The sequence below is a fragment of the Solirhodobacter olei genome, assembly GCF_004010155.1.
Lineage (GTDB): Bacteria > Pseudomonadota > Alphaproteobacteria > Rhodobacterales > Rhodobacteraceae > Solirhodobacter > Solirhodobacter olei.
Genome location: NZ_RRYH01000007.1, coordinates 168,429 through 224,054, shown reverse-complemented (window position 1 = coordinate 224,054; position 55,626 = coordinate 168,429). Strand labels below are relative to the sequence as shown.

General features: G+C 68.2%; 51 protein-coding genes (2 of these 51 running past the window's edge). 19 read left to right on the top strand and 32 right to left on the bottom strand.

Going from position 1 to position 55,626, the window contains the following annotated elements:
- Positions 1–699, bottom strand: partial view of a dual-specificity RNA methyltransferase RlmN gene (gene rlmN / locus EIP85_RS06585; RefSeq protein WP_127901366.1) — the 5' portion only. 483 nt of this gene lie to the left of the window's left edge; only the first 699 of its 1,182 coding nucleotides appear in the window; the start codon lies at positions 697–699; the stop codon falls past the left edge of the window.
- Positions 700–811: 112 nt separating this feature from the next.
- Positions 812–1,366: an invasion associated locus B family protein gene (locus EIP85_RS06580; protein WP_422067205.1), complete on the bottom strand. Its 555-nt coding sequence runs from the start codon at positions 1,364–1,366 to the stop codon at positions 812–814.
- A 189-nt stretch (positions 1,367–1,555) separates the two neighbouring features.
- On the opposite strand from EIP85_RS06580, the gene EIP85_RS06575 reads away from it, so the two are divergent.
- On the top strand, positions 1,556–2,551 hold the full coding sequence (locus EIP85_RS06575) for an asparaginase (RefSeq protein WP_127901365.1): 996 nt from the start codon (positions 1,556–1,558) through the stop codon (positions 2,549–2,551).
- Between the two features lie 154 nt (positions 2,552–2,705).
- Here the strand turns inward: EIP85_RS06575 and serA are convergent, their stop codons facing one another.
- Positions 2,706–4,301 carry a phosphoglycerate dehydrogenase gene (serA, locus tag EIP85_RS06570; RefSeq protein ID WP_127901364.1) on the bottom strand — a complete coding sequence of 532 codons (1,596 nt, stop codon included), beginning with the start codon at positions 4,299–4,301 and terminating at the stop codon, positions 2,706–2,708.
- 92 nt (positions 4,302–4,393) lie between these two features.
- Entirely contained in the window at positions 4,394–5,551 is a 1,158-nt protein-coding gene (locus EIP85_RS06565) for a phosphoserine transaminase (protein ID WP_127901363.1), read from the bottom strand.
- A 162-nt stretch (positions 5,552–5,713) separates the two neighbouring features.
- Here EIP85_RS06565 and serB point away from each other — a divergent pair, with 162 nt between their 5' ends.
- A complete protein-coding gene (serB, locus tag EIP85_RS06560) occupies positions 5,714–6,595 on the top strand; it encodes a phosphoserine phosphatase SerB (RefSeq protein WP_127901362.1) in 882 nt (293 codons plus the stop codon).
- Positions 6,596–6,618: 23 nt separating this feature from the next.
- On the opposite strand, the gene EIP85_RS06555 is transcribed toward serB, so the two are convergent.
- Entirely contained in the window at positions 6,619–9,486 is a 2,868-nt protein-coding gene (locus EIP85_RS06555; protein ID WP_127901361.1) for an error-prone DNA polymerase, read from the bottom strand.
- Between the two features lie 203 nt (positions 9,487–9,689).
- On the opposite strand from EIP85_RS06555, the gene EIP85_RS06550 reads away from it, so the two are divergent.
- The 3 genes from EIP85_RS06550 to EIP85_RS06540 are packed head-to-tail and all read left to right on the top strand — an operon-like array spanning position 9,690 to position 13,335.
- Positions 9,690–10,160: a DUF2271 domain-containing protein gene (locus tag EIP85_RS06550; RefSeq protein ID WP_127901360.1), complete on the top strand. Its 471-nt coding sequence runs from the start codon at positions 9,690–9,692 to the stop codon at positions 10,158–10,160.
- Between the two features lie 9 nt (positions 10,161–10,169).
- Complete coding sequence (locus tag EIP85_RS06545; protein ID WP_127901359.1) at positions 10,170–12,383, top strand: PepSY domain-containing protein; 2,214 nt, start codon at positions 10,170–10,172, stop codon at positions 12,381–12,383.
- Entirely contained in the window at positions 12,364–13,335 is a 972-nt protein-coding gene (locus EIP85_RS06540) for an FAD:protein FMN transferase (RefSeq protein ID WP_127901358.1), read from the top strand. The genes EIP85_RS06545 and EIP85_RS06540 overlap by 20 nt, the downstream gene beginning before the upstream one ends.
- Here the strand turns inward: EIP85_RS06540 and EIP85_RS06535 are convergent.
- Entirely contained in the window at positions 13,332–14,567 is a 1,236-nt protein-coding gene (locus tag EIP85_RS06535) for a PP2C family protein-serine/threonine phosphatase (protein ID WP_127901465.1), read from the bottom strand. The genes EIP85_RS06540 and EIP85_RS06535 overlap by 4 nt on opposite strands.
- A 200-nt stretch (positions 14,568–14,767) precedes the next feature.
- On the opposite strand from EIP85_RS06535, the gene EIP85_RS06530 reads away from it, so the two are divergent.
- A complete protein-coding gene (locus EIP85_RS06530; RefSeq protein ID WP_127901357.1) occupies positions 14,768–15,082 on the top strand; it encodes an Hpt domain-containing protein in 315 nt (104 codons plus the stop codon).
- A gap of 30 nt (positions 15,083–15,112) precedes the next feature.
- On the opposite strand, the gene EIP85_RS06525 is transcribed toward EIP85_RS06530, so the two are convergent.
- The gene (locus EIP85_RS06525) at positions 15,113–15,883 is read right to left on the bottom strand and encodes a hypothetical protein (RefSeq protein WP_127901356.1); all 771 of its coding nucleotides are present in this window, start codon (positions 15,881–15,883) and stop codon (positions 15,113–15,115) included.
- 152 nt (positions 15,884–16,035) lie between these two features.
- Between EIP85_RS06525 and EIP85_RS06520 the strand changes: the two genes are divergently transcribed.
- Positions 16,036–17,259, top strand: coding sequence for an argininosuccinate synthase (locus tag EIP85_RS06520; RefSeq protein ID WP_127901355.1), 1,224 nt, complete (start codon positions 16,036–16,038; stop codon positions 17,257–17,259).
- 53 nt (positions 17,260–17,312) lie between these two features.
- On the opposite strand, the gene EIP85_RS06515 is transcribed toward EIP85_RS06520, so the two are convergent.
- Entirely contained in the window at positions 17,313–18,035 is a 723-nt protein-coding gene (locus EIP85_RS06515; protein ID WP_479681300.1) for a sulfotransferase-like domain-containing protein, read from the bottom strand.
- A 33-nt stretch (positions 18,036–18,068) separates the two neighbouring features.
- The gene (locus tag EIP85_RS06510) at positions 18,069–18,965 is read right to left on the bottom strand and encodes a D-amino acid aminotransferase (RefSeq protein WP_127901354.1); all 897 of its coding nucleotides are present in this window, start codon (positions 18,963–18,965) and stop codon (positions 18,069–18,071) included.
- A 130-nt stretch (positions 18,966–19,095) separates the two neighbouring features.
- Here EIP85_RS06510 and mutS point away from each other — a divergent pair, with 130 nt between their 5' ends.
- Positions 19,096–21,750: a DNA mismatch repair protein MutS gene (gene mutS / locus EIP85_RS06505; protein WP_127901353.1), complete on the top strand. Its 2,655-nt coding sequence runs from the start codon at positions 19,096–19,098 to the stop codon at positions 21,748–21,750.
- 67 nt (positions 21,751–21,817) lie between these two features.
- Here the strand turns inward: mutS and EIP85_RS06500 are convergent, their stop codons facing one another.
- Both EIP85_RS06500 and hrcA read right to left on the bottom strand, forming a co-directional pair.
- On the bottom strand, positions 21,818–22,363 hold the full coding sequence (locus tag EIP85_RS06500; protein ID WP_164871656.1) for a nucleotide exchange factor GrpE: 546 nt from the start codon (positions 22,361–22,363) through the stop codon (positions 21,818–21,820).
- Between the two features lie 3 nt (positions 22,364–22,366).
- Positions 22,367–23,434 (bottom strand): heat-inducible transcriptional repressor HrcA, encoded by a 1,068-nt coding sequence (hrcA, locus tag EIP85_RS06495; RefSeq protein ID WP_127901352.1) that lies wholly within the window; start codon positions 23,432–23,434, stop codon positions 22,367–22,369.
- A gap of 119 nt (positions 23,435–23,553) precedes the next feature.
- Between hrcA and rph the strand changes: the two genes are divergently transcribed.
- From rph to hemW, 4 genes are read left to right on the top strand one after another with little or no spacing between them, the layout of a single operon-like run.
- The gene (gene rph, locus EIP85_RS06490) at positions 23,554–24,264 is read left to right on the top strand and encodes a ribonuclease PH (RefSeq protein ID WP_127901351.1); all 711 of its coding nucleotides are present in this window, start codon (positions 23,554–23,556) and stop codon (positions 24,262–24,264) included.
- Positions 24,264–24,875: an RdgB/HAM1 family non-canonical purine NTP pyrophosphatase gene (gene rdgB / locus EIP85_RS06485; protein ID WP_127901350.1), complete on the top strand. Its 612-nt coding sequence runs from the start codon at positions 24,264–24,266 to the stop codon at positions 24,873–24,875. The genes rph and rdgB overlap by 1 nt, the downstream gene beginning before the upstream one ends.
- Positions 24,872–25,252 carry a RidA family protein gene (locus tag EIP85_RS06480; protein ID WP_127901349.1) on the top strand — a complete coding sequence of 127 codons (381 nt, stop codon included), beginning with the start codon at positions 24,872–24,874 and terminating at the stop codon, positions 25,250–25,252. The genes rdgB and EIP85_RS06480 overlap by 4 nt, the downstream gene beginning before the upstream one ends.
- Position 25,253: 1 nt before the next feature.
- Positions 25,254–26,405 carry a radical SAM family heme chaperone HemW gene (gene hemW, locus EIP85_RS06475; protein ID WP_127901348.1) on the top strand — a complete coding sequence of 384 codons (1,152 nt, stop codon included), beginning with the start codon at positions 25,254–25,256 and terminating at the stop codon, positions 26,403–26,405.
- Positions 26,406–26,407: 2 nt separating this feature from the next.
- On the opposite strand, the gene EIP85_RS06470 is transcribed toward hemW, so the two are convergent.
- From EIP85_RS06470 to hemJ, 7 genes are all read right to left on the bottom strand, one after another.
- On the bottom strand, positions 26,408–27,322 hold the full coding sequence (locus EIP85_RS06470; protein WP_127901347.1) for a ParB/RepB/Spo0J family partition protein: 915 nt from the start codon (positions 27,320–27,322) through the stop codon (positions 26,408–26,410).
- Between the two features lie 10 nt (positions 27,323–27,332).
- Positions 27,333–28,151 (bottom strand): ParA family protein, encoded by an 819-nt coding sequence (locus tag EIP85_RS06465; RefSeq protein WP_127901346.1) that lies wholly within the window; start codon positions 28,149–28,151, stop codon positions 27,333–27,335.
- A complete protein-coding gene (gene rsmG, locus EIP85_RS06460; protein ID WP_127901345.1) occupies positions 28,144–28,773 on the bottom strand; it encodes a 16S rRNA (guanine(527)-N(7))-methyltransferase RsmG in 630 nt (209 codons plus the stop codon). Before rsmG ends, EIP85_RS06465 begins: the two co-directional genes overlap by 8 nt.
- On the bottom strand, positions 28,767–30,641 hold the full coding sequence (mnmG, locus tag EIP85_RS06455; protein ID WP_127901344.1) for a tRNA uridine-5-carboxymethylaminomethyl(34) synthesis enzyme MnmG: 1,875 nt from the start codon (positions 30,639–30,641) through the stop codon (positions 28,767–28,769). The genes rsmG and mnmG overlap by 7 nt, the downstream gene beginning before the upstream one ends.
- A gap of 3 nt (positions 30,642–30,644) precedes the next feature.
- Positions 30,645–31,934, bottom strand: coding sequence for a tRNA uridine-5-carboxymethylaminomethyl(34) synthesis GTPase MnmE (mnmE, locus tag EIP85_RS06450; protein ID WP_127901343.1), 1,290 nt, complete (start codon positions 31,932–31,934; stop codon positions 30,645–30,647).
- Positions 31,935–31,961: 27 nt separating this feature from the next.
- Complete coding sequence (gene rho, locus EIP85_RS06445) at positions 31,962–33,230, bottom strand: transcription termination factor Rho (protein WP_127901342.1); 1,269 nt, start codon at positions 33,228–33,230, stop codon at positions 31,962–31,964.
- A gap of 124 nt (positions 33,231–33,354) precedes the next feature.
- Positions 33,355–33,819 carry a protoporphyrinogen oxidase HemJ gene (hemJ, locus tag EIP85_RS06440; RefSeq protein WP_127901341.1) on the bottom strand — a complete coding sequence of 155 codons (465 nt, stop codon included), beginning with the start codon at positions 33,817–33,819 and terminating at the stop codon, positions 33,355–33,357.
- 406 nt (positions 33,820–34,225) lie between these two features.
- Here hemJ and EIP85_RS06435 point away from each other — a divergent pair, with 406 nt between their 5' ends.
- From EIP85_RS06435 to dnaQ, 4 genes are read left to right on the top strand one after another with little or no spacing between them, the layout of a single operon-like run.
- On the top strand, positions 34,226–34,825 hold the full coding sequence (locus tag EIP85_RS06435; protein ID WP_127901340.1) for a Maf family protein: 600 nt from the start codon (positions 34,226–34,228) through the stop codon (positions 34,823–34,825).
- Positions 34,822–35,661, top strand: a complete 840-nt coding sequence (locus EIP85_RS06430) for a shikimate dehydrogenase (protein ID WP_127901339.1) — start codon at positions 34,822–34,824, stop codon at positions 35,659–35,661. Before EIP85_RS06435 ends, EIP85_RS06430 begins: the two co-directional genes overlap by 4 nt.
- Complete coding sequence (gene coaE, locus EIP85_RS06425; RefSeq protein ID WP_127901338.1) at positions 35,658–36,254, top strand: dephospho-CoA kinase; 597 nt, start codon at positions 35,658–35,660, stop codon at positions 36,252–36,254. Before EIP85_RS06430 ends, coaE begins: the two co-directional genes overlap by 4 nt.
- Positions 36,247–36,939, top strand: a complete 693-nt coding sequence (gene dnaQ, locus EIP85_RS06420; protein ID WP_127901337.1) for a DNA polymerase III subunit epsilon — start codon at positions 36,247–36,249, stop codon at positions 36,937–36,939. The genes coaE and dnaQ overlap by 8 nt, the downstream gene beginning before the upstream one ends.
- Before the next feature lie 8 nt (positions 36,940–36,947).
- Here dnaQ and secB read toward each other — a convergent pair whose 3' ends face one another.
- On the bottom strand, positions 36,948–37,436 hold the full coding sequence (gene secB / locus EIP85_RS06415) for a protein-export chaperone SecB (protein WP_127901336.1): 489 nt from the start codon (positions 37,434–37,436) through the stop codon (positions 36,948–36,950).
- A 102-nt stretch (positions 37,437–37,538) separates the two neighbouring features.
- Entirely contained in the window at positions 37,539–38,039 is a 501-nt protein-coding gene (locus EIP85_RS06410; protein ID WP_127901335.1) for an FxsA family protein, read from the bottom strand.
- 107 nt (positions 38,040–38,146) lie between these two features.
- Here EIP85_RS06410 and EIP85_RS06405 point away from each other — a divergent pair, with 107 nt between their 5' ends.
- The 3 genes from EIP85_RS06405 to EIP85_RS06395 are packed head-to-tail and all read left to right on the top strand — an operon-like array spanning position 38,147 to position 40,409.
- Entirely contained in the window at positions 38,147–38,812 is a 666-nt protein-coding gene (locus tag EIP85_RS06405; protein ID WP_127901334.1) for a Tim44/TimA family putative adaptor protein, read from the top strand.
- Positions 38,809–39,834, top strand: a complete 1,026-nt coding sequence (gene mltA / locus EIP85_RS06400) for a murein transglycosylase A (RefSeq protein WP_127901333.1) — start codon at positions 38,809–38,811, stop codon at positions 39,832–39,834. Before EIP85_RS06405 ends, mltA begins: the two co-directional genes overlap by 4 nt.
- A complete protein-coding gene (locus tag EIP85_RS06395) occupies positions 39,831–40,409 on the top strand; it encodes a Smr/MutS family protein (protein ID WP_127901332.1) in 579 nt (192 codons plus the stop codon). The genes mltA and EIP85_RS06395 overlap by 4 nt, the downstream gene beginning before the upstream one ends.
- 6 nt (positions 40,410–40,415) lie before the next feature.
- Here the strand turns inward: EIP85_RS06395 and EIP85_RS06390 are convergent, their stop codons facing one another.
- The 12 genes from EIP85_RS06390 to EIP85_RS06335 form a co-directional block, all read right to left on the bottom strand.
- Complete coding sequence (locus tag EIP85_RS06390; protein ID WP_127901331.1) at positions 40,416–41,516, bottom strand: alpha/beta hydrolase; 1,101 nt, start codon at positions 41,514–41,516, stop codon at positions 40,416–40,418.
- A gap of 214 nt (positions 41,517–41,730) precedes the next feature.
- Entirely contained in the window at positions 41,731–42,453 is a 723-nt protein-coding gene (locus EIP85_RS06385; RefSeq protein ID WP_127901330.1) for a biosynthetic peptidoglycan transglycosylase, read from the bottom strand.
- Between the two features lie 126 nt (positions 42,454–42,579).
- Entirely contained in the window at positions 42,580–43,887 is a 1,308-nt protein-coding gene (hslU, locus tag EIP85_RS06380) for an ATP-dependent protease ATPase subunit HslU (protein WP_127901329.1), read from the bottom strand.
- Between the two features lie 117 nt (positions 43,888–44,004).
- The gene (gene hslV, locus EIP85_RS06375) at positions 44,005–44,562 is read right to left on the bottom strand and encodes an ATP-dependent protease subunit HslV (protein ID WP_127901328.1); all 558 of its coding nucleotides are present in this window, start codon (positions 44,560–44,562) and stop codon (positions 44,005–44,007) included.
- 140 nt (positions 44,563–44,702) lie between these two features.
- A complete protein-coding gene (locus EIP85_RS06370; protein ID WP_164871655.1) occupies positions 44,703–45,851 on the bottom strand; it encodes a sensor histidine kinase in 1,149 nt (382 codons plus the stop codon).
- Positions 45,852–46,071: 220 nt separating this feature from the next.
- Entirely contained in the window at positions 46,072–46,392 is a 321-nt protein-coding gene (trxA, locus tag EIP85_RS06365; protein WP_127901326.1) for a thioredoxin, read from the bottom strand.
- 58 nt (positions 46,393–46,450) lie between these two features.
- Positions 46,451–49,816 carry a double-strand break repair helicase AddA gene (gene addA / locus EIP85_RS06360; protein WP_127901325.1) on the bottom strand — a complete coding sequence of 1,122 codons (3,366 nt, stop codon included), beginning with the start codon at positions 49,814–49,816 and terminating at the stop codon, positions 46,451–46,453.
- A complete protein-coding gene (gene addB, locus EIP85_RS06355) occupies positions 49,813–52,743 on the bottom strand; it encodes a double-strand break repair protein AddB (RefSeq protein ID WP_127901324.1) in 2,931 nt (976 codons plus the stop codon). Before addB ends, addA begins: the two co-directional genes overlap by 4 nt.
- Positions 52,736–53,425, bottom strand: a complete 690-nt coding sequence (locus EIP85_RS06350) for a nucleotidyltransferase family protein (RefSeq protein ID WP_127901323.1) — start codon at positions 53,423–53,425, stop codon at positions 52,736–52,738. Before EIP85_RS06350 ends, addB begins: the two co-directional genes overlap by 8 nt.
- Positions 53,401–54,420, bottom strand: coding sequence for an aminoglycoside phosphotransferase family protein (locus EIP85_RS06345; RefSeq protein WP_127901322.1), 1,020 nt, complete (start codon positions 54,418–54,420; stop codon positions 53,401–53,403). Before EIP85_RS06345 ends, EIP85_RS06350 begins: the two co-directional genes overlap by 25 nt.
- Complete coding sequence (tsaE, locus tag EIP85_RS06340; protein ID WP_127901321.1) at positions 54,413–54,907, bottom strand: tRNA (adenosine(37)-N6)-threonylcarbamoyltransferase complex ATPase subunit type 1 TsaE; 495 nt, start codon at positions 54,905–54,907, stop codon at positions 54,413–54,415. Before tsaE ends, EIP85_RS06345 begins: the two co-directional genes overlap by 8 nt.
- A 42-nt stretch (positions 54,908–54,949) precedes the next feature.
- Positions 54,950–55,626, bottom strand: partial view of a PAS-domain containing protein gene (locus EIP85_RS06335; RefSeq protein WP_241559909.1) — the end only. The gene runs 796 nt beyond the window's last position; the window shows 677 of its 1,473 coding nt (coding positions 797–1,473); its start codon lies beyond the right edge, outside the window; it ends in the stop codon at positions 54,950–54,952.

Below are 55,626 nucleotides of genomic sequence, written 5' to 3'. Positions count from 1 at the left end.
CACCACGCCGGAGGTGGACAGCGTGATGCGGCGGCGCGAGAGCGAAAGCCCCTCGCCGTCCATCACCACGCGCATCGCGTCGCGCACGTTCTCGAAATTGTAAAGCGGCTCGCCCATGCCCATCAGGACGACGTTCGAGACCAGCCGCGTCTCGTCCTTCGGCAGGCCCGGCTGGGGCCATTCGCCAAGGTCGTCGCGGGCCAGCATGAGCTGGCCGACGATCTCGCCCGCCGTCAGGTTGCGTACCAGCTTCTGCGTGCCCGTGTGGCAGAAGGAACAGGTCAGCGTGCAGCCGACCTGGGAGGAAATGCAGAGCGTGCCGCGCCCCTCCTCGGGGATGTAGACCGTCTCGACCTCGTGCCCGCCGGCGATGCGGATCAGGTATTTGCGGGTGCCGTCCTCGCTGACCTGCCGGGTGACGAGTTCTGGCAGCGCGATCTCGAACCGTTCGGCGAGCATCGCGCGGTAGTCCTTGGCGAGGTTGGTCATCTCGGCGAAGTCGCGCACGCCCCAGTGGTAGATCCACTGCCAGATCTGGCCCACGCGCATCTTGGCCTGCTTTTCCGGCGTACCGGCGGCGATCAGCGCCTCGCGCAGCCCGTCCCGCGTCAGGCCGACGAGGTTCGTCCGCCCGCTTTCGGGCAGCTTGCGCGGGATCGTGGCGACGTCCTGCGTGATGGGGGCGGTGGCCGGGCTCATCGCTCTCTCCGTTTGCGAAGCGCCTCACATATAGGATTCGTTTCGCCCGATCAAATGAAACGCCCCGCAGGCCGGGGCCGCGGGACGCGAAGCGTGGCGGGCTTGCCCGACCCTACTTGCCGTTGCAGCGGGCCTTGGCCGCGTCCATCGCCGCGGTGAAGCCCATCAGCGAGAAGGTATCGACCGTCTGCGTTCCCCGCGTCGAATGCGCGGTGATCTTCGCCTCCGATCCCTTCTTCAGTGCCGCCATCAGCCCGGAGGCGTCGGCCGGCGTCTTCGGCCAGGCCCATTGCCCCTCCGTGAAGAGGTTGTAGGTGTGCCCGTCGACCGACATCGTGCCGCCGGCCTTGGAATCGAACGGATAACCGCCGGTGAAGGAGATCTCGCCATCGGCCGAACCGTTCGGGCGGAAGGTGACGAACAGAAGGATGTCGCCCCGGTTCACATTCACCTTCCGGCCGCCCTTGGTGTTCAGGCTGCTTTTCGGGCTCGAGACGCCCCAGCATTCCTTCGGATTGTTCTCGGCGAACACGCTCCAATCCGATTTCACCGCGATGCGATTGGTGGATTCATTGGCGGATTGCGCCCAGGCGCCCGTTGCCGTCGCGGTTCCGGCCAAGGCTATGGCCCCCGCGCAAAGCGCTCCGCGTATCCTCGATCCCGTCATGGTTATTGCAGCCTCCGCTGTCTTGCCTCTTGTCCCCGGGCGTCCCAGCGCATTCGACCTGCAGCTTTTCCTGTGGCGGGGCCGGGTCCAACTCGATAGGAGAGACATAGCCTATGGGGCACGAATTTTGGAACCCCCGCGGGCAAAAATTGCAGTGATCAGACCGTACACAGGCGCGAGAGGCGGAATATGGCTGAACCGGTCCCGATGGTGGAACTGTGGCGCGGCGGGCGGCTGGAGAGCCTGCATCGCGGCCATGCGGTGATATGCGACGCCACCGGGCAGGTCGTGGAGGCCTGGGGCGATCCTCAGGCGCTGATCTTCCCGCGCTCCTCCTGCAAGATGATGCAGGCGCTGCCGCTTCTCGAATCCGGCGCCGCCGATGCCGCGGGCCTGACCGAGGCGCAGCTGGCACTGGCCTGCGCCAGCCACAATGGCGCGAAGATCCATACCGATGCCGTCAGCGCCTGGCTCAAGGACCTCGGCCTGGGCGAGCCCGACCTGCGCTGCGGATCGCACATGCCGCAGGACGCGGAGGCGGCGAAGGCGCTCACCTGCTCGGACACGAAGCCCTGCCAGATTCACAACAACTGCTCGGGCAAGCACGCCGGGTTCCTGACGCTGACCAGGCACCTGAAGGCCGGGCCGGAATACGTGGAGCTTGACCACCCGGTGCAGATCGCCGTGAAGGACGCCTTCGAGGAGGTGACGGGCGAGACCTCTCCCGGGTTCGGGATCGACGGCTGCTCGGCGCCGAACTTCATGACCTCGCTTACCGGATTCGCGCGGGCGCTGGCCCGCTTCGCCGCCGCCCGGGACGAAGGCGATGCGCGCCAGAGGGCGATGGCCCGCCTGACCCGCGCCATGACCCGGTATCCGGAGATGGTCGCGGGCGAGGGCCGCGCCTGCACCGAACTGATGCGGGCCATGGACGGCCGCGTCGCGATCAAGACCGGGGCGGAGGCCGTCTTTGCCGCGATCCTGCCGGAACAGGGTCTTGGCATCGCGCTGAAGATAGAGGACGGCACCACCCGCGCCTCGGAAGCCGCGATCTGTGCGCTGCTGGTGCGCGCCGGCGCACTCGACCCCGATCACCCGGCGACGCGCAAGCGGCTGAACGCGGTGCAGACCAACTGGCGCGGGTTCGAGACCGGCATTCTGCGCGCCGTGCCTGCCTTCGCCTGAGGCAATCCCAGCCAGCCCCCCAGGCCAGCGTTACACATGGGTACGCGCCGCGAGGTGGGCCTCCCGCGGCGCGCGTCCTGCACGCTCTGCTATCCGCAGATGTCCCGACACCGGTGCGCCGGGAGGGCAAGCCCCCCGCGCGCCGGCGCCCGGATCAGTTCACCTCGAACTGCAGCGGCCGGACCTGCTGGAACATGCCCGAGCCTTCGAGCACCTCGACCACCTTCGGGTCGATCGCCTGGTCGAGGTAGAGAAGCGCGATCGCCTCCGAACCGACGCCGGACCGGCCCAGGGTGAAGTTCGCGATATTGACCCCGTTCTTGCCCATCGTCATGCCCAGAAGGCCGATGATGCCGGGCACGTCCTCGTTGGTGGTGTAGAGCATGTGCTCGCCCACCTCGGCGTCGATGTTGATGCCCTTGATCTGGATGAACCGCGGCTTGCCATCGGAGAAGCAGGTGCCCGCCACCGAACGCTCGCGCTTGTCGGTGACCATGGTGACCTTGATATAGGCATCGAAGGCGCCCGACTTGTCCTGCTGGGTGGTCGAAACCTGGATGCCCCGCTCCTTCGCCACGACCGGGGCCGAGACGAGGTTCACGTCCGGGTTGCTGGCCTTCATCACCCCGGCGATCACCGACTGGTTCAGCGCTGGCAGGTTCATCTTCGCGACCGCGCCGTCATAAAGGATGTTGATCGCCTTGATCGGCTCGTCCGTCATCTGACCGATGAAGGCGCCCAGATGGTCGGCCAGCTTGATCCAGGGCCCCATGACCGCGGCCTCTTCCGCCGTGACGTTGGGCATGTTCAGGGCGTTTTCCACCGCGCCGGTCAGCAGGTAATCCGACATCTGCTCGGCCACCTGCAGGGCCACGTTCTCCTGCGCCTCGGTGGTCGAGGCGCCGAGATGCGGCGTGCAGACGACGTTCGGCAGGCCGAAGAGCAGGTTCTCGTTCGCCGGCTCCACCGCGAAGACGTCGAGCGCGGCACCGGCGACATGGCCGGACTTCAGCGCCTCGGCCAGCGCCTCCTCGTCGATCAGGCCGCCGCGGGCGCAGTTGATGATCCGTACGCCCTTCTTCGTCTTGGCGAGGTTCGCCTTCGACAGAATGTTGCGGGTCTTGTCGGTCAGCGGCACGTGCAGCGTGATGAAATCGGCCTTGGCCAGAAGCTCGTCCAGCTCGACCTTGTGGACGCCGATCTGCTTGGCGCGCTCTTCGGTCAGGAACGGGTCATAGGCCACCACCTTCATCTGCAGGCCTATCGCGCGGTCGCAGACGATGGAGCCGATGTTGCCCGCGCCGATCACGCCGAGGGTCTTGTTGAAGAGCTCGACGCCCATGAAGCGGCTCTTTTCCCACTTCCCGGCCTGGGTGGAGGCATTGGCCTCGGGGATCTGGCGGGCGACGGCGAACATCATCGCGATGGCATGTTCGGCCGTGGTGATGGAGTTGCCGAAGGGCGTGTTCATCACGATCACGCCCTTCTTGGACGCGGCCGGAATGTCCACGTTGTCGACGCCGATCCCGGCGCGGCCGATCACCTTCAGATTGGTCGCCTTCTCGAGGATCTTCTCGGTCACCTTGGTGGCCGAGCGGATGGCGAGCCCGTCGTATTTGCCGATCACCTCGGCGAGCTTTTCCTTGTCCTTGCCGAGGGCGGGTTCGAAGTCGACCTCGATGCCACGGTCACGGAAGATCTGAACGGCGGTTTCCGACAGCTTGTCGGAGACGAGAACCTTGGGGGCCATGCTGGCGCTCCTCTACGGATATGAGGGGGAGGTGCGCAATGAATGCGCACCCTATGTGTATGAGAATCGGGGGCGCGAGGGCCCCGGGTGCCTCAGGCGGCTTCGGCGAGCGCCGCGATCTCGGCCTCGAAGGCCCATTCGATCCAGGGCATCAGCGCCGCGACATCGGCGGTTTCCACCGTCGAGCCGCACCAGATCCGAAGGCCCGGCGGCGCGTCGCGATAGGCGCCGACATCCAGCGCCACGCCCTCGCGCTCCAGCCGCTTGGCGACGGCCTTGGCGAAGGCGGCGCCATCGGTGATGCGCGGATCGGTGAACTTGAGACAGACCGAGGTGGTCGAGGCCGTCGCCGGATCCACCGCCAGGTTCTCGATCCAGGGCTTGGCGTCGACGAAGGCCTGCACCGCCGCCGCATTGGCCGTGGCCCGGTCGACCAGGCCCTTCAGCCCGCCGACGGACTTCGCCCAGTTCAGCGAAACCAGGTAATCCTCCACCGCCAGCATGGAAGGCGTGTTGATCGTCTCGCCGACGAAGACGCCCTCGATCAGCTTGCCGCCCTTGGTCAGGCGGAAGATCTTCGGCAGCGGCCAGGCCGGCGTGTAGGTTTCCAGCCGTTCCACGGCCCGCGGAGACAGGATCAGCATGCCGTGCGCCGCCTCGCCGCCGAGCACCTTCTGCCAGGAGAAGGTGACCACATCGAGCTTGTCCCAGGGCAGGTCCATCGCGAAGGCGGCCGAGGTCGCGTCGCAGATCGTCAGGCCCGCGCGGTCCGCCGGAATCGCATCTCCGTTCGGGACGCGCACGCCCGAGGTCGTGCCGTTCCAGGTGAAGACGACGTCGGTTTCGAAATCCACCGTGGCGAGGTCGACGATCTCGCCATAGTCGGCGGTCTTCACCTCGGCCTCGATCTTCAGCTGCTTGACCACGTCGGTCACCCAGCCGGCGCCGAAGCTTTCCCAGGCCAGCATGGTGGCCTTGCGCGCGCCAAGCATGGACCAGAGCGCCATTTCCACGGCGCCGGTGTCGGAGGCGGGCACGATGCCGATGCGGTAGTCGGCGGGAACGCCGAGGATTTCGCGCGTCGTCTCGATCGCCTCTTTCAGCTTGGTCTTGCCGACGGCGGCGCGGTGCGAACGGCCCAGCGCGGCCTCTGCCAGCATGTCGAGCGAATAGCCGGGGATTTTCGCGCAGGGCCCGGATGAGAAGCGCGGATTGGCCGGCCGAGCGGCCGGAGCGGGCGTGGTCGTCATGGTATCCTCACAGATATGCGCCCCTCGTTGGGGAGGGGTGTCCCGCCGCTGGGGATAGATCCGGCCGGGCACTGGCGCAAGCCGGAAAGTTGCGATATTGCGCCGCTTCAGGGGCCGAAACCGACGCAGCGCTCCACTATCGGAAACTCAGGGGAGGCTTCCATGTTCATCGCGACCCTGATGGCCAGCCCGGCCCGCGCCGATCTGTCCGCAGAGACGGTCGAGGCGCTGCGCGCCAACTGGGCGGGCGGCGAGGTGCTGTGGCTCGACCCCGGCGTGGCCGCTGAATTCGCCGTCGAGACGGAGCCCGCGGATCTCTGGGCCCGGTGGGAGGCGCTGCAGGCCCAGGGTCTGGACCTCGCCCTGCAGCCCGCGGAGGGGCGACGCAAGCGGTTGCTGATCGCCGACATGGATTCGACCATGATCGGCCAGGAATGCATCGACGAGCTGGCCGCCGAGGCGGGCGTCGGCGCCCATGTCGCCGCCATCACCGCCCGCGCGATGAACGGCGAGCTGGATTTCGAAGGCGCCCTGCGCGAGCGGGTGGCGCTTCTGAAGGGTCTCGACGCCGGGGTGATCCTGAAGGTGATCTCGGAACGCATCAGCTTCACCTCCGGCGGGCGCAAGCTGGTCGCCACGATGAAGGCCAATGCCGGCTACGCGGTGCTCGTCTCCGGCGGCTTCACCGCGTTTTCAGAGCCTGTCGCGGCCTATCTCGGCTTCGACGAGAATCGCGCCAACACGCTGCTGGTGGACGACGGCAAGCTGAGCGGCGCCGTGGCGGAGCCGATCCTCGGGCGCGCCGCGAAGGTGGAGGCGCTGGCCGAGATCACCGCCCGCCTCGGCATCCCGGAGGAGGAGGCGCTGGCCGTCGGTGACGGTGCCAACGACCTCGGCATGCTGCAGCAGGCCGGCGCGGGCGTGGCGCTTCACGCCAAGCCGCGTGTCGCCGCCGAATGCCGGCTGCGGGTGAACCACGGCGACCTGACCGCGCTGCTTTACCTGCAGGGCTATCACCGCGACGAATTCATCAGCGTGCCCTGAGGCAGGGCGCCCCCGCCCGCCGCTCACGCCGTCTCGCGCTCCGGCGTGGTCAGAAGGCCGCGCAGCAGCGCCAGCGGATGGCGGCGCAGGGTCAGCGCCAGCGCGGCGTAATCCTCCACGATCTCCTCGCCCGCGGTCATCTCCGCCAGTGTCACCTCCGGCTCCACGATCGCCTCGCCGTCGAGATCGGCGGCGAAAAGCGGCAGGGGGTTCGCATCCGGCAGCGCGCGGGCCTGCCAGAGCGCCATGCGCCGGTTCAGGCCCAGCGCCGCGAAGGCATCCGCCTCGGCCAGGGCCGCGATCGTGCCGGAAGCAAGCCCCGCCCGGCGCCAGAGATCCTCGACCACGCGATAGCCGTTGCCGCGGGCGGCGATCAGGCGGCGGGCCTCGCCCTCGCGCAGCGCCCGCACCTGGCGCAGGCCGAGGCGCAGCGCCAGCCCGGCCGCGGTGCGCTCCATCCGGTTGTCCCAGTCGCTGAGGTTCACGCAGACCGGCCGCACCTCCACCCCATGCGCCCGGGCGTCGCGCACGATCTGCGCCGGGGCGTAGAAGCCCATCGGCTGCGAATTCAGCAGTGCGCAGGCGAAGATGCCGGGATGGTGCCGTTTCAGCCAGGCTGAGGCATAGACCAGAAGCGCAAAGCTCGCCGCGTGGCTTTCCGGGAAACCGTAGCTGCCGAAGCCCTCGATCTGGCTGAAGCAGCGGGCGGAGAATTCGTCGTCATAGCCATTGGCCCGCATCCCGGCCATGAAGCGGTCGCGGAACTCGGTGACATTGCCGTGGCGCTTGAAGGTGGCCAGCGCCCGGCGCAGGCGGTCGGCCTCCTCCGGCGAGAAGCCCGCGCCGATGATGGCGATCTGCATCGCCTGTTCCTGAAACAGCGGCACACCGAGGGTCTTTCCCAGCACCTTGCCCAGCGCATCGGAGGGAAAGCTTACCCGCTCCTCACCGTTCCGGCGGCGGATGAAGGGATGCACCATGTCGCCCTGGATCGGCCCCGGGCGGATGATCGCGACCTGGATGACGAGGTCGTAGAAGCTGCGCGGCCGCATCCGGGGCAGGAAGTTCATCTGTGCCCGGCTCTCCACCTGGAAGACGCCGAGCGAATCGGCCTCGCAAAGCATGTCGTAGACCGCCGGATCCTCCGCCGGCAGGGTGGCGAGGCTGTAGCGCGTCTCGTGATGCGTCTCGATCAGCCCGAAGGCCTTGCGGATGCAGGTCAGCATTCCCAGCGCCAGTACGTCGACCTTCAGGATGCCCAGCGCGTCGATATCGTCCTTGTCCCAGCAGATGACGGTGCGGTCCTCCATCGTCGCGTTCTCGATCGGCACCAGCTCGTCCAGCCGCCCCTCGGTCATGATGAAGCCGCCGACATGCTGCGAGAGATGCCGGGGGAAGCCCTGAATCTCCTCGACCAGCTCCATCGTCAGCTTCAGCCGCGGCTCCTCGGGGTCGAGCCCAAGCTCCCGCATCCGCGCCTCCGGCAGGGCGCCGCTGCCCCAGCCCCAGATCTGGCTCGACATCGCCGCGACGATATCCTCGGACAGGCCCATTGCGCGGCCGACCTCGCGCACCGCGCGCTTGCCGCGATAATGGATCACCGTGGCGCAGAGCCCGGCGCGGTGGCGGCCATAGCGTTCGTAGATGTGCTGGATCACCTCCTCGCGCCGCTCGTGTTCGAAGTCGACGTCGATATCCGGCGGTTCGTCGCGCGCCTCGCTGACGAAGCGCTCGAAGACCATGGTGCCGACCTCGGGCGAGACCTCGGTGATGCCCAGCGCGAAGCAGCAGACGGAATTCGCCGCCGAGCCGCGGCCCTGGCACAGGATATCGCGCGAGCGGGCGAAGGTGACGACGTCGTGGACGGTCAGGAAGTAGGGCTCGTATTTCAGCTTGCCGATCAGCGCGAGCTCGTGGTCGAGCATCTTCTGCACCCGCACCGGGATGCCCGAAGGGTAGCGGCGCTCCAGCCCGGCCTGCGCCAGCCGGGCGAGCCGCGCGCGCGGGGCTTCGCCCTCCATCACCTCGGAGGGGTATTCGTAGCGCAGCTCGTCGAGCGAGAAGGTGAGTCGCGCCGCGATCTCTCCGGTCCAGTGCACGGCGGCCTCGTGCCCGGCGAAGAGGCGCAGCATCTCTGCCTCCGAGCGCAGGCGGCGTTCGGCATTGGCCAGCGCCGCCCGCCCCAGCGCGTCGACCCGGGTGGAAGTGCGGATCGCGGTGAGCACATCGGTCAGCCGCCGGCGCGCGCCGTGATGCATCAGTGGCCGGGCGGAGGCGACGGCGGGCAGCCCGAGCCGCGCGGCCAGGGCGGCAAGGCGGTCGAAGCGGGCGGCATCCTGCCCGTCATATTCCGGCGCCATCAGGAGAGAGACCTGCCCGGGGAAGCGGCGCGCCAGCGCCCGCGCCTGTGACAGCCACGCGTCCGCGCCGCCCGTCAGCGCCGGGCCCCCGGGCGCGCGCGTCCGGGCCGGAGGGGCGGGCGGATGAAGCAGCAGCTCCACCCCCTCGCCCCAGTCCAGAAGATCCTGGAATTCGAGCCTGCACAGACCCTTTTCCGCCGCCCTCCGGCCCTTGGTGATGAGCCGGCAGAGCCGCCCCCAACCCGCCCGGTCGCGCGGCAGGGCGGTGGCCGCGAACCCGTCCACCAGCACGATCCGCGCCGCCGGGATCAGCCGCGGCACGGCGGGGACGGCCCCCGGCTCCGCCGCCGCCAGCCGCGCGATTTCCCGCGCCTCGCCATGGGCACGGACAATGCCGGCGACGGAGTTCTCGTCCGCCACGGCGAGGCCCGTCAGCCCCAGCGCTGCAGCGCGGCGGATCATCTCCTCCGGATGCGACCCACCGGTGAGGAAGGTGAAGTTGGAGGTGGCGGAAAGTTCGACAAAGGCCATGCGACTCAGGGTGGCAGCGGGGATGGGTGGGCAGGATATTCCTGTTTTGTTCTTGTTTGGAGTCCCCTTTTCGACCGCGGATTCTCACGCAGACGCGAAGCTGCAGTGCAGCGAAATGCTGCCATCCGTAAGCGGGCTGTCAGCATCCAGCCGGCAAAGTGCCCTCAGAAGAGCAGACAGAAACGTCGGCAGGAGTCAGAAGAATGAAGAATACCGTCCTCGCCGCGGTGATCGCCGCGGCGCTTACGTTGCCTTATCGGGCGGAGGCACGGGCCCTTACCATCGTCACCAAGTTGAACCGTTTCGGCGGCTGGAGCGGCGCCTATGTCGTGCTCTACCTCCTCGGGCCCGGCAACAAATACGAAAAGACCATCTGGATGGCCGGCCGGCACCACTGGATCTATCACGAGCTTTCCGCCTGGGACCGCGCCAACCACGGCAACTGGCGCGGGGTGGACGGGGTCACCGGCGCCTCTGTCGGTTCCGGGCAGACGCTGACCGTCCACACCCATATCTCCGACGCGTTGATCAACGCCGGCTATTCCATCGCGGTCGATTCCAAGGCCTATGGCCGGCCCGCACGCGAGGATGTGCGCATCCCCCTCACCACCAAGAATTCCGGCCGCCTTGTTCATACGCATGGCTACGTCCGCGAATTCTACTACCGGATGTGAGGCGGTCCAATGCTTCGCTCTCTCCACCAGCTGCCCGGCCTCCTCGCCGCGGTCCTGATCGCCGCAATCGCCATCTCCGGGGCGATGCTTTCCGTGGTTCCGGCTTATGACAGCCTCACAGCACCCGCCGCACCTGCGGCGCAGATGAGCGTGGCGACGCTTGCCGCGAACGTCGCGCAGGCCGTGCCCGGGGTGAGCCAGCTGACCCGCAATCCCTCCGGCTCCATCATCGCCGACTATTCCAACAACAGCGGAATGGGCAGCGACCGGATCGACCCGAATACCGGAAAGGTCCTCGGGCCCTACAACCCCTCGCCGGTCTACCGCTGGCTCTACGCCTTCCACCGCTCTCTGCTGATGGGCACGGCGGGGCGGCTCGCCTCCGCCCTGACGGCGCTGGCGCTCATCACGCTTTGCATCAGCGGCGCGGTGCTGCTGGCGCGGCGGATGGGCGGCTGGCAGCGGATCCTCGGCCGTGCCCGGGGCAGCGTGTTCCAGCGCCTTCACATCACGCTCGCCCGCTTCGCGCTGGTCGGGCTGCTCTTCTCGGCCATGACCGGGATCTACATCTCGCTGACGAATTTCGACCTGATCCCCAACGGCCTCGCCCAGACGGCGCCCTTCCCGAACAACGTGCCCGCGGGCCATCCGATGCCGATTACCGCGATGCCGGCCCTGCGCGGGATAAAGGTCAGCCAGCTCCGCACCCTGACCTACCCGACCGATCCGAGCGATGTCTTCACCGTCAGCACCGGCACCGGCCAGGGTTATGTCGACCAGGCCCAAGGCCAGATGCTGAACTGGACGCCGGATGATGCCGCCCGCCGGATCTACGAGGCGATCTACATGCTCCACACGGGCGAGGGCTTCTGGTCGCTCGGCCTTCTCCTCGGCCTCGCGGCCCTCTGCGCGCCGTTCCTCTCGATCACCGGGGCGCTGGTCTGGTGGCGCCGCCGCCGGTCGCGGCCGCGGTTCCGGCACAACCACACGTCCCATTCCGCCGATACGATCATCCTCGTCGGCTCCGAAGGCAACGCCACATGGGGATTCGCCCGCACGCTTCACGACGCGCTGACGGAGCAGGGCTACCGCTGTCACACCGGCTCGATGAACACGCTGGCACGCCGCTATCCCCATGCGGAGCGGATGTTCATCATGACCTCGACACATGGCAACGGCGACGCCCCCTCCTCTGCCCGCAGCTTTCTGTCGCGGCTGGAGCGGATGCGCCATTCGCCCGGAGTGCCCGTCGCGCTGCTCGGCTTCGGAGACCGCCAGTTTCCCCAGTTCGCCAAGTTCGGCCATGACGTGGCCGAGGCACTGGACGCGCGGCGCTGGCACGCCATGCTGCCCTACGAGGCGATCGACCGGCAGTCGCCGCAGGAATTCGCCCGTTGGGGCCGCGCGGTGGGCGAAGCCCTCGGTCATGGGCTGGAGCTGAACCACCAGCCCGTGCGCCCGGCAAGCACGGCGCTGCAGCTGGTCGAGCGGATCGACTACGGCCATGAGGTCCAGGCCCCGACGGCGATCCTTCGTTTCGCCGTGCCCGAGGTTCCGGCAACTCTGTTGCAGCGCCTTTCCGGCCGTGCCGGTCTGCCCCGCGCCAGCGCCGGCGATCTTCTCGGCATCCTGCCGCCGGACAGCGTGGTGCCGCGGTTCTACTCGCTGGCCTCCTCCAGCCGCGACGGCTTCCTGGAGATCTGCGTGAGGAAACACCCCGGCGGGGAATGCTCCGGCTTCCTGCACTCGCTGATGCCGGGGGAGATGGTCGAGGCTTTCGTGAAGCCCAACCCCGATTTCCGCCCCGCGCGTGGCCGCCGCCCGGTGATCATGATCGGCGCGGGAACCGGCATCGGGCCGCTCGCCGGCTTCATCCGCAACAATGCCCGGGGCCGCGCGATTCATCTCTATTTCGGCGGAAGAGATCCGCGGTCGGACTTCCTCTACGCGCCGGAACTGGACCGCTGGCTGGGCGAACGGCGGCTGACGTCCCTCACCACCGCCTTCTCCCGCATCCAGGACCGCGCCTACGTTCAGGACCGGATCATGGAGGACGCCCATCACCTGAGCCGGATGATCCAGAAGGGCGCGCAGATCATGGTCTGCGGCGGGGCGGAGATGGCCGCGGGCGTGATGGAGGCGCTGGATGCGGCCCTCGCGCCGATGGGCCTCTCGGCCGTGGCGCTGAAGGCGGAGGGGCGGTATGTCGAAGATGTCTACTGAGGTCCGCCACACCCTGAACGGCGCGACCATGGGCACCCGCTGGTCCGCCATCTTCCTTGGGCCGGCGGGGATGGACCTGCGCCCCGTCGAAGCGGCTCTGCAGGCGGCGGTCGACCGGGTCGATGCGCAGATGTCGCCCTGGAAGCCCGATTCGGATGTAACGCGTCTGAACCGCGCCGCAGTCGGCATCTGGCAGACGATCCCGGAGGAGCTGACCCGCGTTCTGCGGGCGGCACTGCGGATCGGGGCGCAGTCGAACGGGCTTTTCGACATCGGCGTGGGCGATCTCGTCTCCGCCTGGGGGTTCGGCCCGCGGGGATCGGTGCCCGATGCCGGCCTCATTACCGCGCAGATCGGCCGCCGCCGCCGGGCCGCGCACGAGTTCGTGGAGCTTGACGCCGCCAACCGCCGCGTTCGCCGCCAGGCCCCCGAGGCGCTCGACCTCTGCGCCATCGCGAAGGGTTTCGCGGTGGACGAGATGATGCAGGTGATGGTGGCGCAGGGCTTTTCCGACGTGCTCGTGTCGATCGACGGAGAGCTTTCGGCCCGCGGGCGCCGCCCCGACGGTACCCCCTGGGCCGTCGCGGTCGAGCGGCCGGATCACGAGCGGCGCGAGCCCCTCGGCGTCCTTCCCCTGGCCGATCGGGCGGTGGCCACCTCTGGCGATTACCGCCATTGGGTGACGGTCGGCCGCGCCAAGCTTTCGCATGTGATGGACCCTCGGCTCGGCGGGCCGGCGCGCAACCGCGTCGCATCCGTCAGCGTGCTCCATTCCTCCTGCATGGAGGCGGACGCCTGGGCCACCGTGCTGATGGTCTCGGGCGAGGATACCGGCCCCGCTCTGGCGCGCGAGCGCGGGCTCGAGGCACTGTTCCTTCTGCGCGACGGGATCGAGATCCGCCCCTACGGCGTGGGTCCGGCCTTCGAGCGCGCGCCGGCCCTGGCGATCTAGCCGGGCCCCATCTCGAACAGCACTGCGGAGACATCGTCGGTGAAGTCCCCGCCCCCGGTGAAGCCGATCAGATCCGTCACCAGCGCGTCCAGCGCCGCCATGCCCCGGGTCCCGGCATGGGCATGCAGGGTAGAGGCCACGCCGGCCTCGCCATACTGCCCACCGGCCGCGCCCTCGGCTTCGGTGATGCCGTCCGACATCAGCAAAAGCCTTTCGCCCGGCGCCAGGCGAAGCTCGACCCGGTCATAGCGCGCGCCCGGCAGCAGCCCGACCGGAAGCCCTCCCTGCCCGACGAACTCCACCCGCCCGTCGGCGCGCTGCACCGCCGGATGCGGATGGCCCGCCTGCACCAGGGCCACACGGCCTGTTTCAGGCTCTACTTCAGCATAAAGCAGGGTCAGATACTGGTCCGTCCGGATCTCCGACAGGACCAGCCGGTTCAGGGCCGCGGCGACCTCCTCCGGCGGCCGGGCCGCGCCGCCTGCGCCTGCCAGGGCGATGTTCTGCTCCGGCGCGCCGCCGGAAAGCACCCCCGCCAGCCGCGCCGTCATGATCGCCGAGGCCACGCCGTGGCCCGAGACATCGATCGCGAAAAGCGCCACCCGCCCGCCGGGCACAGGGAAGAACCCCACGAGATCGCCGCCCACATGCCCGCTCTGCCGCAGCAGAAGCGAGACGGAGCCCGGCCCGAACGCCCGATGCCGGCAGCGCACCAGGGACTGCTGCAGCTTCCGCGCCTCGGCCAGATCCCGGTCCAGCGCGGCGTGCAGCGTCTGCATCTCTGCCAGGGTCGCGCCGATCAGGCGGTTCTTCTCGCTCAGCGCCCGCTCCATCCGCAGGATCCGCTCGCCCGCCGCGATGCGGGCGTAAAGCTCCTGCGGCTCCACCGGCTTGGCGAGGAAGTCGTCCGCCCCGGCGTCGATCCCCCGTGCCACCTCTCCCTTCTCGCTTTTGGAGGTCAGCAGGATGAAATAGCCATAGCCCTCGCGCGGGAGGGCCCGGAAGGCGGCGCAAAACTCGATCCCCGACATTCCCGGCATCATCCAGTCCGACAGCACGATGTCGAACCGCTCCCGCCGGCACAGCTCCAGCGCCTCCTCGCCCGATCCCGCCTCCGTCACCCGGTAGCCGTGCCGCCGCAACGAGGCGCCGAGAGCCTTCCGCTGCGCCGGGCTGTCGTCCACGAGCAGAAGCGGCCGCGGATCGCCGGCCGGGCCGCAGTCCGCGCCCATCGTGATCTCGCCCGGCAGATGCACCCTGCCCTCGCCACTGAACCCCGGCGGCACCCTGCCCGGGCGAGTTTAAGGACGGGTGAACGATAAAATGCCCCGCACTTCCCCGCCCCGCCCAACCTCGCGTTAAGCCCGGTCCACCACACTGCCCCGGCCGGCCCGCCAGGGGGTCGCCGCGATGGGGATGACGGGGGTGGCAGATGATTGATTGGGACCGCGTCGACTGCCTCCGCCAAGAGATCGGCGAGGAGGACTTTGAGGAGGTCCTCCGCCTCTTCATGCAGGAGGCGGAGGACGTCACGCGCCGCCTCGCCTACCCTGGGCCGCCGTCGGCGCGGGAGGCGGATCTCCACTTCCTGCGCGGCAGTGCGCTGAACCTCGGCTTCTCGGACCTCACGGCCCTCTGCCTCGACCAGGAGCAACGCGCCGGTCATGGTGAAGAGATCGACACGGGCCCCGTGATCCGTCTCTATCTCGCCTCCCGGGAGCGGTTCCTTATAGGCATCAGCATGTGATCAGGCGAGGTTGCCTGAGGCCGCTACGCCTCAGACCAGCGTGCGCTTCTGCACGTAGTAACCATAAACCGTGGTCAACACGCTCAACATGAGAAGCATCACCGCCCAGCCTGACACGACCTGCCAGACGATGGCGAAAACCATCAGCCCGGCGCGGTAGAAAATCGCCTGCGGCAGCACCAGGACGATGGCCGTTCCGACCACCAGCGCGGCCAGGGTGAACAGGGTCACGCTTGCGCCCTCCGTTGCCTCCCAGGCGGTCTTCAGGCTCGCATCCGCGCCCAGCGCCGCCGCCGGCAGCATCACGCTGAGCCGGTAGAAGATGGTGAACAGAACCACCAGAAGCGCGATCCCGCCCGGCACAAGCACCAGAAGGGCCAGGGCCCGGCTCACCGCCCCCAGCATCCCGGAGAACAGCATCAGCATCACGGCGCCGGAAAACTCCACCGCCACCAGCGACAGGCCAAGCAATAGCGAGCGGCCGATATAGGCTACCATGCGCTCTGCATGAACCGGCGGCAGGATCCCCCCGGGCAGTTCCGCCATCAGCACGAAGCGGTGCCAGGCCACGGCCATCCAGGAACTGCAAAAGATCGTGACGGCCAGAAGCGCGGCCAGGATCGCGATTGGCAGCGGCGACTGGGCGAGGTCCTTCACGGTCCCCGCCGGCTGCGTGAAATGCTCCGCGACGGAGATCGCCACGTCCTGCAACAGCATCGGTGCCAGCGTGATCCGCAGCGCGGGGCCGAGGTTGCGGCTGACCTGCCGGATCGAATGGGTGTAAATCCGGATCGCCTGCATCGGCCCCCCTTTGCTGTGGCGCAGTGAAACCGCAGGGGGCCGGAGGTGTCAACGGCGCGGCCTGACCCGACGCCCGCACCGGCCGACCGCCGCTTGCCCTCACCCTCAATTCGCGATAATCGCGCGCTGTTTGCCCCAAGGGAGGTCTGCCCATGTCCGCGCCGAAGAAAGTGGTTCTCGCCTATTCCGGCGGGCTCGACACCTCCATCATCCTGAAATGGCTACAGACCGAATACGGCTGCGAGGTTGTTACCTTCACCGCCGACCTCGGCCAGGGGGAAGAACTGGAACCCGCCCGGGCCAAGGCCGAACTCCTCGGGATCAAGCCGGAAAACATCTATATCGAGGACGTGCGCGAGGAATTCGTCCGCGACTTCGTCTTCCCGATGTTCCGCGCCAACGCGCTTTACGAAGGGCTTTACCTGCTTGGCACCTCCATCGCGCGGCCACTGATCTCCAAGCGGCTGGTAGAGATCGCGGCGGCCACCGGTGCCGATGCCGTGGCCCATGGCGCCACCGGCAAGGGCAACGACCAGGTCCGGTTCGAGCTTTCTGCCTATGCGCTGAACCCGGCGATCAAGGTCATCGCGCCCTGGCGCGAATGGGACCTGACCAGCCGCACCAAGCTTCTGGAATTCGCCGAGGCGCACCAGATCCCGATCGCGAAGAACAAGCGCGGCGAGGCGCCCTTCTCGGTCGACGCCAACCTGCTTCACACCTCCTCGGAGGGCCGCGTGCTGGAAAACCCGGCCGACGAGGCGCCGGATTACGTGCTTCAGCGCATCACCCGCCCGGAAGACGCGCCCGACGCGCCCGAGATGGTCGAGATCACCTTCGAAAAGGGTGACGCGGTCGCGATCAACGGCAAGGCAATGAGCCCCGCGACGATCCTGACCAAGCTCAACGAGCTCGGCGGCAAGCACGGCGTCGGCATCCTCGACCTCGTGGAGAACCGCTTCGTCGGCATGAAGTCCCGCGGCCTCTACGAAACCCCCGGCGGCACCATCCTGCTGGAGGCCCACCGCGGCATCGAGCAGATCACGCTCGATGCGGGCTCGGGCCACCTGAAGGACTCGATCATGCCGCGCTACGCGGAGCTGATCTACAACGGCTTCTGGTTCTCGCCCGAGCGCGAGATGCTGCAGGCCCTGATCGACAAGAGCCAGGAGCATGTCTCCGGCACAGTCCGCGTGAAGCTCTACAAAGGCTCCGCCCGCACCGTGGCGCGCTGGTCGGATCACTCGCTTTATTCCGAGAAGCACGTCACATTCGAGGAAGACGCCGGCGCTTACGACCAGAAGGACGCGCAGGGCTTCATCAAGCTCAATGCGCTGCGCCTGAAGCTGATCGCCACGCGGAACGCGCGGTTCGAGTAAGACGCTGGCGAAGAAGGAATTTTAAGGGGTCGGTTCGCCGGCCCCTTTTTCGTTCAAAGCTTGTGCGCCGCCAGCCGCTCGTAATGTGGCATCGCCGCCTCGGCCAGCGCGCCATAGGCGGGCGGCAGTTCCGGCAGCGCGCTCTCGCCCTGCTGGAAACCCGTCGACTGGTGCAGAGCGCCGTACCAGACCGGGGCCCAGGCGCCGTCATAGGGTTTCGGCCCGGCGGGCCAGGCGAGCATCGCCGGATCGAAGGAAATGCCCAGCGCATCGCAGAGTTTCGTAAGCGATTCCAGCGGCTTGTCCAGAATGTCGGCACTGTCGATCACCGGCGGGGCGTGGCCCAGCCAGCCCGCGACCTCGTCGAACAGCGCGGCCTGCTGGACAAAGCCGATATCCGCCAGCGTCGGCGCCTCGCGCTTCTTCGCATAGGACGCCACGACCCGCGCCGGATGCCGGATCAGGAACACGTTGGTGCAGGAGCGCATGAAGCCCCGGGGGAAGGACGGCACCATGTGAAGCGTCATGTGCTTCTGGTAAAACAGGGTCTTTTTCTGCGGAATTGGACCCAGGCAGGCCTGCGCCACCTTCACTGCATCGGCCTCTCCTGCCGCGATCACCGCCTCGCGCATCGGATGGTCGATGCCGCTGGCCTGAAGGTAGGCGGCATAGAAGGGCTCGTCCCAGACCGCGCAATCCGCACGCTGGGCGAAGGCGTACATCATCGCCGAGGACAGGTTCCGAGGACCGGACCACATAGCAATTCTGGTATGCATATCAGGTTTCCCATACCATTCTTGATATACCCCTCAGGCGTTCACCAGCGACTTGTACAGCTCCCGGATCCGGGCGGTGACCGGGCCGAGCTCACCGGTCCCGATCACCCGGCCGTCGATCTCGGCCACCGGCGCCTGGGCGCCGAAGGTGCCCGTGATGAAGGCTTCGTCCGCGCCGTAGCAATCGACCAGCGAGAAGTTCCGCTCGAACACCGGAATTCCATTCGCGCGGCAAAGCTGGATCACCTTCCCCCGCGTGATCCCGTTCAGGCAGTAATCGCCCGTCGAGGTCCAGACCTCGCCCTTGCGCACGATGAAGAAATTGCAGGAGTTCGTGGTCGAGACGAAGCCGTGGATGTCCAGCATCAGCCCCTCGTCCGCACCGGCCTTTTCCGCCGCGATGCAGGCGAGGATGCAGTTCAGCTTGGAATGCGAGTTCAGCTTCGGGTCCTGCGTCATCGGCAAACCGCGGATATGCGGCACGGTCGCCAGCCGGATCGGCCGCGGCAGCACAGGCTTCGAGTGCTCCATGATGATCACCACAGTCGGCCCGGATTGCGACAGCGACGGGTGCTGGAACGGCCGCGTCTTCGGGCCCCGCGTCACCATCAGCCTGGCATGGGCGTCGCTCTCCATCCCGTTCGCGTGGCGCAGGTCTTCGAGCGCCTGGATCACCTCCGCCCGGGTCATCCCGATGTCGAGGTCGATCGCCTTCGCCGCCTCGAACAGCCGGTCGAGATGTTCGTCGAGGAAGGCAAACCGGCCGTGATAGAGCCTTAGTCCCTCCCAAACCCCATCGCCCAGCATGAAGCCGCTGTCATAGACGCTGACGACCGCCTCTGCCTTCGGCACGATCTTTCCGTTGACGTGGATCTTGAGGCTTTCGTTTCGGGCGTCCTCTTCCGCCTGGTGGGCGCTGACATGATCCATTCGGGGCCTCACTGTCCTGATACTGGCCAAGCTGTAGCCCGCGTCGGGGCGTGCGGCAACGCCCTGCCGGTTTTCGGCTTTTCCCGCCCTCTGGCCTTGGATAGGTTCACCGGAATTTCGGGGGACAGACATGGCCAGCGACACAGCCGTGACGCCGATGATGGCGCAGTATCTGGAGACGAAGGCGCAGCATCCGGACGCGCTTCTGTTCTACCGGATGGGCGATTTCTACGAAATGTTCTTCGACGATGCGGTGGCCGCCGCCGAGGCGCTGGACATCGCGCTGACCAAGCGCGGCAAGCACCTGGGCGAGGATATCGCCATGTGCGGTGTGCCGGTCTTCGCGGCCGAGGGCTATCTGCTGCAACTGATCCGCAAGGGGTTCCGCGTCGCCATCGCCGAGCAGATGGAGGACCCGGCCGAGGCGAAGAAGCGCGGATCGAAGTCCGTGGTCCGGCGCGAGGTGGTGCGGCTGGTCACGCCCGGCACCCTGACCGAGGAAAGCCTGCTGGAGGCGCGGCGGCACAACTACCTCGCCGCCTTCGCCGAGGTGCGCGATGCCGCGGCACTGGCCTGGGTCGACATCTCTACCGGAGAGCTGATGGTGGCCCCCTGCCCGCCCGTGCGGCTGGGGCCGGAGCTGGCGCGCCTCGCGCCGCGCGAGGTGCTTATCAGCGAGGTGCGGGAGAGCGATTGGGCCGGTACAGTCACTGAATCCGGCGCCGCGATCACTCCGCTGGCGCGAGCGAGTTTCGATTCCGATGGTGCGGAGAAACGCCTCTGCGCGCTCTGGGGCGTGGCGAGTCTGGATGCGTTCGGCGGGTTCTCGCGGGCAGAGCTTTCGGCGCTGGGGGCGATCACCGCCTATCTGGAGCTTACCCAGAAGGGGAAACTTCCGCTTCTGCGCCCACCGGTGAAGGATGCGGCGCAGGGCCGGGTGCAGATCGACGCGGCGACGCGGCGGAACCTTGAGATTTCGGCCTCGCTCTCGGGCGAGAGGGACGGCTCGCTGCTTGCCGCCGTCGACCGGACCGTTACGGCGGCGGGCGGGCGGCTGCTGGAGCGGCGCCTCTCCGGCCCCTCGCGGGATCTGGTGGAAATCCGGCGGCGGCTGGCGGCGGTTCGGCATCTTTTTGAGGAGGCCGGGCTGCGCGGCGCCCTGCGCGAGGCGCTGCGGCGGGTGCCGGATATGGACCGGGCGCTGTCCCGGCTGGCGCTCGATCGGGGCGGGCCGCGTGACCTCGCGGCGATCCGAAATGGGCTGGAGCAGGCGGGCCAGGTCGCCGGGCGGCTTTCGGGCGATGTGCCGGAGCTTCTGGCCGATGCGGCCGCGGCGCTCGTCGGGCACGAGGCGCTGCTCGTCCTTTTGGACGCGGCGCTAGTGGCGGAACCGCCGCTTCTGGCGCGCGACGGCGGGTTCATCGCGGTAGGCCATGATGCGGAGCTGGACGAGACGCGGGCGCTGCGCGACGAGGGGCGCGGCGTGGTCGCCCGGATGCAGGCCGAGTACGCCGCGGAAACCGGGGTCGGCAGCCTGAAGATCAAGCACAACAACGTGCTGGGATATTTCATCGAGACGACGGCGGTCCATGCCGAGAAGATGCTATCGCCGCCATTGTCGGAAAAGTTCATCCACCGCCAGACCACGGCAAACCAGGTGCGCTTCACCACGCTGGAGCTGAGCGAGCTTGAGACCAAGATCCTCAACGCCGGGGCGCGGGCGCTGGAGATTGAAAAGAGGCTCTATGACGGCCTGAAGGGTGCCATTCTGGAGGCCGCGACAGCAATCGCGGCGGCCGCGCGCGGGCTGGCGGACATCGACCTGGCGGCGGGTTTCGCCGATCTCGCCTCGGGCGAGGACTGGGTGGAGCCGAAGGTGGACGATAGCCGCGCCTTCGAGGTTGTCGGCGGGCGGCATCCGGTGGTGGAGCGCGCGCTGCGGCGGCAGGGCGGCGCGCCGTTCGTGGCCAATGACTGCGCGCTGACGGCCGGGGGCACGCCGGCGATCTGGCTCATCACCGGGCCGAACATGGCGGGGAAGTCGACCTTCCTGCGCCAGAACGCCCTGATTGCGCTGCTGGCGCAGGCGGGCAGCTTCGTCCCCGCGCTCTCGGCCCATGTCGGGCTGGTGAGCCAGATCTTCAGCCGGGTCGGGGCGGCGGACGATCTTGCCCGCGGCCGGTCGACCTTCATGGTCGAGATGGTCGAGACGGCCGCCATCCTGAACCAGGCCGATGACCGGGCGCTGGTGATCCTTGACGAGATCGGGCGCGGTACGGCGACCTATGACGGGCTCTCGATCGCCTGGGCGGTGCTGGAGCATCTGCATGACGTGAACCGCTGCCGCGCACTTTTCGCGACGCATTACCACGAAATGACGGCGCTGGCCGGGCGGCTGGCGGGAGTCGAGAACGCCACGGTGACGGTGCGGGAGTGGGAAGGGGACGTGATCTTCCTGCACGAGGTGCGGAAGGGCGCGGCGGATCGATCCTACGGGGTGCAGGTGGCGCGGCTCGCCGGGCTGCCCGATGCGGTGGTGTCGCGGGCCCGGATCGTTCTTGAGGCGCTGGAAAAGGGCGAGCGAGAAGGCGGCACGAAGAAAGAGGCGCTGATCGACGAGCTGCCGCTGTTCGCCGCCACGCCCCCTGCCCCGCGCGCCGTGGCGGTGGCGAAGACGTCAGCGGTCGAGTCGCGCCTGGCCGAGCTGCACCCGGACGAGCTTACCCCTCTGGAAGCGCTGCGGGTGATCTACGACCTGAGGGCGCTTCTCCCGAATAGGGACTGAGCGCCTTCCGATTTTTCTTGGCAGAAATACTCCGGGGGTCCGGGGGCAGCGCCCCCGGCCTTCGGCGTCAGCCCGGGTTCGACGACACGCCGACCTGCGCCGGACGCAGAAGCCGGTCGTGGAGCATGAAGCCCTCGCCCATGACCTCGATGATGGCGCCGGCCTTGGTGCCGGGCACCGGGGCCTCGAACATCGCCTGATGTTCCTTCGGGTCGAAGGTCTCGCCGACCTTCGGTGCGATCAGCGTGATGCCGTGCTTGGTAAATACGTTCAGAAGCTCGCGCAGCGTCAGTTCCACGCCTTCCAGAAGCGGGCCGGAGACGGCCTTCTGATCCTCGGTCGCGTGGTCGAGGGCGCGGCGCAGGTTGTCGTAGACCGGAAGCATATCGCGGGCGAGCTTCGAGCCGCCGTACTGCTCCGCCTCGCGGCGATCGCGGTCGGCGCGCTTGCGGGCGTTCTCGCTGTCGGCCAGCGTCCGCATCAGCCGGTCGCGCAGGTCGTCACGCTCCGCGCGCAGCGCCTCGATCTCGCCGGCGGCCTCTGCCGCGGCGTCCTGCAGGTCCGCGGCCATCTGGTCCGCGGCATTCTCCTCTGTGTTCACGTCGTCTGCCATTTCCTATCCCTTGCCGGGGTCGGACAGGAGCCGCCCCACCAATTGCGCCGTGTAATCGACGATCGGAACTATGCGGCCGTAGTTCAGCCGCGTCGGCCCGATCACGCCCACGGCGCCGATGATTCTCCGGTCAGCGTTCATATAGGGAGAGACGACCAGAGAGGAACCCGAAAGTGAGAAAAGCTTGTTCTCGGAGCCGATAAAAATACGTACGCCCTCGCCCTCCTCGGCGAGCTGGAGGAAGTCGACGATGTCGCGCTTGCGTTCCAGGTCGTCGAACAGGATCCGGATGCGTTCGAGGTCCTCCTCGCTTGCCGCGTCGAGCAGATTGGCGCGGCCCCGGACGATCAGCCGCTCCTCCCCGCCCGAGCCCGCGCCCCAGACGGCAAGGCCGCTTTCCACCAGCTCCGCGGCAAGCGAATCGATCTCCTGCCGGCGGCTGGCGATCTCGGTGCGAAGCGACTGGCGCAGCTCGGCCAGCGTCCGCCCGGCGGCGAGCGCGTTCACGAAATTCGCCGCCTCGCGCATGGAGGACGGGGTCTGCCCCTGCGGCGGGACGAAGACGCGATTCTCGACATGGCCGTCGCCGAAGACGAGCACGACAAGCGCGCGGTCGGGAGCAAGGCTGACAAATTCGATATGCCTGATCGGGGCTTCGCGTTTCGGCGCCAGGACGAGGCTGGCGCCGTGGGTCAGGCCCGACAGCGCGGATCCGACGCGTTCCAGCAGCACGCTGACATCGCCGTCCTTGCCGCCGAGCGTGGCGTCGATCTTCTCGCGGTCGTCCTCGGCAACGTTGCCGAGTTCCATGAGTCCGTCGACGAACATCCGGAGGCCAAGTTGCGTCGGCATCCGGCCGGCCGAAATGTGGGGGCTGCCCAGAAGGCCGAGATATTCGAGATCCTGCATCACGTTGCGGATCGTCGCAGCGGAGACCTTCTCGCTCATCGTGCGGGTCAGGCTGCGCGAGCCGACGGGGCCGCCGGAGGCGAGGTAAGCCTCGACCACGCGGCGAAAAACCTCTCGCGAGCGTTCGTTGAGCTCTGCCAGAATGTTCGGTTCGTCGGTCATCCGATCCTGCTTTTCGGGGCCGTGGTCCATTAAAGGCCGCGGGCGGAGGAGGTCAATCAGGGTTGCATATCGGCCCGGGCCGGGGCTATGGGACGGCGAGGTTTTACAAGGAGCCCCTGATGCGGCCGTCCGGCAGACAGATAGGCGACATGAGGCCGATTTCAATCGAAACCGGGATCACCAAACACGCCGAGGGCTCTTGCCTGATCAAGGTGGGCGATACGCATGTGCTGTGTACCGCGACGCTGGAGGAACGCGCCCCGCCGTTCCTGAAGAACACCGGCCTCGGCTGGGTCACGGCGGAATACGGCATGCTGCCGCGCGCCACCAACACGCGCAACCGGCGCGAGGCGGCGGCGGGCAAGCAGTCTGGCAGAACGCAGGAAATTCAACGGCTTATCGGTCGCTCGCTGCGTGTAGGGGTGGACCGGGTGGCGCTTGGCGAGCGGCAGATCACCATCGACTGCGATGTGCTGCAGGCCGATGGTGGGACCCGCTGCGCCGCGATCACTGGTGGCTGGGTCGCGCTGCGGCTGGCGGCGAACAAGCTTATGAAGGCCGGTATCGTGTCCTCGGATCCGATCGTCGACCATGTCGCGGCCGTTTCCTGCGGGATCTACGGCGGCCAGACCGTGCTGGATCTCGACTATGCCGAGGACAGCGAAGCCGGAACCGATGGAAATTTCGTCATGACCGGCGCGGGCCGGCTGGTGGAAGTGCAGATGTCGGCAGAGGGCGCGGCATTCAGCCGCGACGAGATGTCGGCTTTGCTCGATCTCGCAGAGACGGGCATAAGCGCGCTCGTGGCGGCACAGAAGGCGGCGATCTGATGCGACGTTTTGAAGGCGATAAGCTGGTCCTGGCCTCGCATAACGCGGGGAAACTGGAAGAGATCCGGCTGCTGCTGGCGAAGTTCCCTCTGGCCGTGATCTCGGTGAAGGAGCTGGGCCTGCCTGAGCCGGAAGAGACCGAGCTGACCTTCGAGGGCAATGCCAAGATCAAGGCCCATGCCGCAGCACAGGCGACGGGGCTTCCCGCCCTCGCCGACGACAGCGGGCTTGAAGTGGAAGCCCTGCGCGGCAAGCCGGGCGTTCACACCGCCGACTGGGCCAAGGCCGAGGACGGCACGCGCGACTTCGTCATGGCGATGGAGAAGGTCTGGCAGAAGCTCGAGGACATCAAGGCGCCCTTCCCGCGCCGGGCGAAGTTCACCTGCACGCTGGTGATGGCCTGGCCCGACGGGCATGACGAGGTCTTCACCGGCGAGGTCCAGGGCCAAATTGTCTGGCCGATGCGCGGAGAGCTGGGCCACGGCTTCGATCCGATCTTTCGCCCCGAGGGCCACAACCGCACCCTGGGCGAGATGGAACCCGCGATGAAGAACTCCATCAGCCACCGCGCGGTGGCGTTCAAGAAACTCGTGGATGGCGTGTTCAAATGAGCAAGCGGCTGATCTCCTCCGGGTCTCCCTTCGAGGCGACCATGGGCTATTCCCGCGCCGTGGTGCAGGGCGACTGGTGCTTCGTCTCGGGCACCACGGGCTACGATTACAGCACCATGACGATGCCCGAGGATCCGGCCGACCAGGCACGGAACTGCTTTGCCACCATCGGGAAGGCGCTGGCCGAGGCCGGCTTCGCGATGACGGACATCGTCCGCGTCCAGTACACCGTGACCGATCCCGCGCTGGTCGATTCGATCGTTCCCGCGCTTGGGGAGTCGCTGTCGGAGATCCGGCCAGCGGCCACGATGGTCATCGCCGGGCTGATCCGCCCCGAGATGAAGATCGAGATCGAGGTCACGGCCTTCAGGGGCTGAAATGGAAGACTGGCGGAACGGCGGTTTCGGGCTTTACCTGCACTGGCCGTTCTGCGCCTCTAAGTGCCCCTATTGCGACTTCAACAGCCATGTCGCGGCGGAGATCGATCAGTCCCGCTGGGCCCGCGCCTATGAGGCCGAGATCGCCCGCGTCGGCCGGCTGACGGAAGGGCGCATTCTCAACACCATCTTCTTCGGCGGTGGGACCCCCAGCCTGATGGATCCCGACCTCGTCGCGCGCGTGCTGGATGCCGTGCGGGCGACCTGGACCACTGCCAACGATATCGAGGTCACGCTGGAGGCCAATCCCGGCTCGGTCGAGGCTGGGCGCTTCCGGGGCTACGCCGAGGCCGGGGTCAACCGCGTCTCCATGGGCCTGCAGGCGATGAACGACGCCGACCTGCGGCGCCTTGGCCGGATGCACACGGTGGCAGAGGCGCGCGCGGCCTTCGGTGTTGCGCGGGATTGTTTCGAGCGGGTGAGCTTTGACCTGATCTACGCCCGCCAGCACCAGACGCTAGCCGAGTGGCGCGCGGAACTGTCCGAAGCGCTTGCGCTGGCGGCGGATCACCTCTCGCTCTACCAGCTAACCGTAGAGGATGGGACCGTCTTCGGCGCGCGTGCTGCCGCCGGCAAGCTTAGGGGTCTGCCCGACGATGACCGTGCCGCCGACATGTATGCCCTGACACAGGAGCTTTGCGATGCGGCGGGGCTGTCGGCCTATGAAGTCTCTAACCATGCCAAAAAAGGCTCTGAGTCGCGCCATAACCTGATCTATTGGCGCTATGGAGACTATGCCGGTATCGGCCCCGGGGCACACGGGCGGCTGACGCTGGATGGGCGGCGATGGGCGGTCGAGGCCCCGAAGGCGCCTGGCGCGTGGCTGGAGCGGGTGGAGAAGCTTGGCACAGGTGACGGACTGACCGAGACCTTGACGCCCCAGGACCAGGCCGCCGAATACCTGATGATGAGCCTGCGCCTGTCGGAGGGCAGCGAGCTTGGCCGCTACGAGGCGCTAGGCGGAGAGATAAAACCCAGCACTATCAAAGACTTGGTTGGTCTCGGGCTGATAGACGAGGGGGCGGGCCGGATCGTGGCCACGCCCCAGGGCAGGATCGTCCTGAACGGTGTCCTGCGGGAATTGCTTGCCTGAGCCTACATCGTGCTGCGATGCGCGCTCGAGGTCAGGATACGGCAGAGATCGTCCAGCGCGTCGAGCGAGTCGTAGGCGATGGTGATCCGCCCGCCCTCTGCCCCCGGCGCGTGATCGATCTTCACCGCCATGCCGAGATTGGCTGAAAGGTCCTGTTCCAGCGCACGGGTATCCGCATCCTTGTCTTCGGAGCGGCTGGAAGACCCTGATTTCCGGGCCTTCGGCGCGGCGCCCTTGCGGGCCAGCGCCTCCGTCTCGCGCACCGAAAGGCCCTGGGCGACGATCTTGCCGGCCAGTGCCACCGGATCCTCGGCCGTAATCAGCGCGCGGGCATGGCCCGCACTGATCTGGCCCTGGCGAAGGTAGGTCAGCACCTCGTCCGGCAAGTGCAACAGGCGCATCGAGTTGGCGATGTGGCTGCGGCTCTTGCCGAGGGCCTCCGCCAGCTTCTCCTGCGTATGGCCGAAACGCTCCATCAGCTGGCGATAACCTGCCGCCTCCTCTACCGCGTTGAGGTCCGCGCGCTGGATATTCTCGATGATCGCGACTTCCAGCACCTCGGTGTCCGAGTAGCTGCGGATCAGGGCCGGAACCTCGTGCAGCTGCGCCATCTGCGCCGCGCGCCAGCGCCGCTCCCCGGCGACGATCTGGTAGGTGCCGGGCTCGGTCGGATCCTCGCGCAGGATCAACGGCTGAACGATGCCGCGCGTGCGGATCGAGTTCGCCAGGTCCTCCAGCGCCTCCGGCGGGAAATCGCGGCGCGGCTGATCGGGGTTCGGGCGAACCTTCTCGACCGGCACCATCGCCTCAGGCCGGCGCACGGCGCCCTGCTCTGCCCCGGGCGCAGGCGAGATATCCGCCATCAGCGCCGAAAGCCCGCGCCCCAACCCCCTGCGTTCCGGCTTCCTGTCGTCCATCGTGCTCTCCTCAGGCCGCGGCGCCATGGCGCCGCATCATTTCTTCCGCGAGATCCCGATAGGCCTCGCTGCCGCGCGATCCCCCGTCGTAGGCGAGAACCGGCAGCGCGTAAGACGGCGCCTCGCTGACGCGGACGTTGCGGGGAACGATCGTCTTGAAGACGAGGTCGCCCAGGTTCTCTCGCGCGTCCGACTCGACCTGTTGCGACAGGTTGTTGCGGCCATCGTACATTGTCAGCAGCACGCCCTCGATCCGCAGGTTCGGATTGGCGGACTGGCGCACTTCGCGGATGGTGAGCATGAGCTGCGAAAGGCCTTCGAGCGCGAAGAATTCGCTTTGCAGCGGCACCAGGACGGATTGCGCGGCGACGAGCGCGTTCAGCGTCAGCAAGCTCAGCGAGGGCGGGCAGTCGATCAGCATGTAATCGAAGGCATAGCGGTCGGCCGCGGGCTGGCGAAGCGCGTCGTGCAGCAGAAAGCTGCGCTTCTCATTGGCCACAAGCTCGATATCCGCCGAGGACAGATCCGTCGTCGACGGACAGATCCAGAGATTCTTCACCGCGGTCGGAATCACCACATCCTGTAGCGGCGCCTCGTCGAGGATCAAGTCGTAGGTGGTCATCCCCCGGTTTGCCGCCATGACACCCAGCCCAGTAGAGGCGTTGCCCTGCGGATCGAGATCGACCAAAAGAACCTTCAACCCGCGTTCGGCGAGCGCCGCGCCAAGGTTGATGGCGGTCGTGGTCTTGCCCACCCCGCCCTTCTGGTTGGCGACGGCGATGATCCGGGCGCCCGGCGGGCGGGTGGGGTCGCGATGCGGATCAGGCATGGGAGATGGCTCCAATTTCTAGAATGACGCCGTCTTCGGCGGTCTGGCTGGGATGGCGCGTCAGATCGAAGACCCAGTGGCGGCGGGCCTCGGTGATCTCCTCCTCTGCCCGGGCGCCTTTGGGAAAAAGCGCGCGGCCGGTGGGGGCGAGGTGGCGGTCGGCAAAGCCAAGCAGCACATCGAGCGATGCCAGGGCACGGGCGGACAGCACGTCCGCACCAAGCGGCGGGAGCGCCTCGATGCGCTCGGCCCTCACATCGACGGTCAGGCCAAGCTCTCGCGCGGCAGTGGCAAGGAACGCGGCCTTGCGGCCATCGCTTTCAACCAATGTCACGCTCAGGTCGGGCGCGACCTCTGCCGCGAGCGTGGCGACGACGAGGCCTGGAAATCCGCCGCCGCTTCCGAGATCTGCCCAATGCCGCGCACCCGGCGGGCAAAGCGCAAAAAGTTGCGCCGAATCAACGAAGTGGCGCGTCCAGAGTTCCGGGAGCGAAGCGCGGGAGACGAGGTTGATCTTCGGGTTCCAGCGCTGGAGCAAGGCGGCATAGGCCTCAAGCCGCGCCAATGTTTCACGTGAAACATCCGGACGATCCCGAAAAGCCTCGGCCACCTGCATCAGCATCGGGCCGTCCGCCGCTGCGACTGACGCAGGCGCGCGAGGATCAGGGTGAGCGCCGCCGGAGTCATCCCCTCGACGCGTCCCGCCTGGGCGAGCGTGCGCGGCTGGATGCGTTCCAGCTTGGCCTTGAGTTCATTGGATAGGCCGGACAGGACGGAGTAATCGAAGCCCTCCGGGATCTCCTGCCCCTCATCGCGGCGCATGGCCTCCACGTCCTGCTTCTGCCGCTCCAGATAGACGGCGTAGAGCGCGTCGCGGGCGAGCTGCTCTCGAGCCTCAGCGTCGATCCCGGAAAGTTCCGGCGCGAGGGCGACAAGGTGATCGAAGGTCACGCCGGAATAGGAAAGCAGATCATACCCGCTGCGGCGCTGGCCGTCCTGGTTGACGGCAATGCCCGCGGCGACGAGCTGCTTCGGCGTGTAGGCCAACGATTCGAGCTGCGAGCGGCCTGCGGTGAGTGCGTCCATCTTCTCACCAAAGGCGCGGCGGCGCGTCTCGCCCAGGCAGCCGATCTCCTCCGCCATCGGCGTGAGGCGCTGGTCCGCGTTGTCCGCGCGAAGCGACAAGCGGAACTCGGCGCGCGATGTGAACATCCGATAGGGTTCCGTCACGCCTCGGGTCACGAGGTCATCCACCATCACGCCGATGTAGCTGCCGGAGCGTGGGAAAAGCGCGGGCGCCCTGCCCTGCGCCTGCAGCGCGGCGTTGAGGCCGGCGACAAGGCCCTGGGCGGCTGCCTCCTCGTAGCCCGTGGTGCCGTTGATCTGACCGGCGAGGAAGAGGCCCGGTGCGGCCTTCACTTCCAGCGTCGACCGGAGGGCACGGGGGTCGACGTAATCGTATTCAATCGCGTAGCCGGGTTGCAGGATGCGGACATCCTCCAGCCCCGGGATAGAGCGCACATAGGCCTCCTGCACCTCCTCGGGGAGCGAGGTGGAGATGCCGTTGGGATAGACCGTCGGATCATCAAGCCCTTCTGGCTCAAGGAAAATCTGGTGGGAGGTCTTGTCTGAAAACCGCACCACCTTGTCCTCGATCGAGGGGCAGTAACGCGGACCCACGCCTTCGATGTGACCACCGTACATCGCGGAGCGGGAGAGGTTGGCCCGTATGATCTCGTGCGTCGCCTCGGTCGTGTGGGTGATCCCGCACGCGACCTGGCGCACGAACGGCGCGCGGTTGAGGAAGGAGAAGAGGACCGGATCCTCGTCACCAGGCTGGGACCCGAGTGCATCCCAATGGATCGTCCGGCCATCGAGCCGGGGCGGTGTGCCGGTCTTCAGCCGGCCGAGCGGCAGGCCCATATCCCGGATACGTTCAGCCAGCGCGATGGACGGGCGGTCGCCCATCCGCCCGCCGGGCCGGCGAACATCGCCGATGTGGATGGTGCCGCGCAGGAAGGTGCCGGTGGTCAGCACCACGGCGGTCGCGGTGAGCGCGGTCCCGTCGGCCAGACGAAGGCCTGTGACGCGCACGCCCTCCTGGATCAGGTCGGCTGCCTCGCCTTCGATCAGCGTCAGGCCGGCGCGCGATTCGGTTTCCTCGCGCATGGCCGCGCGGTAGAGTGCGCGATCAGCCTGGGCGCGCGGGCCTTGAACAGCGGGGCCCTTGCGGCGGTTCAACAGGCGGAACTGGATGCCGGCACGGTCGGCCAACCGGCCCATAACGCCGTCCATCGCGTCGATCTCCCGCACAAGGTGCCCCTTGCCGAGGCCACCAATAGCAGGATTGCAGGACATTACCCCAATATCTGCGCGCCGGAGCGTCACCAGCGCCGTGCGCGCACCAAGCCGGGCGGCCGCGTGGGCCGCCTCCGCGCCGGCGTGGCCACCGCCGATGACGACGACGTCAAAATGTTTCACGTGAAACACTCCTTACTTGCCGATGCAGAAGCTCGCGAAGATTTCGTCGAGGAGGTGCTCTACATCCACCCTGCCGACGAGTGAATCAAGTGCCCGGATCGCACCGCGCAACGCTTCTGCGGCCAGCTCTGCCCGGCCCTGTCCTTCCAATACCTCAAGCCGCGCCGATTCCATAGCCCCGATGGCGCGGATCACCGCCAAACGGTGGCGCTCGCGCGTGATCGTGGCCGCCCCGGCCGCGCGGGTGGCCAGGGCCTCGGAAATCCGGGCAATGAGTTCTCCAACGCCCTGCCCCGTCTTCCCGGAAATCCGCAGACCGTCCCCCGGGAACACGTCGGCCTTGCCCTGCACGATCAAGTCGCCTGCCACGGGCGACAGCTCATCGGGAAGCCCTGCCTCATCGCACAGGAAGATTCGCAGATCGGCCTGCCGCGCACGGTCGACTGCCCGGGCCACGCCGATGGTTTCCACGGCGTCCTCCGTACTACGCAGGCCGGCGGTGTCGAGCACCGTGACCGGAAGCCCCGTAAGGTCCATCCGCACCTCGATCACATCCCGCGTCGTCCCGGCGAATTCCGAAGTAATCGCGGCCTCCCGCCCCGCCAGCGCGTTCAACAGCGTGGATTTGCCGGCATTCGGACGGCCGACAATGGCGACCTCGAACCCGTCGCGGATCCGCTCGGAAACGCTGGCGCCCTCTGCCTCCCGAACCAGTTCCGCCGCCACGCCGTCGATCAGTTCAAGGACCTCGGGGGTGACATCGACCGGCACATCCTCATCCGCGAAATCGATGGTCGCCTCCAGAAGTGCGGCGGCGCGGATGAGGCGGCGGCGCCAATCCTCGGCGCGTTGGCCCACGGCACCAGAGAGGACGCGTTGCGCCTGGCGGCGCTGCGCCTCGGTCTCCGCCTCGATCAGATCGGCGAGGCCCTCGACCTGGGCGAGGTCCAGCCGGCCATTCTCCAGCGCGCGACGGGTGAATTCGCCCGGCTCGGCGAGGCGGAGGCCGGGATCCTGCCCCAGGGCCCCAAGAACGGCGGCGGTGATCGCCGGGCTGCCGTGAAGATGCAGCTCTACCACCGGCTCCCCGGTGAAACTGGCGCCCTCGGCGAAGGTGAGCACGAGCGCCTCGTCCAGCATCTCGCCGCCCGCATCGTTCAGACGCCTGAGCCCGGCCTGCCGCGGGGGTGGCAGCGCGCCCGCAAGCGCCTTTGCCGCCGCGAAGGCGGCGGGGCCGGAAATGCGAAGAACCGCCACGCCCGCCTTGCCGCGGGCGCTGGCCAGGGCGTAGATCGTATCCATAATAACCTGTTGTTTTATAACAACAAATCAGGAGTTCATGGAGTCGAAGAACTCGGAATTCGTCTTCGTCTGCTTGAGCTTGGAAATAAGGAACTCGATCGCGTCCGTCGTGCCCATCGGGTTCAGGATGCGGCGCAGGACGTACATCTTCTGCAGATCGGTCTTCTCGACCAGCAGGTCCTCCTTCCGGGTACCGGACTTGAGGATGTCCATCGCAGGGAAGACGCGCTTGTCGGCCACCTTGCGGTCGAGCACGATTTCGGAGTTACCCGTGCCCTTGAATTCTTCGAAGATCACCTCGTCCATGCGCGAGCCGGTATCGATCAGCGCGGTCGCGATGATGGTCAGAGAACCGCCCTCCTCGATGTTGCGCGCGGCACCGAAGAACCGCTTCGGACGCTGCAGCGCGTTCGCATCGACACCGCCGGTCAGCACCTTGCCCGAGCTGGGAACGACGGTGTTGAAGGCGCGGCCCAGGCGGGTGATGGAGTCCAGCAGGATGACCACGTCGCGTTTATGCTCGACAAGGCGCTTGGCCTTTTCGATTACCATCTCCGCCACGGCGACGTGCCGGGTGGCGGGCTCGTCGAAGGTGGAGGAGACGACCTCCCCCTTCACGCTGCGCTGCATGTCGGTGACTTCCTCGGGACGCTCGTCGATCAGAAGCACAATCAGGTAGCATTCCGGGTGGTTCACCTCGACGGAGCGGGCGATGTTCTGCAGAAGAACCGTCTTACCGGTGCGCGGCGGGGCAACGATGAGGGCCCGCTGGCCCTTACCTATCGGGGCCACGAGGTCGATGATCCGGGCCGAACGGTCCTTGATCGTCGGATCCTCGATTTCCATCTTCAGCCGCTCATCGGGGTAAAGCGGCGTCAGGTTGTCGAAGTGGACCTTGTGGCGGGCGCGCTCCGGATCGTCGAAGTTGATCTGCGTGACCTTGGTCATGCAGAAATAGCGCTCGTTCTCACGCGGGGCCTGGATCACGCCCTCGATCGTGTCGCCCGTCCGCAGGCTGAACTGGCGGATGGTATCTGGCGAAACGTAGATGTCGTCGGGGCCGGGTAGATAGTTGGCCTCGGGCGAACGCAGGAAGCCGAAGCCGTCCTGGACCACCTCAAGCACGCCGTCGCCGGAGATCTCCCAGCCTTCCTCCGCCCGTTCCTTGAGGATCTGGAACATCATCTCGCCCTTCCGCATGGAGGGGGCGTTTTCGATATCCAGTTCCTCGGCCATCGAAAGAAGGTCCGCAGGGCTGTGGGCCTTGAGGTCGGCGAGGTTCAGGGATTGGGTCATGGGGAATACCACTAGAGATTGGCCGCAGGAGGCAGCCGCGTCGATTATGAATGGGAAACACTGCAGGCCGGACGGCCCCGTTTTCCCGTCAGCTAAGGCCCATGGGCCTAAAAGTCAACGCTTGTCAGAATTTCACGATCACCGAGAAGACGATGACGAGCAGAAGGATCGTGGGAACTTCGTTCATCATCCGGTAGGTCCGGCCGCTCAACCGGTTCTCGCCTCGGGCGAATTCCTTGCGCCGACGGCCGAGCCAGTGGTGGAACCAGGTCATCGTCAGCACCCCGGCCGCCTTGGTCCAAGGCCAGATCATCGACCACGAAACGATCCCCGGCGTGAAGACCAGCATCAGCCCGAAGACCCAGGTCGCGATCATCGCGGGGTTCATGATCGCCCGAAGCAGAAGCCGCTCCTGGCGCTGGAACAGCAGGTCCATGTCGGACCCCGGCTCCACCCCTTTCTTCTCATAGCCCTCAACGTGGTAGACGAAGAGACGCGGCAAATAGAAGATCCCGGCCATCCAGGTGATGACAGAGACCACATGCGCCGCCTTGATCCACGGGTAGTAGCTGGCGAGGAAGTCGTACATCTGGGTCCTTTCAGTGCAATCTGCGCCTCCTACTAATCAAATAAGAATCTTAAAGAGAATGATGTAATAGGGGCTGTGGAGGACGGGATTTCCCGACTTTCCCATGATCCCATCCACAGGGGCACGGCTGTGTAAAACTCTGGGAAAACTTGTCTCCGCAATACCTGTTTTATATTTTGTATATATTTATCAGTAATATACAGTAAAATATGACGCTATCGCACTGTGTATGGAATCGCCCTTCGGGGCTCAGGATGACCTGTCGCCCACACCCATCCGTGAAAATTGCGCACCCGTGGACAAGCGCGGCATTCTGCGTGAGAAGAGGGCCAACGAACCCGCCCCACCCCCGCGGCGCCCCGCTTACCCCCGCGTGATGCGCCGGACCATCCACAGGACAATGCACATGTCCCCTGCCTTCGTCCTCGCCTCCGGGTCCGTGATCCGCGCGGAGATGTTGCGGCGTGCCGGGCTGGAGGTGGAGGCGATACCCGCCCGGGTGGACGAGGAAGCGATCCGCACCGCGATGGAGGCCGAGGGCGCCCCGCCGCGCGACCTTGCCGATACGCTGGCAGAGATGAAGGCGCGCAAGATCGCGGAGCGACTGGAGGGACGCATGGTCCTCGGCTGTGATCAAGTGCTGGAGGAAGGCGGTGAAGTCTTTGCAAAGCCCGAAAGCCCCGAGGCTGCGCGCGAGCAGCTGGCCCGGCTGCGCGGGAAGACACATCGCCTCCTCTCGGCGGCGGTTCTATACGAGGCCGGAAAACCCGTCTGGCGGCATGTCGGGGTGGCGCGCCTGACGATGCGACGCTTTTCGGACACGTTCCTGGATGATTATCTGGCGCACAACTGGCCAAGCATCGGCGAATCCGTTGGGGCCTATAAACTGGAAGAAGAGGGGGTGCGGCTGATGGAGCGGATCGAGGGGGATTATTTCACCATATTGGGTCTGCCGCTGATCGAGCTTCTGGGTTACCTCGGCCGCCGCGGAGTGATCGCGGCATGAACGAGGACAACCGGATTCCACTGGCCGCGGTCATCGGCTCGCCGGTCGCGCATAGCCGCTCGCCGGCCCTCTTCGCTTATTGGCTGAAACGTTACGATCTGAAGGGCAGCTACATTCCGATTGATGTGGCGCATATGGACCTGCGGCAGGTGCTGGGCACGATGCCGATGATGGGGTTCGTCGGCGCCAACGTTACGATTCCGCACAAGGAAGCCGTGCTGAAGATCGCCGATATCGTTACTGACCGGGCAGCGCTGATTGGGGCAGCGAACACGCTGATCTTTCGCAAGGACGGGCGCATCCACGCCGACAACACCGATGGCGCAGGCTTCATTGCCAACCTCCGCCAGCACGCGCCGAACTGGGATCCGCAATCCGGCCCCGCCGCGGTGATCGGCGCCGGCGGCGCGGCCCGCGCGGTGATTGCTGCGCTGATCGAGGTCGGCGTGCCGGAGATCCGCATCTCCAACCGCACCCGCCTCAGGGCCGAGACGCTGCGTAGCGACTTCGGCGCCAAACTTTCGGTTTACGATTGGGTGCAGGCCGGCAACATGATGGAGGATTGCGCGACCGTCGTGAACGCCTCCTCACTCGGCATGGTGGGAAAGCCTGAATTCAAGATCCCGCTCGACGCGCTGAAGCCTGGCGCGGTGGTCAACGACCTCGTCTACACTCCTCTGCGCACGCATTTCCTTGACGAGGCGGAGGCGCGCGGCGCCATCGCCGTGGACGGGCTCGGGATGCTCCTGCATCAGGCCGCGCCCGGATTCGAACGTTGGTTCGGAAAACGCCCGGATGTCGATGAGGACACCCGGCAGGCGATCCTGGGGGCATGAGCCGGCCTTACCTACTGGGCCTCACCGGCTCCATCGGCATGGGAAAGACGACCACCGCCGGGTTCTTCGCCGAGGAAGGCGTGCCGGTCTGGGACGCGGACGAGGCCGTGCGCCGCCTGTACGCCAGGGGCGGGGCCGCTGTCCCTGCCCTCGCATCCCTGCACGCGGCGGTGGTCAAGGACGGCGCCGTGGACCGTGCCGCGCTGAAGGAATGGATTGCGAACGATCGTTCAGCGCTTGCGCGGATCGAAGCTGCCGTTCATCCCCTCGTTGCCGCCGACCGCACCGCATTCATCGCCGAGCATGGCAGTGCGCCGCTCCTCCTTCTCGACATTCCGCTGCTTTTCGAGACCGGGGCCGAGGCCGCGCTTGACGGGGTTCTCGTCGTCTCCGCCCCCGCAGAGGCGCAGCGCGCCCGCGTCCTGGCCCGCCCGGGCATGACAGAGGCGGCATTGGAGGCGATCCTTGCCCGCCAGATGCCGGATGAAGAGAAGCGCCGCCGGGCGGACTGCGTGATCGAGACGGTCGGGCTTGAAGAGGCCCGCGCCGCCGTGCGAGCCTTGGTGAAGAGAATTGGGGGCCGCCATGCGTGAGATCGTTCTGGACACCGAAACCACCGGCTTCGAGCCCTCCGAGGGGCATCGGATCGTGGAAATCGGCGCGGTCGAGCTGTTCAACCACATGCCGACCGGCCAGACCTTCCACGAATATCTGGACCCCGAGCGCGCGATGCCGACCGAGGCATTCGAGGTCCACGGCCTCGGCGACGACTTCCTGCGCGGCAAGCCGAAGTTCAAGGCGATCGGCCCGAAGTTCCTGGAGTTCGTCGGCGACGCAAAGCTGGTGATCCACAACGCCAGCTTCGACATGAAATTCCTTAACGCGGAGCTGGGCTGGGCCGGACTGCCCACCCTGCCCATGAGCCAGGCGCTCGACACCCTGGCAATTGCGCGCTCCAGGTTTCCTGGCGCGCCGGCCTCTCTCGACGCGCTCTGCCGCCGCTTCGGCATCGACAATTCGGCGCGCGAGAAGCACGGCGCGCTGCTCGACAGCGAGATCCTGGCAGAGGTCTATCTGGAGCTGATCGGCGGGCGACAGCCGGATTTCGGGCTGACAGCCAGCACGGGGGCCACGACCGGCGGCAGGGCCGAGGCGGACTGGCGCCCGGGGCCGCGGCCGCAGCCCCTCTCCCCCCGGATCACAGAGGAGGAGTCCGCCGCCCATGCCGCCTTCATCGAGGGGTTGGGCGGCGACGCGATCTGGCTGAAGCGCGCCTAGGCGGGCGTTCAGGACGGGCGCGCGGCGCCTTCGACGGCCTGCTGCCGCTCCATTTCCTGGCGGTAGAGTGCCATGAAGTCGATCATGTCGAGGTTCAGCTGCGGGAAGCCGCCATCCGTCGTCATGTCGCCGACGATGCGACGGACGTAAGGGAACAGCAGCCGCGGGCATTCGATCAGCAGGAACGGGTGCAGCTGATCATCCGGGATGCCCTCGACGTGGAAGATGCCCGAATATTCCAGCTCCAGCAGGAACAGCATCTCGCCGGAGTCCTGGTTCTTCGACTCCACGCGGTATTTCGAGATCACCTCGAACTGGTTATCCACCGGGCGGCGGCGCGCGTCGAGGCTGACCTGCACCTGGATGTCCGGCGTCACCTGGTCGCCCTGGATGCCCTTCTGGGCAAGCACGTTCTCGAACGAAATGTCGCGGATGAACTGGGCGAGGATTTGCATCTGGACCTGTTGGCCCTCGGCCTCGGCGCCGTTGTCGGACATCGGGATCTCCTGTTGGAAAGGCGTCTTAACGCGGTGTCGGCGCCTTCCTTAGCAGGGCCGGGGGGCCGCCTCAATGCCGCGCGCGGGCGCGGGGCCCTCAATTCAATGCCGTGTCCAGCCAGAGGGCCGATGCGTGGGCCGCTTGGAGGGGTCGACCTCGAAGAAGTCGCCGTCGATGGTGTCGGCCGACGCGTCGGCATGCCGCGTGTCGCCCTGCGTGCGCGATTGCGGGCCCGACTGGATCACCATTCCGCGAAGCCGCATGTTGCGCCCGCCCCATGCGATCACCGCCGCCCGAAGCGGCGGGACCAGTAGCAGAAGCCCGACCGCATCCGTGAAGAAGCCCGGCACGATCAGCAGCACGCCCGCCAGCACCGTCAGGGCGCCATCGGCCAGCTTCGGACCGGGATCGCGGCGCATCTGCAGCGCCTCGCGCACCTCCAGCATGGTCACGAAACCCTGACGCCGGATCACCGAGGCACCCAGAAGCGCGCTGGCAAGAACGATGCCCAGCGTACCCCACAGCCCGATCCAGGCGCCGAGCGTGACGAAAAGTCCGATTTCGATCATCGGAAGCAGCACCAGAAGGGCCAGAATGGGCATCCATGAACTCCTTGTCAGCCGGGGCCGAGGTAGACTTGCCGGCACACGTACCCTACATAGGAAACGCAGGCCGCGGATACCAACCCGGATAGGCTAACGAGGTCTTGATGAACAGCGCCATCATACAGCTCATCGTGCTCGCGGGGGTCGCGATCTTCCTGATCCTGCGGCTCAAGAGCGTTCTTGGCACCCGCGACGGGTTCGAGCGCCCTGCCCTGCCGGTGGCGCCCGACAAGACTGAGCGACCGGTGCCGCGGCTCGTCAACACGACCCCGGGCGCCGGCGATGACGACATCACCGATCACGTGACCGCGGGCAGCCCCGCCGCCATGGCGCTCGCCGCGATGAAGCGGGTGGAGCCGAGCTTTGGCGTCGGCGAATTCCTGCGCGGCGCGCGGGGTGCCTACGAGATGATCCTGATGGCCTTCCAGAACGGCGATCTTGCCCCGGTCGAACGCTTCCTTTCGCCGCAGGTCGCGGCGAGCTTCCACGAAATCGTCGACAGCCGGAAGGCCAAGGGCCTTGTGATCGAAGCGAATTTCATCGGAATCCGCGAGATCGCGCTGACCGAGGCCAGCTTTGACGAGGCCTCCCGCACCGCAGAGATCAGCGTCCGCTTCGTGGGCGAGATCACCTCGGTCGTGCGTGACGCGAAGGGCGATATCGTAGAAGGCGATCCGCAGGAGATCCGCCGCCAGAAGGACGTCTGGACCTTCTCGCGCAAGATGGGCGCCTCCGATCCGAACTGGCAGCTGGCCGAAACCGGGGAATGAGACGTGCCCGCCGCGCCGCGCTCATCACGGCGCTTGCCGCGGTGACCCTCGGGCCCGCCGCGCCGGGACGGGCGAAGCCGCTTCGGTTTCACGACCTGGTCGGCTGGTCCGCCGACGATCAGGCGGCGGCGCTGGCTGCGTTTCGAAAAAGCTGCCCGCAGATGGAGCGCCCGGCCTGGCGCGAGGCCTGCGACGCTGCGTCGCAAGCCGGCGATGCCCGGGCCTTTTTCGAGCGATACTTCCGGCTCGAGCGGGTCGGCACGGGCCGCCGCACGCTTTTCACCGGCTATTACGAACCGGAGATCGCGGCCTCGCCCGTTCGGACGGCGCGGTTTGCCTATCCAATCTACGCCAAGCCGCCAGAGCTTGTGCCGGGCCACCGCTGGTATAGCCGCAAGGCGATCGAATCCCGGGGCCTTCTGAAGGGCCGCGGGCTGGAACTTGCCTGGCTTGCCGATCCGGTGGAGGTCTTCTTCCTGCAGATTCAGGGCTCGGGCCGCCTGCTGCTGCCCGATGGCACGGTTATGCGCGTTGGGTTCGCCGCCAAGAATGGCCAGCCCTACCGCTCCGTCGGGCGAGAGATGGCACGGCGCGGGCTGCTGCCGGCCTCCGCCGTCTCGGCGCAGTCCATCGCCCACTGGGTGCGGGCCCATCCGGAGGAGGGCCAGGCGTTGCTGTGGTCGAACCCCTCCTTTGTGTTCTTTCACAGACTGCACCTTCCGGCCAACCTTGGCCCCTACGGCGCGATGCATGTGCCGGTGACAGCGGGCCGCAGCCTCGCCGTCGATCCGCGCTATGTGCCGCTTGGCGCGCCGGTCTGGGTGTCGATCGGCGGGGCGCATCCAATGCACCGGCTGATGGTGGCGCAGGATGCCGGTACCGCGATCAAGGGGCCATGGCGGGCAGATGTCTTCATCGGCTCCGGTCCGAAGGCGGGCCGGATTGCCGGGCGGATGCGCGATCCGGGGCGGATGTATGTGCTCAAGCCCATCGAAGTGACCATGGCGGAGGCGCGGGAATGAGGCGCCGCCCGCCACGCGGGCTGTCGCCGGAGGAAGAAGCGTTGTGGCGGTCGGTGGCAGGTACCGTCGCCCCGCTTCACCGCCAGCGTGGCCGTCTGACAGAGGCGGCGGTGGCGCCCGCCCCCGAAGCGCCGCCGCAGACCGAGCCAGCGCGGAAGACGGCCCCGCAGCGCCGCCCAGCCCCGGCCGCCGCCGCGCCGGCGGTAGAGCGCCCGGCCCCGCCGCCGCTGCGGATGGATGCCAAGACCCACACCAAGATGCGCCGCGGCAAACTTGCGCCCGAGGCCCGGATCGACCTGCACGGAATGACGCTTGCCGAGGCGCATCCGCGGCTGAACGGCTTCATCCTCGACGCCCACGCGGCGGGTCTTCGGCTGGTTCTGGTGATAACCGGCAAGGGCCGGGGCGGTGCCGAGGGGCCAACGCTCTTCGAGCGGCCGGGCGCGCTGCGCCGGCAGGTGCCGCATTGGCTGGCCCAGGCGCCGCTGGCGCCGGTGGTGCTGCAGGTGACCGAGGCGCATCTGCGCCATGGCGGGGCCGGGGCGTTCTACGTCTATCTCCGCCGGCCGCGCTGAGCCCGATCAGGGCGCCCCGCGCGGGATCAGAACCACTTGCGTCGCCTTGCGCACGCTCAGCACCGCGCCCGGCAGAAGCCCCAGCCGGGCGGCGGGATCAAGCGCGTAGGCCTGGTTCAAGTCATTGACCCGCTGAAGAATCCGGATCAGCGCGGGCGAGGTGGCGGCGGTGAAATGCCCCACACCCTGCGAGAAGGCGCCGACTTCCAGAACCGTCACCTTCAGATCCTCCAGCCGCTTCACATCGGTAAGGTTGCCGAGCCGCTGCCGTTCCCCCGTCAGCCGCGCGGCCAGCGCCAGCGCACGGTCCCGGCGCGAGGTGAAGATGACGAAGGGCTGAGGTAGTTGGCCTATGCGGAGGGCCTCGGACCGGAAGACGTCGACGTCGAGATCGGGGGAGATCAGCACCACGCCGGAGAGGCGGGACATGACGGCCCGGTTGCCGTCGAGACGCATCTGGCGCAGCACCTCCATCACCAGTTCGGAACCGACGGAATGGCCGACGAGCAGGATCCGGCGGGCGCCGGCGCGGGCGATCTGGGTCAGGAGCCGCTCCAGCCCGTCGCGGGCGAAGAGGACGCTGTCGCGATCGTAGGCATAGGCGAGCGGATTGGCGGCGGAGGGCCAGGCATAGGCGACCGGCACCGCAGGCACCGCGAGGTCGTGGCTGATCTGGGCCAGCCGGTAGACGCTTTCGGCGAAGGTGTTGTTGAAGCCGTGGACATAGACCATTGCCTCTCGCTGGGCCGCGGGCCGGGCGGCGAGGGCCTTGGCGAGAGCCGCGCGGAACGCGGTGGGGCCGGGGTAGAGCGTCTCGGCGGTGGTCAGGAAGTCTTTGGCGGCATTGGGTTTCTGCCCCTCGGGCGGGTAGGTGATGGTGCCGAGCGCCCGCTCCGGCGGGACCGAGACGGTGAGCCGGGCGTAATCCACCTGCGCGCTGCGGGCGCTGGTGAACTGGCCGGTGACGGGGTCGAGCTGGCGGGTGGTGCCGACGAAGATCGGGCGGGCGTCGCCGAGCGTCGCGGCGGCGGGGTCGAGCGTGATCTGCCCGCGTGGGGCGCAGGCCGCAAGAAGCACCGCGCAGCAGAGCGACAGGATGATCCGCATGGCCCCGGCTCCTCTTCCCTTCCGCCCCTCACGGATACGACAGGCGCGCCGCCATGGCCAGCGCGCCGGTTAACGAAGGGTTTCAGGCGCGCGCGGCGGAGCTGAGCTGCGCCGAGAAAATGGGGTCAACCGATTGGGAGCGCTCCAAAAAACCGATACCGTAATAGCACCGCTTTTGCACCGCTTTGTCACCGCATCGCACCGGCGTTTCGGCCTAGCCGGTGCAGCCGGTGCCACGGGGAACCAGGCCCAGCGGTTCCGCGCGGGCGGCCGCCGCCTCTGCCGGGGTGAGCGCGCCGACGGCGACGAGGCGGGAAAAGACATGCGCCTGCCGGGCGCGCGCATGGTCCGGGTGCCGCCGGGGATCGTCGAAGGAAGGGGCGTTGACGGCGCCAGCCAGCATCGCCGCCTGGGCCCAGCTGAGATCCGCCGGCCGCTTGCCGAAATAGCCGCAGGCGGCAGCGGTCAGCCCGTAATAGCGATCGCCGTAATAGGCGACATTGGCATACATCGCGAGGATCTCGGGCCGGGAATAGGTGGCGCTGAGCTTCAGCGCCAGCGCCACCTCGCGCAGCTTGGCGGCGAGGTCCCGGCGATGCGGGCTGTAAAGCATCTTGGCCAGCTGCTGAGTGATCGTGCTGCCGCCGAGATCGCCGTGGTGCCCGGCGAGCGTTTCCACCCCGACGCGGAACACCGCGAAAGGATCGATGCCGGGGTCGAGCGTCGAGAAGAACCGCTGATCCTCGGTCGCGACCAGCGCGGTGACGAAGCGCCGGGGCGGTGCTGGTGCGGGGGTGATCCCGCCGTGGAGCTGCGCGCGGGCGTCGGCCCGGGCCCGCGCGTCAGAGACGGAGGGCGTCGCGTAGAGCGCCGTCGCAAGGGCCGCGGCGGCGAGAAGCAGAAGGATGAGGAGGGCCTTTGCGAGCGGCTTCACCATGGACCTTGCCGGCAGGGGCGCGGGTGAAGGCGATATGCGCCTGTGGACGAGGCGGGGTCAAGGGCGCGGCCGGGGCCGGGTGGCGGCCCCCTGCCGGCCCTTCCGCGCGGGACGCGCGGCTGGCCGCTAGAGCACGTAGCGGCTGATGTCGGTGCTCTTGGTCAGCTCGCCCAGGTTCTTGTCGACGAAGGCGGCATCGACGGTGATCGCCTCGCCAGAGCGGTCGGGGGCGGTGAAGCTGAGCTCTTCGAACACCCGCTCCATGACGGTGTAGAGCCGCCGGGCGCCTATGTTTTCCACGCTGCGGTTCACTTCCGCGGCGATCCGGGCCAGCGCCGCGATGCCGTCTTCGCTGAAGGTGACGGTTACGCCCTCGGTCGCCAGGAGCGCGGTATATTGCCGGGTCAGGGCGTTGTCCGTCTCCGTCAGGATGCGGACGAAATCGCCTTCGGTCAGGTCGCGCAGCTCGACGCGGATCGGCAGGCGGCCCTGCAGTTCCGGCAAAAGGTCCGAAGGCTTTGCGATGTGGAAAGCGCCGGAGGCGATGAAAAGGATGTGATCGGTCTTCACCGCGCCGTACTTGGTCGAGACCGTCGTGCCCTCGATCAGCGGCAGGAGGTCGCGCTGCACGCCTTCGCGCGAGACATCGGCGCCGCGGGCGTCGGCGCGGGCGCAGACCTTGTCGATCTCGTCGAGGAAGACGATGCCGTTTTCCTGCACCGCTTCGAGCGCGGCGCGGTTGACGGTCTCGTCGTCCAGAAGCTTGTCGGCCTCTTCGGAAAGCAGGATCTCGTAGCTGTCGGCGACGGTCATCCGGCGGCGGGTCTTGCGGCCGCCGAAGGCCTTTCCGAAGATGTCGCCGAGGTTCATCATGCCCATGTTGGCGCCGGGCTGGCCGGGGATCTCGAACATCGGCATCGGGTTGGACGTGTCAGGGACGTCGAGCTCGATCATCGTGCCGTCAAGCTCGCCGTCGCGCAGCTTCTTGCGGAACATCTCGCGCGTCTGTTCGCGCGCGTCCGTTCCGGCGACGGCCTCGATCACGCGCTCCTCCGCGGCGGAATGGGCCTTGGCCTTCACGTCTTCGCGCATGTGTTCGCGCACCATCTGGATGGCGCTGTCGACCAGGTCGCGGATGATCTGTTCGACATCGCGGCCGACATAGCCGACCTCGGTGAACTTCGTCGCCTCGACCTTGATGAAGGGCGCGCGGGCAAGGCGGGCGAGACGGCGCGAGATCTCGGTCTTGCCGACGCCGGTGGGGCCGATCATCAGGATGTTCTTGGGATAGACCTCGTCGCGCAGCTCGCCGTCGAGCTGGCGCCGGCGCCAGCGGGAGCGCAGCGCAACGGCGACGGCGCGCTTGGCTTCCTTCTGGCCGATGATGAAGCGGTCAAGCTCTGAGACGATCTCGCGGGGGGTCAGGTCGGTCATTCGGGTCTCCTTGGCCCTGTCATCTACGCATCCGGGCCGGTGAGTCCAAGGGGGCGGCGGCGCCCGCGCGCCCCGGGGGCCGTCCCCGAAGGGGTTCGGCCGGGAAATGCAGGGGGGTCAGGCGGAGATGGCTTCGACGGTCAGGTTGCCGTTGGTGTAGACGCAGATATCGGCCGCGATGGCCATGGCGCGGCGGGCGATGGCCTCGGCGTCGAGGTCCGTCTCCATCAGGCCGCGGGCGGCGGCCAGCGCGAAGTTGCCGCCGGAGCCGATGGCCGCGATGTCATTTTCGGGTTCCAGCACGTCGCCCGCGCCGGTGACGACGAGGAGGTCCTTGCCGTCGGTGACGATCAGCATGGCCTCGAGCTTCTGGAGGTACTTGTCCGTCCGCCAGTCCTTTGCGAGCTCGACGCAGGCGCGGGCGAGCTGGCCCGAGGCGCCCTCGAGCTTCTTCTCCAGCCGCTCCAGCAGGGTGAAGGCGTCGGCGGTGGAGCCGGCGAAGCCCGCGACGATGTCGCGCCCGCCGGGGGAGAGGCGGCGGACCTTGCGGGCGGAGCCCTTGATCACCGTGTTGCCGAGGCTCACCTGCCCGTCGCCCGCCACCACGACCTTGCCGTTGCGCCGCACGGCGATGATCGTCGTGCCGTGCCAGCCGGGGAATTTGTCGTCCGCCATAGGGGCCTCCTGTCTTTCGGCCTATATGGCTGGCGGGGCGCTGAGGGGCAAGGGCGGGAGGCCGAAGCGGCCAGATTGCAAAGGAAAACCGCCGGAGCCACGGGCCCCGGCGGCGGTTCCGTCTGTGCCCGTGGGCGGGGCTATTCGGCGGCGATCGCGTAGCCTGCCTGATGCGGCTGCAGGGTGACGGCGATGCGGAAGCCCTCGCCCGCGGTCTGGTCCATCGCCAGCTCGGCGCCGATGGCCTTGGCGAGCGTCGCGATCAGGGTCAGCCGCACGGTAAGCGGCGTCGAGGTCTCCGCCCTGGCCGAAGGCGCACCGGCCGAACTGGGCAGCGTGCCGAAGAAATGGGCGAGGTTGGCGGGCACGTCCTCGATGCAGAGCTGGCCGCCGTGGCTTTCGGCCACCAGACAGGTGCCGAAGCCGCCCTCGCTCACCCGCAGGGTGACGCTGCGGCCGGCCGGGGTGCCGGTGATCGTGGCGTCCAGCAGCGTGCCCAGCAGGTTCTTCATCACGGATCTCACCGAGTAGAGCGCCAGTTCGGCCGGGGCTTCCACCGAGACGGCGATATCGCATTTCTCGGCGTGGAGGTGTTCGAGGCTGACCGCGTCCCGCGCCATGGCGACGATGTCGAAGCTTTCGCTGTCCTCGTCGAGCTGGCGGCGGGCCTCGCCATCGGAGAGGTCGAGCACGGATTGCAGCGTCTGCAGCAGGTCGCGGCCGGAGTCGCCGATCTTTTCCAGGTAGGAATGATAGGCCTTGTTGCCGAGCGGGCCGATCGCCTCCGACTTCATCAGCTCGGCGAAACCCAGGATATGGGTCAGCGGCGTGCGGAAGTCGTGCCGCATTCCGGCGAGCATCTTGAACTTCTCGGAATGGTCGCGGGCCAGCTCCTCGCGCTGGTATTCGGTGGTGGCCAGCGCGCTGTCGAGGCGGGTGATGCATTCCTGGACGCTGGCCATCAGCACGCCCGCGCTGTCGGTGTAGCGGGTCGGCATCCGCGGGGTCTTGCGCTCGCGCAGGTAGCCCTCGGCCGCGTTGGTCGCCGCCACAACGGGGGCGAGAAGCGCATTCATCACCAGCATCGTGCCGGCGGTGCCGAGAAGGGTGGCGGCGAGCATGGCCAGCAGGATGCCGATTTCCTGCGAAAACGGCGTGGGATCGGCGAGCAGCACATAGGTGACCGCGCCGATCATCGGGACGTGGACGCCGAGGAAGCTGACGAGGAGGATCTTCCCGGTATAGCTCTTCGGCCAGTTTCGACGCGCGAGGAACTCGTAGGTCTTCATGGTAAGGCAGGCCCCCTGAGAGGATGACGGAACGGGGTCCTTGATCCCGGGGGATTGCGTCTCAATCGCGGCGCACATGTGCAAAGCGAAAGGTCATCCCGTGGCCATGACGGCCTGCGGTTGTATTGCCTGGCCGGAAAGTCGCGTTTGAAATCAATATCTTCGCGAAATGCAAAAGGGCGCCGCCTGGGCGCCCCTTCGTCAGGACCTGTGGCCGAAATCAGACCGCGCCGGCGATCCAGCTGGCCAGCGAGGCCTTCGGTGCGGCGCCGATCTTGTTGGAGACGACCTCGCCATCCTTGAACAGGAACAGCGCCGGAATGCCGCGCACGCCAAGCTGCGAGGGCGAGGCGGGGTTCTCGTCCACGTTGACCTTCACGAACTTGACCTTGCCGTTGAGCTCTTCTGAGAGCTCTTCGAGCGCCGGGCCGATCTGGCGGCAGGGGCCGCACCATTCGGCCCAGAAGTCGACGACGACGGGAATGTCGGAGGCGCGAACCTCGGTATCGAACGTGGCATCGGTGACGGGGACGGTAGCCATGGGGGTGCTCCTGGAACGGGGGGTCGGCCTAGGAAACTAGGGTGGGGGGGCTGGTGCGTCAAGACGTACTCGTGGTCGCAGCGGCCCGGGCCACAATATCTGGAGGCAGTTCCATCAGGCTGGGACCCTGCGTCCAGAGCACGGCGAGCGCGATCCGGCGGCCGGGGTAAACCTGCGCCAGCGCCGCGCCATAGGCGGCCATCTGGCGCAGGATGCCTTCGGGCACGTCTTCCGGCCTGTCCGGGATCACGGCGTTCGACTTGTAGTCGATGGCAAGCACGTAATCGGCGGCGACGATGAGCCGGTCGATCGCGCCCAGAAGGCGGCGGCCGGCGAAGTCGGCTGCGATCTCGACCTCGGTCAGCGCCGGGGTGGCGAAGATCGGCGCGAGGGCAGGGGCCGTCAGCACGCGCCGTGCCTCCGCGAGGCGGGTCGCGATCTCTACCGCCTCCGCCGCATCGTCGCCGGAGGACAGGAGCGCGCCGGCCAGCGCCGGCCAGTCTGCCTGCGGGTGGGCGGGGAGATGCTCGAACAACAGGTGCAGCTGGCGGCCCCGGCGCAACGCAAGCTCGGCGTCTCTGCCCTCAGCCTCACCCGGAAGCGCCTTGGCGCCGCCGAGATCGGAGGGCGAGAGAGGCGGCGGCGGCTCGACAGGCGGGGGCGCGGGGCGGGCGGCCCAGCCGGGCAGCGGCACGGCTTCCGCAGCCGCGGCCCCGGCGGCGGCGCCATCCTCCGGCCAGGTGCCGTGGGCGAGGCGGAGAACCTCCATCGGGCCGGAATCGTCCCTGATTTCGCAGGGGGTCGCGCCGGCCTGCTCCATTCCCTGCCGGATCATGCCGTACCAGCTGTCCGGTCCCGGATCGTCGCCCGCGCCGCAGGTGATGAGCCAGCTTTGCGCCCGGGTCATCGCGACATAGAGCAGGCGCAGGCGCTCCTCCTGCAGCCGCCGCGCCTGGGCGGATTTGGCGTCGGCCATCGCGTCCGGCGCCTCGTCGGTGGATGCGCGCCAGGCGGGTCCGTCCGGCAGGGCGATGATCCGGCCCTCCTGCGGCGGGCGGCGGTCCATCGTGTCGGGCAGGATGACCAGCGGCGCCTCCAGCCCCTTGGCGCCGTGGACGGTCATAACCCGGATGCGATCGCCCGCGGCATCGGGGCGGCGCTTCACCTCGACCTCGCCGGATTCCAGCCAGACAAGAAAGCCGGTGAGGCTTGGCACCTCCATCCGCTCGTAGGCCAGCGCCTGAGCGAGGAGGGAGTCTATCCCGTCCTCCGCCTCCGGGCCGAGGCGGGCGATCAGCTTCCGGCGGCCGTCGTGCCGGGTCAGGATGCGTTCGATCAGGTCGTAAGGGCGCAGGAAGTCGGCGGCGTCGCGGAGATCTGTGAGGATCTCGAACGTCTCCACATGGGCCGATTTCGCGTCGCGCAGGGCCTCCCACAGCAGGCCCTTGCGGGGCTGGGCGAGGGCGTAGAGCCGCGCCTCCGACCAGCCGAAAAGGGGCGAGCGGAGCGTGGCGGCGAGCGAGAGGTCATCGGCGTCGAGGGCGATGAAATTCAGGAGTGCTGCGAGATCCTTCACCGCCAGCTCGCCGCCGAGCTTCAGCCGGTCGGCGCCGGCCACGGGGAGATCGGCGGATTTGAGCGCGCGGATGATCTCGTGAAACAGCTCCGACCGGCGCTGGACGAGGATCAGCACGTCGCCGGGGGAGAGGGGGCGGACCTCGCCCTTCACGGTTATGCGGGTGCCGGCGGCAAGGAGGCCGGCGATCTGCCCGGCGATGCGGCGGGCGAGAAGCGCGGTGTGGTGGGTTTCGGTGATGCGGTCGACCGGGTCGAACCACTCGCCGTCTTCCGGCGCCTCGGCCTTGGGGATGACGGGCCAGAGATCGGCGCGCCCGGGCAGGCCTTCGTGGAAGGCGAGGTGCCTGGCCTCGCCGCCGATGCCGGCATGGGTGCGCTCGTCGAAGGTGAGGTCGACGAGGCGGAGGAGGGCGGGGGAGGAGCGGAAGGAATGGTCGAGCGTCAGCCGGGCGAGGGGCAGGCTGGCCGCGGCGAGTTTTTCGGCGAATTCGGCCTGCATACGGTCGAATTCCGAAAGATCCGCGCCCTGGAAGGAATAGATCGACTGCTTCTTGTCGCCGACGACGAAGATGGTTCGCGCGACCTCCCGCGCGCCGCGCCCGGCGGTGAATTCCTGCGCCAGAAGCGCGATCACCTGCCATTGCGCGGGCGAGGTGTCCTGTGCCTCGTCGACGAGAATGTGGTCGATGCCGCCGTCGAGCCGGAAGAGCACCCATTGCGCCACCGACGGGTCGGTCAGAAGCGCGGCGGCGCGCAGGATCAGGTCGTCGAAGTCGAGCCAGCCGCGGTCGGCCTTGCGCCGGGCGTAGAGGGCGAGGAAGGCGCGGGCGAAGCGGTGCAACGCCAGCGTGCGCTCCGCCGTCTGCAGGGCGAGGCGGCGGGGGCGGGCCTCGGCGACGCGTTCCATCAGGTCCTCGAGGTCGGGCAGGACGGCGCCGAGGGCGGATTGCGTGGCCTTGGTCGGGAACTTGCCGATCTTCGCGCCGAAGGCGTTGGCGGCCGACTTGCCGAAAAGCAGCGTGCCCTCCAGCGTCTCGATCGCGTCGAAACCAGGGGCGGCGGGGTCGATGGCGGAGAGGTCATGGCCCGCCTTGAGGTCGGTCTTGCTGCCGGCTTTCAGCGCCTCGATCAGCTTCGGCCACCAGGCCGCTTCCGCCCCGGTCAGCACCTCTGACACCAGCGCCGCGCGGGTGAGGCCGGCGGGCAGGCCGAAGCGGGCAAGGGCGGCACCCCGGGTCAATTCCGTCTCGAATCCAGCCCGATTGCCAGCAATCTCTGCAGTGAGCGTGGCGAAATCGCCCCCGCCCAATTGGCGGGCCATCGCGTCGACCAGCGGCAGGGAGGGGCCGGTGGCGAGGTCTTCCACGATCTCCTCGCGCAAAAGCGTTGCGGCGCGGTCGTCCATTTCGGCGAAATCGGGGGTCACCCCGGCCTCCAGCGGGAAGCGGCGCAGGAGGGCGGCGCAGAAGGAGTGGATGGTCTGGATCTTCAGCCCGCCCGGCGCCTCGATCGCCTGGGCGAAGAGGCGGCGGGCGCGGGCAAGGTCCTCGGCGCTAGGCGTGGCCTCCACGCCGAGGCCCGCGAGCTTCCGGGCCAGCACCTCGTCCTCCGCCATCGCCCAGGAGCCGAGGAGCTTGAAGAGGCGGTTCTGCATCTCGCTTGCCGCGGCCTTGGTGTAGGTCAGGCAGAGGATGCGCTGGGGCGGCACATGGTCGAGCAGGAGCCGCGCCACGCGGTTCGTGAGCACGCTGGTCTTGCCGGAGCCCGCATTGGCGGAAAGCCAGGTCGAGGTGCCGGGGTTCGCGGCGCGGATCTGGGCGGCGGTGGCCGGGTCGCGGGGGGTCATGGCACATCCTCCGGCTTCGGAGCGTCGGCCATGTCCCATTCGCCGAAGCGGGCGAGGTGGTCGTAATCCGAGCGGTCGGCCTCCCGCTCCATCGCGCGGCGGGCGGTGTAGCCGAGTTTCGGGCTGGAATAGCGTCTGATCAGGCTCTCCAGCTCCTCCCACACCTGCGCGGTCAGATCGGGCGTGATCTCGATGGCCGATTCCTTCGCCGGGCGGGTGAGGCCGAGGTAGGTGACCAGCGAAACCGGGCGCGGGCCGAGGCTTTTGAAAGCGCCGCGTTCGGCTAGCGCGGCTTCCAGCAGCAGCTGCTTGTCGAAGACGCGCTGCTGGCGGGCGCTGGGCAGCGCGCCGGTCTTGTAGTCGAGGATATGCAGGCTGCCGTCGGGCAATTCGTCGATCCGGTCGGGCTTCGCGGTCAGGGTGAAGCCGAGGCCGGGGAGGTCGGCACCGCCCTTTTCCTCCAGCAGCGCGGGGGCGCCGGGGCGCCTTTGTTCAAGCGCGAGGAAGCTTGGGGCGGCGGCCTCCAGCCGGGCCCGCCAGAGGCGGCGGGCGGTGGTCCAGGGGATTTCCGCTGCCATGACCTCGTCGGCGATGGCGAGAAGGCGGGCCTGCGTGGCCTCCGCCGGCGCATCACGGCGCTCGTTGATGAACTTTTCGAGGATCGCGTGCAGGACCGAGCCGCGCAGGCGGGGGTCCGGCGCGGGGTGGAGCGGGTCGAGCGGGAAGAGGCGCAGGATGTAGCGTGCGTAGATCGCGTAGGGGTCGCGGATCAGGCGCTGGATGCCGGTGACGGCGAGACGCCTGGGCCGCGCCTCCACCGGCGGGCGCGGGGAGGGGCGGTTTGCCGGGGGCGTGGCTTCGGGCGGGGCGTCGAGCGCTTCGGCAAGCGCCAGCCAATGGCGGCCGCGGGCCTTCATGGCGGCCAGCGCCTCTGGCCCGCTGCGGGCGGGCAGGCCGTCCAGCAGGTTCGTCAGCCGGTTCAGCCAGCGGGAGGCGACGGTTTCCGCCTCGTCGTCGCGAATGGCGCGGGAGAGGATGACCTCCGGCGCGCCGACGGCCTGCTGGTAGTCGTGGGCGGAGAGGCCGATCTGCCGTTCGGGCAGTAACAGAGACAGATCGTGACGCATCTGGCGGTTCAGCCAGGGGTCAGGCGCGGGGCTGGGCGGCCAGATCCCGTCGTTCAGCCCGCCGAGGATGACGAGGCCGGCCTCGCGCACTCGCGCCTCGATCGTACCGCGGATCATGATCTGCGGGTGGACGGTTTCGGCGCTGCGGACCTCGTGCCGCTGCAGGATGGCGGTGAAGAGGGCCTCGTAATCGAAGGCGGAGATCTCGCCACCGTATTTCGCCTCGCGCAGGAGTTCATCGACCGCGGTGCGGGCTGTGGCCCCGGCCTCCTTCAGCCAGAGCTCTCCGCTGCCCTCGCCCGAGGGGCCGCAGGCCAGTGCCTCCGCCCGGGCGATGTGGCGGGAGACATGGGTTTCGAGCGGCTCCGTTCCGGTTTCCGCCAGCCCGCCGGTGGCCGCGCCGAGCCAGCGGGCCCAGGCGGTGAGGGCGGGGTCGTCCTTGTCCTCGGCCCAGGCGAGCAGGCCTTCCGGCTCCGGGAAGGCGGGGCCGGAGGCGCGGAGGTGAATTTCCAGCGCGCGGGTCCAGCGCAGGTGGTCGCCGCGCGCGCCGGAGCCGGAGTTGGTGAGCGGGTGCTTCAGCAGGGTCAGCAGCGCGTCCATCGTCAGGCGGCGGCCGGAGAGGGCGGCGACATGGCGCAGGAGCCGGCCGGGGGGCGAGAGCGGCAGCGGCTGGCCGGCGCTGTCGTCGGGGCGCAGGCCCCAGCGGGTGAGCGCCGCGGTGACCTGGCGGGTCAGCATCCGGTCCGGGGTGACGAGGGCGGCCGTCTGCCCGTCCTCCGCCGCGCGGCGGAGGCGGAGCGCGATGGCCAGCGCCTCGGCCCGCGGGCCGGGGGCCTCGATGAGGGAGAGGGCGGCGGTCGCCCCGGGCAGGTCGGGCAGGTGCTGGCCCTCGCGCATCCACTGGTCGGTGACCGGCGCGGGGCGCAGGGAAAGGGAGACGAGGCGGTTCCGGGCCGGGTCGGGGGCGGGCGTGTCCGTCCAGGGGCGAACCTCGGTGGGGGATAGGTTCAGGCTGGAACAGAGCCGCATGAAGCGGAACTGGGGGTGATCCTCGCCCGTCATCGCATCGGCGAGGCTGTCCCAGACAGGCGCCGGCGTGTCGAAGTCGAAGCCGGGCAGGACAATGGCGCCCTGGGGAAGCTGCGCCACCGCGCGCATGAAGGCGAGCGTCGTGCCGCGCGAGCCGGTGGAGCCGGCGATGATCACCGGGTGATCGGGCGGGTTCGTCAGCCAGCGGGCGGCGAGCGCCTCCACGATCCGGCGCTGGCGGGCCTCCTGATCGGGCTCGGCCTCGGGGCCGAAGAAGGGGGCGACGATCTTGAGGAACTTCAGGCTTCGGTCCCAATGGCGGGAGTGCTCGGAAAGGTCGAGCGTGTCGAGCGCCTCTGGGGGGACGGCTTCGCCCTGCATCTCGTCCATCAGCCGCGCGAGGCTGTCGGCGAGGTCGTAGAGGGCCGCGCGGGGGGCGAGGTCGGGCTCTGCATCCAGAAGCGCCGCGGTGAGGCGGGTGAGCTCAAGCCGCCGGCGCAGCGGCGGAACGGCGGGCGGAAGCGCGGCGGCGGCCGGGTCCGTGGCGAGGTCGGTGACGAGGCGGAGCTTCGGGAGCAACAGCGCCCCGGTTTCGGCAAGAAGGCCCCGCAGGCGGCGCTGCATCCGGCCGGTGTTGAGGAAGATCTCGACCCGGGCCAGCGCTTCGGGCGGCTGGTCTTTCGTGCGGGCCAGCAGGCCCTCGGCAAGGGCGCGGGGAAAGTCCACGCCGGGGGCAAGGCCGAAGATGCGGGGGGCGGCGGGATCAAACATCGGCGCCTGCCAGCATCGCCTCGGCCAGTGCGATGCCCTCGGGGCGGCCGACGTCGCACCAGAGGCCGTCATGCACGGCGCCGAAGCAGCGGCCGTTGGCGATCAGGCTGTCCCAGACCCTGTTCATGGAGAAAACCGTGTCGGGGACGGCGGCGACGAACTCCGGCTTGATGATCTGGACGCCGGCGTAGATCGGGCCGCGGCCGCGGGTGATGCGGCCCTCGGCATCGAGAAGGAAATCTCCGAGCCCCGGGTGGCCCAGCGCGTTTTCCTGCGGGACGACGAGGGCAAGCGCGTCCATCCGCGCGGGATCCCAGGCGGCGGCGAGTTCGAGAAGCGGGTTGGCGCCGGTCCAGACGGCATCGGTGTTCAGCGTGAAGACCGGGCCGGGGCCAAGGAGCGGCAGCGCCGCCTTGAGGCCGCCGCCGGTCTCCAGCCGCTCGGACTCGTGCGAGAGCGGGATGCCGCGGGGGGCGAGGTGGGCGGCGATCTGGCCGGGCAGGTAATGGGTATTGGCGACGATGCGGGTGACGCCGGCGGCATCGGCCAGCGCAAGGGCGTGGTCGATCAGGGGCCGGCCGGCGACCTCTACCAGCGGCTTCGGGCGGTCGGCCGTCAGCGCGCCCATGCGGGTGCCGAGGCCGGCGGCGAAGAGCATCAGGGCGTGGGGCAGGTCTGGCATCGGTCGGTCAGGCGCTGGATGGCTTCGGGGCTGGGGGCGGGCAAGAGGCGGCCGACGGTCTGGGCCAGCGGCGCGAGGGCGGGGTCGGCGAGGCAGCGCTGAAGGTCGCGCCAGATCCGGGGCATGTGGACGAGGTAGCCGGTCTTGCGATCCTCGAGCGCGAGGCGGGCGAAGATGCCGAGGATGCGCAGGTGGCGCTGGGCGCCGATGGTATCGTAGGCGCGGCGGAAGGCGGCGGGGTCGAGGCCTCGGGCGGCGGTGAAGCGGGCGATCATCGCGGCCTCTGTCGCGGGCGAAATATCGCGGCGCGCGTCCTGCAGGAGCGAGACGAGGTCGTAGGCGGGGTGGCTCAGCATGGCGAGCTGGAAGTCGATGACCCCGGCGCGGGCGAGGCCTTCCCGGTCCGGCAGCCAGAGCAGGTTTTCGGCGTGATAGTCTCGATGGATCATCACCGGGGCGAGTGGCGGCAGCGCGTCGAGGGCCGCGTGGAGGGCGGCGGTGAGCGCGGCCGGGTCGTCGCGCTCGCCGGTCAGGGCAAAGCGGTAATAGGTGATCGCGGGACCTGCGGCCTCGGCCAGCGCGGGGGTGTCGTAGACCGGCAGGCCGGGGAGCGGCGGGGCCGATTGCAGGCGGATCAGCACGTCGGTCGCGGCGGTGTAGAGTTCGGCCTCGCGGGCGGGTTCGGCCTCCAGCACCCGGGCAAAGAGGGCGTCGCCGAGGTCTTCCAGGAGGAGGAAGCCCTGGGCCTGATCCTCGGCCAGCACCGTGGGGGTGCTGAGGCCGAGGGCGTGGAGGTGGGCGCCGATGCGCAGAAAGGCGGGGAGGTCTTCGCCGGAGCCGGGGGGCGCGTCCATCAGGACGGCGGTTTCGCCGCCGGGCCGCGTCAGCCGCTCGTAGCGGCGGGCGGAGGCGTCGCCGGCGAGGAAGCGGCGACTGGCTTCCCCCCAGCCGGCGGCGCGGCAGAAGGCCGTGGCGTCACGGGCGCGGTCAGGCAAGGGCGCGCTCCCCCGAGATCGCGGCGAGGATCGGGGCCCAGCGTTCCGGCCCGTGCAGGTCCGCGGTGCGCGAAAGGCCGTCGGAGGTCGCGGCGAGGTCGATCGTCAGCGCGCCGGCGGGCGCGTCGGGGCCGAGTCGGTCGGGCCATTCGACCAGGCAGATCGCGGTCTCGAACGCATCCTCCAGCCCCAGCTCGGCGATCTCGGCCGGGTCGGAGAGGCGGTAAAGGTCGGCGTGCCAGATCTCCACATCCCCGGCGACATAGGTCTGGACCAGCGTGAAGGTGGGGGAGGGCACGTCTTCCGCCAGACCCTCGGCGGCGAGGCGGGCCTGGATCAGGGCGCGGGCGAGATGGGTCTTTCCTGCGCCGATCGGGCCGGAGAGGAGCAGCGTATCGCCCGGCACGAGGTACGGCGCGAGCAGGGCGCCGAGCCGGGTGGTGGCCTCGGCCGAGGCGAGGGGGATGCGAAGGCGGGCGGCGCTCATGCTCCCGAGTCTGACCGAGGGCGCGGACCTCCGCAAGCGCGATCAGGCGGTCTGGCGCTTGCCCCCGGCAACGCCCGACAGCCGGCGGGTGCCGTCCGCCCGGGCCATCGAGAAACCGATCAGCGACGCGCCGCCCGGCAGGGCGGCGAACCGGCAGGCGAGGAGCCGCCCGTCGCTGAGCCGTGCCTCGCCTTGCCAGGGTTTTCGCACGCCGCTGTCCAGCACGAAGGCGCGCGCCTCTGACCAGACCGGCGAGACTGAGGAGCGGCGCTGCCAGGAGCGCACGGCTTCTGTGATCGAGGTGTCGCCGCCGGCGTCGGCCGCGTCGTGCCAGAGTTCGCCATAGGCGGCATTGGCATGGACCAGGAGACCGGAGGGGGAGAAGACGGCCACCGCCTCGTCGAAGCAGTCGATGACGGCGTGGCTGAGTTCCAGGTCGGCGCGGAACCGGCGGGTCAGCGTCATCTCGGCGCTGATGTCCTCCAGCACGAAGGCGAGCGCGCCGTCGGGGTGAGGCTGGCCGGTGACGCGGTAGGTCTGCCCGCCCGGCAGGGTCCAGGTCTCCTCGAACTGGCCGGTGGCGGCGGCCTGTTCGAGGGCGACGATCTCGGCCCGCCAGGCTTTGTAGTCCTGCGGCTCGGGCAGCATCTGGTGCTCGCGCATGGCGTCGAGCATCCTAAACAGGCTGGGACGGGAGGACAGGAATTCCGCCGTCAGGC

Bases quoted from the DNA above. Each gene is read 5' to 3' on its own strand.
- EIP85_RS06580 (WP_422067205.1), bottom strand. From the start codon at position 1,366: ATGACGGGATCGAGGATACGCGGAGCGCTTTGCGCGGGGGCCATAGCC.
- EIP85_RS06575 (WP_127901365.1), top strand. From the start codon at position 1,556: ATGGCTGAACCGGTCCCGATGGTGGAACTGTGGCGCGGCGGGCGGCTG.
- serA (WP_127901364.1), bottom strand. From the start codon at position 4,301: ATGGCCCCCAAGGTTCTCGTCTCCGACAAGCTGTCGGAAACCGCCGTT.
- EIP85_RS06565 (WP_127901363.1), bottom strand. From the start codon at position 5,551: ATGACGACCACGCCCGCTCCGGCCGCTCGGCCGGCCAATCCGCGCTTC.
- serB (WP_127901362.1), top strand. From the start codon at position 5,714: ATGTTCATCGCGACCCTGATGGCCAGCCCGGCCCGCGCCGATCTGTCC.
- EIP85_RS06555 (WP_127901361.1), bottom strand. From the start codon at position 9,486: ATGGCCTTTGTCGAACTTTCCGCCACCTCCAACTTCACCTTCCTCACC.
- EIP85_RS06550 (WP_127901360.1), top strand. From the start codon at position 9,690: ATGAAGAATACCGTCCTCGCCGCGGTGATCGCCGCGGCGCTTACGTTG.
- EIP85_RS06545 (WP_127901359.1), top strand. From the start codon at position 10,170: ATGCTTCGCTCTCTCCACCAGCTGCCCGGCCTCCTCGCCGCGGTCCTG.
- EIP85_RS06540 (WP_127901358.1), top strand. From the start codon at position 12,364: ATGTCGAAGATGTCTACTGAGGTCCGCCACACCCTGAACGGCGCGACC.
- EIP85_RS06535 (WP_127901465.1), bottom strand. From the start codon at position 14,567: ATGGGCGCGGACTGCGGCCCGGCCGGCGATCCGCGGCCGCTTCTGCTC.
- EIP85_RS06530 (WP_127901357.1), top strand. From the start codon at position 14,768: ATGATTGATTGGGACCGCGTCGACTGCCTCCGCCAAGAGATCGGCGAG.
- EIP85_RS06525 (WP_127901356.1), bottom strand. From the start codon at position 15,883: ATGCAGGCGATCCGGATTTACACCCATTCGATCCGGCAGGTCAGCCGC.
- EIP85_RS06520 (WP_127901355.1), top strand. From the start codon at position 16,036: ATGTCCGCGCCGAAGAAAGTGGTTCTCGCCTATTCCGGCGGGCTCGAC.
- EIP85_RS06515 (WP_479681300.1), bottom strand. From the start codon at position 18,035: ATGCATACCAGAATTGCTATGTGGTCCGGTCCTCGGAACCTGTCCTCG.
- EIP85_RS06510 (WP_127901354.1), bottom strand. From the start codon at position 18,965: ATGGATCATGTCAGCGCCCACCAGGCGGAAGAGGACGCCCGAAACGAA.
- mutS (WP_127901353.1), top strand. From the start codon at position 19,096: ATGGCCAGCGACACAGCCGTGACGCCGATGATGGCGCAGTATCTGGAG.
- EIP85_RS06500 (WP_164871656.1), bottom strand. From the start codon at position 22,363: ATGGCAGACGACGTGAACACAGAGGAGAATGCCGCGGACCAGATGGCC.
- hrcA (WP_127901352.1), bottom strand. From the start codon at position 23,434: ATGACCGACGAACCGAACATTCTGGCAGAGCTCAACGAACGCTCGCGA.
- rph (WP_127901351.1), top strand. From the start codon at position 23,554: ATGCGGCCGTCCGGCAGACAGATAGGCGACATGAGGCCGATTTCAATC.
- rdgB (WP_127901350.1), top strand. From the start codon at position 24,264: ATGCGACGTTTTGAAGGCGATAAGCTGGTCCTGGCCTCGCATAACGCG.
- EIP85_RS06480 (WP_127901349.1), top strand. From the start codon at position 24,872: ATGAGCAAGCGGCTGATCTCCTCCGGGTCTCCCTTCGAGGCGACCATG.
- hemW (WP_127901348.1), top strand. From the start codon at position 25,254: ATGGAAGACTGGCGGAACGGCGGTTTCGGGCTTTACCTGCACTGGCCG.
- EIP85_RS06470 (WP_127901347.1), bottom strand. From the start codon at position 27,322: ATGGACGACAGGAAGCCGGAACGCAGGGGGTTGGGGCGCGGGCTTTCG.
- EIP85_RS06465 (WP_127901346.1), bottom strand. From the start codon at position 28,151: ATGCCTGATCCGCATCGCGACCCCACCCGCCCGCCGGGCGCCCGGATC.
- rsmG (WP_127901345.1), bottom strand. From the start codon at position 28,773: ATGCTGATGCAGGTGGCCGAGGCTTTTCGGGATCGTCCGGATGTTTCA.
- mnmE (WP_127901343.1), bottom strand. From the start codon at position 31,934: ATGGATACGATCTACGCCCTGGCCAGCGCCCGCGGCAAGGCGGGCGTG.
- rho (WP_127901342.1), bottom strand. From the start codon at position 33,230: ATGACCCAATCCCTGAACCTCGCCGACCTCAAGGCCCACAGCCCTGCG.
- hemJ (WP_127901341.1), bottom strand. From the start codon at position 33,819: ATGTACGACTTCCTCGCCAGCTACTACCCGTGGATCAAGGCGGCGCAT.
- EIP85_RS06435 (WP_127901340.1), top strand. From the start codon at position 34,226: ATGTCCCCTGCCTTCGTCCTCGCCTCCGGGTCCGTGATCCGCGCGGAG.
- EIP85_RS06430 (WP_127901339.1), top strand. From the start codon at position 34,822: ATGAACGAGGACAACCGGATTCCACTGGCCGCGGTCATCGGCTCGCCG.
- coaE (WP_127901338.1), top strand. From the start codon at position 35,658: ATGAGCCGGCCTTACCTACTGGGCCTCACCGGCTCCATCGGCATGGGA.
- dnaQ (WP_127901337.1), top strand. From the start codon at position 36,247: ATGCGTGAGATCGTTCTGGACACCGAAACCACCGGCTTCGAGCCCTCC.
- secB (WP_127901336.1), bottom strand. From the start codon at position 37,436: ATGTCCGACAACGGCGCCGAGGCCGAGGGCCAACAGGTCCAGATGCAA.
- EIP85_RS06410 (WP_127901335.1), bottom strand. From the start codon at position 38,039: ATGCCCATTCTGGCCCTTCTGGTGCTGCTTCCGATGATCGAAATCGGA.
- EIP85_RS06405 (WP_127901334.1), top strand. From the start codon at position 38,147: ATGAACAGCGCCATCATACAGCTCATCGTGCTCGCGGGGGTCGCGATC.
- mltA (WP_127901333.1), top strand. From the start codon at position 38,809: ATGAGACGTGCCCGCCGCGCCGCGCTCATCACGGCGCTTGCCGCGGTG.
- EIP85_RS06395 (WP_127901332.1), top strand. From the start codon at position 39,831: ATGAGGCGCCGCCCGCCACGCGGGCTGTCGCCGGAGGAAGAAGCGTTG.
- EIP85_RS06390 (WP_127901331.1), bottom strand. From the start codon at position 41,516: ATGCGGATCATCCTGTCGCTCTGCTGCGCGGTGCTTCTTGCGGCCTGC.
- EIP85_RS06385 (WP_127901330.1), bottom strand. From the start codon at position 42,453: ATGGTGAAGCCGCTCGCAAAGGCCCTCCTCATCCTTCTGCTTCTCGCC.
- hslU (WP_127901329.1), bottom strand. From the start codon at position 43,887: ATGACCGACCTGACCCCCCGCGAGATCGTCTCAGAGCTTGACCGCTTC.
- hslV (WP_127901328.1), bottom strand. From the start codon at position 44,562: ATGGCGGACGACAAATTCCCCGGCTGGCACGGCACGACGATCATCGCC.
- EIP85_RS06370 (WP_164871655.1), bottom strand. From the start codon at position 45,851: ATGAAGACCTACGAGTTCCTCGCGCGTCGAAACTGGCCGAAGAGCTAT.
- trxA (WP_127901326.1), bottom strand. From the start codon at position 46,392: ATGGCTACCGTCCCCGTCACCGATGCCACGTTCGATACCGAGGTTCGC.
- addA (WP_127901325.1), bottom strand. From the start codon at position 49,816: ATGACCCCCCGCGACCCGGCCACCGCCGCCCAGATCCGCGCCGCGAAC.
- addB (WP_127901324.1), bottom strand. From the start codon at position 52,743: ATGTTTGATCCCGCCGCCCCCCGCATCTTCGGCCTTGCCCCCGGCGTG.
- EIP85_RS06350 (WP_127901323.1), bottom strand. From the start codon at position 53,425: ATGCCAGACCTGCCCCACGCCCTGATGCTCTTCGCCGCCGGCCTCGGC.
- tsaE (WP_127901321.1), bottom strand. From the start codon at position 54,907: ATGAGCGCCGCCCGCCTTCGCATCCCCCTCGCCTCGGCCGAGGCCACC.